Origin of the sequence: Pseudomonas massiliensis, assembly GCF_000826105.1 — a bacterium.
Taxonomy (GTDB): Bacteria; Pseudomonadota; Gammaproteobacteria; order Pseudomonadales; family Pseudomonadaceae; genus Aquipseudomonas; species Aquipseudomonas massiliensis.
In genome coordinates this window covers 454,876-512,010 of sequence record NZ_CCYK01000005.1, presented here as the reverse complement: position 1 = coordinate 512,010, position 57,135 = coordinate 454,876, and the positions used below count along the sequence as shown (strand labels likewise).

53 protein-coding genes and 2 pseudogenes (2 of these 55 cut by a window edge) are annotated in these 57,135 nt (G+C 57.7%); 36 read left to right on the top strand and 19 right to left on the bottom strand.

Annotated elements, in window-relative coordinates; all coding sequences use genetic code 11:
* Window positions 1-185: the beginning of a LysM peptidoglycan-binding domain-containing protein gene (locus tag BN1188_RS05810; RefSeq protein WP_040260435.1), read on the bottom strand. Its footprint begins 841 nt before the window's first position; the window shows 185 of its 1,026 coding nt (coding positions 1-185); its start codon is at window positions 183-185; its stop codon lies beyond the left edge, outside the window.
* A gap of 154 nt (window positions 186-339) precedes the next feature.
* Between BN1188_RS05810 and def the strand changes: the two genes are divergently transcribed.
* The 5 genes and pseudogenes from def to BN1188_RS05785 all read left to right on the top strand — a co-directional run bounded on the left by def (window position 340) and on the right by BN1188_RS05785 (window position 4,867).
* Complete coding sequence (gene def, locus BN1188_RS05805) at window positions 340-846, top strand: peptide deformylase (protein WP_040260434.1); 507 nt, start codon at window positions 340-342, stop codon at window positions 844-846.
* 73 nt (window positions 847-919) lie between these two features.
* Window positions 920-1,852: a methionyl-tRNA formyltransferase gene (gene fmt, locus BN1188_RS05800; protein ID WP_040260572.1), complete on the top strand. Its 933-nt coding sequence runs from the start codon at window positions 920-922 to the stop codon at window positions 1,850-1,852.
* Window positions 1,849-3,162 (top strand): 16S rRNA (cytosine(967)-C(5))-methyltransferase RsmB, encoded by a 1,314-nt coding sequence (rsmB, locus tag BN1188_RS05795; protein ID WP_040260433.1) that lies wholly within the window; start codon window positions 1,849-1,851, stop codon window positions 3,160-3,162. The genes fmt and rsmB overlap by 4 nt, the downstream gene beginning before the upstream one ends.
* Window positions 3,163-3,173: 11 nt before the next feature.
* Entirely contained in the window at window positions 3,174-4,547 is a 1,374-nt protein-coding gene (gene trkA, locus BN1188_RS05790) for a Trk system potassium transporter TrkA (protein WP_040260431.1), read from the top strand.
* An 8-nt stretch (window positions 4,548-4,555) separates the two neighbouring features.
* A pseudogene (locus BN1188_RS05785) lies at window positions 4,556-4,867 on the top strand (tetratricopeptide repeat protein).
* A 7-nt stretch (window positions 4,868-4,874) separates the two neighbouring features.
* On the opposite strand, the gene BN1188_RS05780 reads toward BN1188_RS05785, so the two are convergent.
* Window positions 4,875-5,762 (bottom strand): lysophospholipid acyltransferase, encoded by an 888-nt coding sequence (locus tag BN1188_RS05780; protein WP_040260430.1) that lies wholly within the window; start codon window positions 5,760-5,762, stop codon window positions 4,875-4,877.
* Between the two features lie 37 nt (window positions 5,763-5,799).
* Window positions 5,800-6,378 carry a DNA-3-methyladenine glycosylase I gene (locus BN1188_RS05775; RefSeq protein ID WP_040260429.1) on the bottom strand — a complete coding sequence of 193 codons (579 nt, stop codon included), beginning with the start codon at window positions 6,376-6,378 and terminating at the stop codon, window positions 5,800-5,802.
* A 134-nt stretch (window positions 6,379-6,512) separates the two neighbouring features.
* On the opposite strand from BN1188_RS05775, the gene glyQ reads away from it, so the two are divergent.
* The 4 genes from glyQ (at window position 6,513) to BN1188_RS05755 (ending at window position 10,895) form a co-directional block, all read left to right on the top strand.
* Entirely contained in the window at window positions 6,513-7,460 is a 948-nt protein-coding gene (gene glyQ / locus BN1188_RS05770; RefSeq protein ID WP_040260428.1) for a glycine--tRNA ligase subunit alpha, read from the top strand.
* Window positions 7,457-9,511 carry a glycine--tRNA ligase subunit beta gene (gene glyS, locus BN1188_RS05765; RefSeq protein ID WP_040260427.1) on the top strand — a complete coding sequence of 685 codons (2,055 nt, stop codon included), beginning with the start codon at window positions 7,457-7,459 and terminating at the stop codon, window positions 9,509-9,511. The genes glyQ and glyS overlap by 4 nt, the downstream gene beginning before the upstream one ends.
* Window positions 9,511-10,059, top strand: coding sequence for a D-glycero-beta-D-manno-heptose 1,7-bisphosphate 7-phosphatase (gene gmhB / locus BN1188_RS05760; protein ID WP_040260426.1), 549 nt, complete (start codon window positions 9,511-9,513; stop codon window positions 10,057-10,059). The genes glyS and gmhB overlap by 1 nt, the downstream gene beginning before the upstream one ends.
* Window positions 10,060-10,124: 65 nt before the next feature.
* Window positions 10,125-10,895 (top strand): lysophospholipid acyltransferase family protein, encoded by a 771-nt coding sequence (locus tag BN1188_RS05755; RefSeq protein ID WP_040260425.1) that lies wholly within the window; start codon window positions 10,125-10,127, stop codon window positions 10,893-10,895.
* A 150-nt stretch (window positions 10,896-11,045) separates the two neighbouring features.
* Here BN1188_RS05755 and BN1188_RS05750 read toward each other — a convergent pair whose 3' ends face one another.
* The gene (locus tag BN1188_RS05750) at window positions 11,046-12,668 is read right to left on the bottom strand and encodes an MFS transporter (protein WP_040260424.1); all 1,623 of its coding nucleotides are present in this window, start codon (window positions 12,666-12,668) and stop codon (window positions 11,046-11,048) included.
* 94 nt (window positions 12,669-12,762) lie between these two features.
* Window positions 12,763-14,421: a GMC family oxidoreductase gene (locus BN1188_RS05745; protein ID WP_040260422.1), complete on the bottom strand. Its 1,659-nt coding sequence runs from the start codon at window positions 14,419-14,421 to the stop codon at window positions 12,763-12,765.
* A gap of 145 nt (window positions 14,422-14,566) precedes the next feature.
* On the opposite strand from BN1188_RS05745, the gene BN1188_RS05740 reads away from it, so the two are divergent.
* The 3 genes from BN1188_RS05740 (at window position 14,567) to BN1188_RS05730 (ending at window position 17,288) form a co-directional block, all read left to right on the top strand.
* The gene (locus BN1188_RS05740) at window positions 14,567-15,454 is read left to right on the top strand and encodes a LysR family transcriptional regulator (RefSeq protein WP_040260420.1); all 888 of its coding nucleotides are present in this window, start codon (window positions 14,567-14,569) and stop codon (window positions 15,452-15,454) included.
* Between the two features lie 167 nt (window positions 15,455-15,621).
* Window positions 15,622-16,110 carry an Lrp/AsnC family transcriptional regulator gene (locus BN1188_RS05735; RefSeq protein WP_040260419.1) on the top strand — a complete coding sequence of 163 codons (489 nt, stop codon included), beginning with the start codon at window positions 15,622-15,624 and terminating at the stop codon, window positions 16,108-16,110.
* 86 nt (window positions 16,111-16,196) lie between these two features.
* Window positions 16,197-17,288 carry a hypothetical protein gene (locus BN1188_RS05730; RefSeq protein WP_040260418.1) on the top strand — a complete coding sequence of 364 codons (1,092 nt, stop codon included), beginning with the start codon at window positions 16,197-16,199 and terminating at the stop codon, window positions 17,286-17,288.
* A gap of 235 nt (window positions 17,289-17,523) precedes the next feature.
* On the opposite strand, the gene BN1188_RS05725 is transcribed toward BN1188_RS05730, so the two are convergent.
* The 5 genes from BN1188_RS05725 to BN1188_RS05705 all read right to left on the bottom strand — a co-directional run bounded on the left by BN1188_RS05725 (window position 17,524) and on the right by BN1188_RS05705 (window position 21,592).
* Window positions 17,524-18,195: a PP2C family protein-serine/threonine phosphatase gene (locus BN1188_RS05725; protein WP_040260417.1), complete on the bottom strand. Its 672-nt coding sequence runs from the start codon at window positions 18,193-18,195 to the stop codon at window positions 17,524-17,526.
* Window positions 18,192-18,893, bottom strand: a complete 702-nt coding sequence (locus BN1188_RS05720) for a nucleotidyl transferase AbiEii/AbiGii toxin family protein (protein WP_040260416.1) — start codon at window positions 18,891-18,893, stop codon at window positions 18,192-18,194. The genes BN1188_RS05725 and BN1188_RS05720 overlap by 4 nt, the downstream gene beginning before the upstream one ends.
* Window position 18,894: 1 nt before the next feature.
* Window positions 18,895-19,662 carry a hypothetical protein gene (locus tag BN1188_RS05715; protein ID WP_040260571.1) on the bottom strand — a complete coding sequence of 256 codons (768 nt, stop codon included), beginning with the start codon at window positions 19,660-19,662 and terminating at the stop codon, window positions 18,895-18,897.
* Window positions 19,663-20,325: 663 nt separating this feature from the next.
* A complete protein-coding gene (locus BN1188_RS05710) occupies window positions 20,326-20,910 on the bottom strand; it encodes a DUF6037 family protein (protein ID WP_040260415.1) in 585 nt (194 codons plus the stop codon).
* A 169-nt stretch (window positions 20,911-21,079) separates the two neighbouring features.
* Window positions 21,080-21,592 (bottom strand): helix-turn-helix domain-containing protein, encoded by a 513-nt coding sequence (locus BN1188_RS05705; protein WP_198293224.1) that lies wholly within the window; start codon window positions 21,590-21,592, stop codon window positions 21,080-21,082.
* Between the two features lie 802 nt (window positions 21,593-22,394).
* Here BN1188_RS05705 and BN1188_RS05700 point away from each other — a divergent pair.
* A complete protein-coding gene (locus BN1188_RS05700) occupies window positions 22,395-23,015 on the top strand; it encodes a hypothetical protein (protein WP_052469165.1) in 621 nt (206 codons plus the stop codon).
* Between the two features lie 360 nt (window positions 23,016-23,375).
* Here the strand turns inward: BN1188_RS05700 and BN1188_RS05695 are convergent, their stop codons facing one another.
* Together BN1188_RS05695 and BN1188_RS05690 are read right to left on the bottom strand one after the other, a co-directional pair.
* A complete protein-coding gene (locus BN1188_RS05695) occupies window positions 23,376-25,205 on the bottom strand; it encodes a GH25 family lysozyme (protein ID WP_084596158.1) in 1,830 nt (609 codons plus the stop codon).
* A 50-nt stretch (window positions 25,206-25,255) separates the two neighbouring features.
* A protein-coding gene (locus tag BN1188_RS05690) for an IS3 family transposase (protein WP_088776176.1) occupies window positions 25,256-26,418 on the bottom strand; the annotation gives its coding sequence in 2 pieces (ribosomal slippage) (window positions 25,256-26,163 and window positions 26,163-26,418; 1,164 coding nt in all).
* A gap of 121 nt (window positions 26,419-26,539) precedes the next feature.
* Between BN1188_RS05690 and BN1188_RS21570 the strand changes: the two genes are divergently transcribed.
* On the top strand, window positions 26,540-26,692 hold the full coding sequence (locus BN1188_RS21570) for a hypothetical protein (protein WP_157395805.1): 153 nt from the start codon (window positions 26,540-26,542) through the stop codon (window positions 26,690-26,692).
* 204 nt (window positions 26,693-26,896) lie between these two features.
* Here the strand turns inward: BN1188_RS21570 and BN1188_RS22160 are convergent.
* The 5 genes and pseudogenes from BN1188_RS22160 to dnaA all read right to left on the bottom strand — a co-directional run.
* Window positions 26,897-27,055: pseudogene (locus BN1188_RS22160) on the bottom strand (TnsA endonuclease N-terminal domain-containing protein); the annotation flags it as partial.
* A gap of 966 nt (window positions 27,056-28,021) precedes the next feature.
* Window positions 28,022-30,442, bottom strand: coding sequence for a DNA topoisomerase (ATP-hydrolyzing) subunit B (gene gyrB, locus BN1188_RS05675; protein WP_040260414.1), 2,421 nt, complete (start codon window positions 30,440-30,442; stop codon window positions 28,022-28,024).
* 2 nt (window positions 30,443-30,444) lie between these two features.
* A complete protein-coding gene (recF, locus tag BN1188_RS05670) occupies window positions 30,445-31,548 on the bottom strand; it encodes a DNA replication/repair protein RecF (protein WP_040260413.1) in 1,104 nt (367 codons plus the stop codon).
* Window positions 31,549-31,557: 9 nt separating this feature from the next.
* Window positions 31,558-32,661, bottom strand: coding sequence for a DNA polymerase III subunit beta (dnaN, locus tag BN1188_RS05665; protein ID WP_040260412.1), 1,104 nt, complete (start codon window positions 32,659-32,661; stop codon window positions 31,558-31,560).
* A 39-nt stretch (window positions 32,662-32,700) separates the two neighbouring features.
* Window positions 32,701-34,194: a chromosomal replication initiator protein DnaA gene (dnaA, locus tag BN1188_RS05660; RefSeq protein WP_040260411.1), complete on the bottom strand. Its 1,494-nt coding sequence runs from the start codon at window positions 34,192-34,194 to the stop codon at window positions 32,701-32,703.
* 570 nt (window positions 34,195-34,764) lie between these two features.
* Here dnaA and rpmH point away from each other — a divergent pair.
* The 21 genes from rpmH (at window position 34,765) to glmS (ending at window position 54,755) form a co-directional block, all read left to right on the top strand.
* The gene (rpmH, locus tag BN1188_RS05655; RefSeq protein WP_002551315.1) at window positions 34,765-34,899 is read left to right on the top strand and encodes a 50S ribosomal protein L34; all 135 of its coding nucleotides are present in this window, start codon (window positions 34,765-34,767) and stop codon (window positions 34,897-34,899) included.
* A gap of 17 nt (window positions 34,900-34,916) precedes the next feature.
* Window positions 34,917-35,294 (top strand): ribonuclease P protein component, encoded by a 378-nt coding sequence (gene rnpA / locus BN1188_RS05650; RefSeq protein ID WP_040260409.1) that lies wholly within the window; start codon window positions 34,917-34,919, stop codon window positions 35,292-35,294.
* A 10-nt stretch (window positions 35,295-35,304) separates the two neighbouring features.
* Window positions 35,305-35,550 carry a membrane protein insertion efficiency factor YidD gene (yidD, locus tag BN1188_RS05645; RefSeq protein WP_040260408.1) on the top strand — a complete coding sequence of 82 codons (246 nt, stop codon included), beginning with the start codon at window positions 35,305-35,307 and terminating at the stop codon, window positions 35,548-35,550.
* 2 nt (window positions 35,551-35,552) lie between these two features.
* A complete protein-coding gene (gene yidC, locus BN1188_RS05640) occupies window positions 35,553-37,232 on the top strand; it encodes a membrane protein insertase YidC (protein WP_040260407.1) in 1,680 nt (559 codons plus the stop codon).
* A 67-nt stretch (window positions 37,233-37,299) separates the two neighbouring features.
* Window positions 37,300-38,670: a tRNA uridine-5-carboxymethylaminomethyl(34) synthesis GTPase MnmE gene (mnmE, locus tag BN1188_RS05635; RefSeq protein WP_040260406.1), complete on the top strand. Its 1,371-nt coding sequence runs from the start codon at window positions 37,300-37,302 to the stop codon at window positions 38,668-38,670.
* A 438-nt stretch (window positions 38,671-39,108) separates the two neighbouring features.
* Window positions 39,109-41,001 carry a tRNA uridine-5-carboxymethylaminomethyl(34) synthesis enzyme MnmG gene (gene mnmG, locus BN1188_RS05630; RefSeq protein WP_040260568.1) on the top strand — a complete coding sequence of 631 codons (1,893 nt, stop codon included), beginning with the start codon at window positions 39,109-39,111 and terminating at the stop codon, window positions 40,999-41,001.
* Window positions 41,002-41,009: 8 nt separating this feature from the next.
* Complete coding sequence (gene rsmG / locus BN1188_RS05625; RefSeq protein ID WP_408633580.1) at window positions 41,010-41,645, top strand: 16S rRNA (guanine(527)-N(7))-methyltransferase RsmG; 636 nt, start codon at window positions 41,010-41,012, stop codon at window positions 41,643-41,645.
* Window positions 41,646-41,663: 18 nt separating this feature from the next.
* Window positions 41,664-42,455: a ParA family protein gene (locus BN1188_RS05620; protein WP_040260403.1), complete on the top strand. Its 792-nt coding sequence runs from the start codon at window positions 41,664-41,666 to the stop codon at window positions 42,453-42,455.
* Between the two features lie 9 nt (window positions 42,456-42,464).
* The gene (locus BN1188_RS05615; protein ID WP_040260402.1) at window positions 42,465-43,337 is read left to right on the top strand and encodes a ParB/RepB/Spo0J family partition protein; all 873 of its coding nucleotides are present in this window, start codon (window positions 42,465-42,467) and stop codon (window positions 43,335-43,337) included.
* A gap of 148 nt (window positions 43,338-43,485) precedes the next feature.
* Entirely contained in the window at window positions 43,486-43,893 is a 408-nt protein-coding gene (locus BN1188_RS05610; protein ID WP_040260401.1) for a F0F1 ATP synthase subunit I, read from the top strand.
* 16 nt (window positions 43,894-43,909) lie between these two features.
* Window positions 43,910-44,779, top strand: coding sequence for a F0F1 ATP synthase subunit A (atpB, locus tag BN1188_RS05605; RefSeq protein ID WP_040260400.1), 870 nt, complete (start codon window positions 43,910-43,912; stop codon window positions 44,777-44,779).
* Window positions 44,780-44,939: 160 nt separating this feature from the next.
* Entirely contained in the window at window positions 44,940-45,197 is a 258-nt protein-coding gene (gene atpE, locus BN1188_RS05600; protein ID WP_003097235.1) for a F0F1 ATP synthase subunit C, read from the top strand.
* A 55-nt stretch (window positions 45,198-45,252) separates the two neighbouring features.
* Window positions 45,253-45,723: a F0F1 ATP synthase subunit B gene (locus BN1188_RS05595; protein ID WP_040260399.1), complete on the top strand. Its 471-nt coding sequence runs from the start codon at window positions 45,253-45,255 to the stop codon at window positions 45,721-45,723.
* Window positions 45,724-45,735: 12 nt separating this feature from the next.
* Complete coding sequence (locus BN1188_RS05590; RefSeq protein WP_040260398.1) at window positions 45,736-46,272, top strand: F0F1 ATP synthase subunit delta; 537 nt, start codon at window positions 45,736-45,738, stop codon at window positions 46,270-46,272.
* A gap of 21 nt (window positions 46,273-46,293) precedes the next feature.
* On the top strand, window positions 46,294-47,838 hold the full coding sequence (gene atpA / locus BN1188_RS05585; RefSeq protein WP_040260397.1) for a F0F1 ATP synthase subunit alpha: 1,545 nt from the start codon (window positions 46,294-46,296) through the stop codon (window positions 47,836-47,838).
* Between the two features lie 48 nt (window positions 47,839-47,886).
* Window positions 47,887-48,747: a F0F1 ATP synthase subunit gamma gene (gene atpG, locus BN1188_RS05580; RefSeq protein ID WP_040260396.1), complete on the top strand. Its 861-nt coding sequence runs from the start codon at window positions 47,887-47,889 to the stop codon at window positions 48,745-48,747.
* A 27-nt stretch (window positions 48,748-48,774) separates the two neighbouring features.
* Window positions 48,775-50,151, top strand: a complete 1,377-nt coding sequence (atpD, locus tag BN1188_RS05575; RefSeq protein ID WP_040260395.1) for a F0F1 ATP synthase subunit beta — start codon at window positions 48,775-48,777, stop codon at window positions 50,149-50,151.
* 43 nt (window positions 50,152-50,194) lie between these two features.
* A complete protein-coding gene (locus BN1188_RS05570) occupies window positions 50,195-50,620 on the top strand; it encodes a F0F1 ATP synthase subunit epsilon (protein WP_040260393.1) in 426 nt (141 codons plus the stop codon).
* 77 nt (window positions 50,621-50,697) lie between these two features.
* The gene (glmU, locus tag BN1188_RS05565) at window positions 50,698-52,062 is read left to right on the top strand and encodes a bifunctional UDP-N-acetylglucosamine diphosphorylase/glucosamine-1-phosphate N-acetyltransferase GlmU (protein ID WP_040260392.1); all 1,365 of its coding nucleotides are present in this window, start codon (window positions 50,698-50,700) and stop codon (window positions 52,060-52,062) included.
* An 80-nt stretch (window positions 52,063-52,142) separates the two neighbouring features.
* A complete protein-coding gene (locus BN1188_RS05560) occupies window positions 52,143-52,916 on the top strand; it encodes a DeoR/GlpR family DNA-binding transcription regulator (RefSeq protein ID WP_040260391.1) in 774 nt (257 codons plus the stop codon).
* A gap of 6 nt (window positions 52,917-52,922) precedes the next feature.
* Window positions 52,923-54,755 carry a glutamine--fructose-6-phosphate transaminase (isomerizing) gene (glmS, locus tag BN1188_RS05555; RefSeq protein ID WP_040260390.1) on the top strand — a complete coding sequence of 611 codons (1,833 nt, stop codon included), beginning with the start codon at window positions 52,923-52,925 and terminating at the stop codon, window positions 54,753-54,755.
* Between the two features lie 86 nt (window positions 54,756-54,841).
* Here glmS and BN1188_RS05550 read toward each other — a convergent pair whose 3' ends face one another.
* Both BN1188_RS05550 and cls read right to left on the bottom strand, forming a co-directional pair.
* A complete protein-coding gene (locus BN1188_RS05550; RefSeq protein WP_052469164.1) occupies window positions 54,842-55,132 on the bottom strand; it encodes a hypothetical protein in 291 nt (96 codons plus the stop codon).
* Window positions 55,133-55,232: 100 nt separating this feature from the next.
* A complete protein-coding gene (gene cls / locus BN1188_RS05545; RefSeq protein ID WP_040260389.1) occupies window positions 55,233-56,672 on the bottom strand; it encodes a cardiolipin synthase in 1,440 nt (479 codons plus the stop codon).
* A gap of 122 nt (window positions 56,673-56,794) precedes the next feature.
* Here cls and BN1188_RS05540 point away from each other — a divergent pair, with 122 nt between their 5' ends.
* Window positions 56,795-57,135, top strand: partial view of a DUF3617 domain-containing protein gene (locus BN1188_RS05540; protein WP_052469163.1) — the 5' portion only. The gene runs 187 nt beyond the window's last position; only the first 341 of its 528 coding nucleotides appear in the window; the start codon lies at window positions 56,795-56,797; its stop codon lies off the right edge, out of view.

Here is a 57,135-nt window from a genome sequence, read left to right as displayed (position 1 = left end):
TGCGGATTGCCATGCCAGATGCGCGGCCACTGCCAGGGCTCGTTGAGGAATCTCCCGGCGATGTCCCACAGGGTGTCGCCTTGCACCACGGTATAGCGCTCGGGATGACCGTCGCGCAACAGGCTTTGGCCGTGGGCCAGGGCCGAGCCGACCAGCAGTACCAGGGCGAGTAATGATTTCCTCATGCCGTGAATCCCTTTATCATGTACGCATTCGTCAAACCCCGCCGCGGCATCGTCCGAGCCTTGCCGGCCGTGGGGCTTTCCATGAGCAGCGGCTGCTCGACAAGCGCTCGGCGCCCTTCCACTGACTTTACCTTACAGTGCAGCACTAAAGCATATGGCTATTTTAAACATCCTCGAATTTCCGGACCCGCGCCTGCGTACCATCGCCAAGCCGGTCACGGTGGTGGACGACGAGCTGCGCACGCTGATCGACGACATGTTTGAAACCATGTACGAAGCGCCCGGCATCGGACTGGCAGCCACCCAGGTGAACGTGCACAAGCGAGTCGTGGTCATGGACCTGAGCGAAGACCGTAGCGAACCTCGGGTATTCATCAATCCCGAGTTCGAGTCGCTGACTGACGAGATGGACCAATACCAGGAAGGTTGCTTGTCCGTTCCCGGCTTCTACGAAAACGTCGACCGGCCGCAGAAGGTCAAGGTCAAGGCGCTGGACCGCGATGGCAAGCCTTTCGAACTGATCGCCGAGGGCCTGCTGGCGGTATGCATCCAGCATGAGTGCGATCACCTCAACGGCAAGCTGTTCGTCGACTACCTGTCTTCGCTCAAGCGCGACCGGATCAAGAAAAAGCTCGAGAAGCAGCACCGCCAACAGGCGTGATCGGCCGCGGGTTCGTATGGACCCAGCCCAAGGGCTTGCTTCGGCAAGCCCTTTCCATTTCAAAGGGAGCATCATGCGCCTAGTCTTTGCCGGTACGCCGGAATTCGCGGCTGAACACCTGAAGGCCCTGCTCGGCGGCGAGCATGAGGTGGTCGCCGTCTATACCCAACCTGACCGTCCCGCCGGTCGTGGCCAGAAATTGATGCCCAGCCCGGTCAAGGCGCTGGCTGTGGCCCACGGCATCCCGGTATACCAGCCGGTGACCTTGCGCGACCCCGACGCCCAGGCTGAGCTGGCCGCGCTGGCGCCCGACCTGATGGTCGTGGTGGCCTATGGCTTGATCCTGCCTCAGGTAGTACTGGACATTCCACGCCTGGGTTGCATCAACAGCCATGCCTCCCTGCTGCCGCGCTGGCGGGGCGCGGCACCTATCCAGCGCGCCATAGAAGCCGGTGATGCCGAGAGCGGGGTAACGGTGATGCAGATGGAGGCAGGGCTTGATACCGGCCCCATGCTGCTCAAGGTCACTACGCCCATCAGCCCCGACGATACCGGCGGCAGCCTTCACGACCGCCTCGCCCGGCTGGGGCCACCCGCCGTCGTCGAGGCCATCGCGCAGCTGGCGGCGGGCACACTCGCTGGCGAGCGCCAGGATGATGCATTGGCGACCTACGCCCACAAGCTGCACAAGGATGAGGCTCGCCTGGACTGGACACGTCCCGCCCCTGAGCTGGCTCGCCAGGTACGGGCGTTCTTCCCTTGGCCGGTCAGCCACAGCCTGTTGCGCGGCGAATCGTTGAAAGTCCTGGCCGTTCATGAGGCAAACGGGGCCGGCACCCCTGGCCAGATCATCGCCGTCGGCAAGGACGGACTGACCGTGGCCTGTGGCGAAGGCGCGCTCTGCCTGACTCGCCTTCAGTTGCCCGGCGGCAAGCCGCTGGCCTTCACTGACTTGTACAACAGCCGTCGTGAGGTCTTCACGGTTGGCTCGGTACTGGGCCAATGACCCCGCGCCTCGCCGCGGCCCGGGCGCTGGCCGCCGTGCTCAATGGCAAGGCCTCGCTCAACGGCGCCCTTCCTCCTCAGCTGGAGCGGGTAGACCCACGGGATCGTGGCCTGGCCCAAGAGCTTGCCTTCGGTACCGCCCGTTGGGAGCCTCGCTTGGCGCTGCTGGCCGAGCAACTGTTGCAAAAGCCGTTCAAGGCAGCGGACGCAGACCTCTATGCGCTGCTGCTAACCGGCCTCTATCAGTTGTTCTACACCCGCATTCCCGCCCATGCGGCCATCGCGGAAACGGTGGACGGCGCCACGGCCTTGAAGAAAACCTGGGCCAAGGGTTTGCTCAATGCCGTACTGCGCCGCGCTCAACGGGAAGGGGATGCGCTGCTGACAAGCCTGGAACGCGACCCGGTAGCGCGCACGGCCCATCCACGCTGGTTGCAGAAAACCCTGAAGGCTGCCTGGCCTGATAAATGGGAAGCGATCTGCGCGGCCAACAACGAACATCCGCCCATGACCCTCAGGATCAATGCCCGGCACGCGGACCGGGCCGCTTACCTGAAGCAACTCGAAGCCAGTGGGGTAGCCGCCAGCGCCTGCCATTTCAGCGAGGACGGCATCACCCTGGCCAGCGCTACCGATGTCACTGGTTTGCCGGGCTTCGCCGAGGGCTGGGTAAGTGTCCAGGACGAAGCCGCGCAACTGGCGGCGGGCCTGATGGATCTCAAGCCAGGGCAACGCGTGCTCGATGCCTGCTGTGCCCCAGGTGGTAAAACCTGCCACTTGCTCGAGCGCATGCCCGGGCTCGGCCATGTGCTTGGCATCGACCTAGAGGCCAAGCGGCTGGCGCGGGTCGAGGAGAATCTTGCCCGCCTGGGCCTGGCCGCCGAGCTCAAGGCCGCCGATGGGCGCGACCTTGCCGCCTGGTGGGACGGCAAACCCTTCCAGCGTATCCTGCTCGACGCACCTTGCTCTGCCACGGGAGTTATCCGTCGCCATCCAGATATCAAGCTGACCCGACAGGCCGATGATATTCCTGCCCTCGCCGCGCTACAGGGTGAGTTGCTGGATGCGCTCTGGCGCACCCTGGAGGTCGGGGGCGTATTGCTCTACGCCACCTGTTCGGTGCTGCCGCCGGAAAACGCCGACACCATCGCGGCCTTCCTGCAACGTACCCCTGGGGCTCGGGAGCTGGACCTGGCCCTGGAGGCGGGCGAGCGCCAGGCTCATGGGCGACAGTTGTTCCCGCAAACCGCCGGGCACGATGGCTTCTATTACGCCAAACTCATGAAAATTGCCGCCACGGGCGGCCGCTGAGCGAACTGACCGTGAAAATCATCATTCTCGGGGCCGGCCAAGTGGGTGGTACCCTGGCCGAGCACCTGGCGGGCGAGGCCAATGACATCACCGTTGTCGACACGGACGGTGAACGGCTGCGCAGCCTGGGCGACCGCCTCGACATCCGCACCGTACAGGGCAAGGCGTCCTTCCCGAGCGTACTGCGCCAGGCTGGCGCGGACGACGCCGACATGCTGGTGGCTGTGACCAACAGCGATGAAACCAACATGGTCGCCTGCCAGGTGGCCTACACTCTGTTCCATACCCCGCGGCGCATCGCCCGGGTACGCGAGGCGGCTTACCTGGCCCAGGCTGGCCTGTTCGCCAACGAGGCGATTCCGGTGGATGTGCTGATCAGCCCCGAGCAAGTGGTCACTCATCACATCAAGCGTCTGATCGAACACCCCGGCGCGCTCCAGGTAATCGACTTCGCCGCGGGTAAGGCCCAGCTAGTGGCGGTACGTGCCTACTATGGCGGCCCGCTGGTAGGGCAGCAGCTTCGCCAGATCCGTCATCACATGCCCAATGTGGAAACCCGGGTGGCGGCCATCTTCCGCAAGGACCGTCCCATCATGCCCCGCGGCGACACGGTGATCGAAGCCGATGACGAAGTCTTCTTCATTGCCGCCCGCGCAGACATTCGGGCAGTGATGGGCGAACTGCGTCGGCTGGATGAAAGCAACAAGCGGGTAGTGATCGCTGGTGGAGGCCATATCGGCGAACGGCTGGCCGAAGCGATCGAAAGCCGCTATCAGGTCAAGATCATCGAAATGAACCCGGCCCGCTGTCGTTACTTGTCCGATACCCTGGACAGCACGGTAGTACTCCAGGGCAGCGCGTCGGACCGGGACCTGATGGTGGAAGAAAGTATCGCCGACGCGGATATCTTCGTGGCCCTGACCAACGACGACGAGGCCAATATCATGTCGTCGCTGCTGGCCAAGCGCCTGGGGGCGCGCAAGGTGATGACCCTGATCAACAACGCCGCCTATGTCGACCTGGTGCAAGGCGGGGAGATCGATATCGCCATCAATCCGCAACTTGCCACCATTGGCAGCCTACTCACCCATGTGAGACGCGGTGACATCGTGAGCGTGCACTCCCTGCGTCGCGGAGCGGCCGAAGCTATCGAAGCCATTGCCCATGGCGACGCGCGCTCAAGCAAGGTGGTAGGCCGCGCCTTGTCGGCGATCAACATGCCGCCCGGCACGTCCATCGGGGCCATCATCCGCGACCAGGAAGTCATCATCGCTCGCGCAGACACGATGATTGAGAGCGGAGACCATGTGATCCTTTTCGTTGTGGATAAAAAGTACATCCGGGACGTGGAAAAACTATTTCACGTAGGCTTGACGTTCTTCTAGGAGAAGCCATGATCGAGTCACTGGAAAAGATGCTCGCCAAGGGTGTGGATAACCCATTGCTGCGCTTCGGCCTTGGTAAGGGTTATCTCGATGGCGGTGATTGTGCACAGGCCACCGAGCACTTGCGCCAGTGCGTAGCGTAGGACCCTGGCTATTCGGCGGCCTGGAAACTGCTCGGCAAGGCATACCAGGCGCAGCAGGATATCGCCGCGGCACGTCAGGCCTGGGAGCAAGGCCTGACGGCCGCTCGCGCCAAGGGCGACAAGCAGGCGGAAAAGGAAATGACCGTATTCCTACGTAAGCTCGACCGCGGCGCCTGAGCCTGGCTCAATACCAGCGCGCCTCGCCTGGAGGTCGCTTCTTGAAGCGTTTCATGCTCCACATGTACTGGTCCGGATAAGCCCGGACGTAGTCCTCCACCACGCGGCTCATGGCTGCGGCGGCGACTTCCACATCCGTGCTGTACATGTCCTCGGGCGCAGCCTTGAGCATGACCCGGAAACCCGAGCCATCCGGAAGGCGCACGGCATGCAGGAACACCCCTACCGCCTTGCCGCCGGCGAGCATGTTGGGCACGAACTTGCTGGTCAGGGCCTGGGTGCCCAGGAAGGGCACGAACACGCCGGCTGACTCCGCGGGCTCCGGGTCCGCCGGGATGCCCACCTGACCGCCCTTGCGCACTTCCTTGATCACACTGAGGATGCCTTCCTTGGTCGAAGGCGCCACGCGGTTTCCAAGCTGTACCCGCTGCTTGCGCAAAAGCTCATCCACCGCTTTCTGCTTGGGCGGGCGGTAAAAGATGATCGGCTTGCACTGGCTGCAGTAGAAATGGTTGAGCACTTCCCAGTTACCCAAGTGGCTGGTGATCCCTACTACCCCCTTGCCGGTGGCCAAGGCCTGCTCCAGCACTTCCAGCCCCTCGACTTCATGGATCAGCGCCAGAGACCGCTCGGGCGGCCAGATCCAGGCGCAGGCGCTCTCGGTGAACGAACGGCCAATGTTCTTCAGGCTCGCACCGGTCAGCCGTTCACGCTCGGCGGCTGACAATTCCGGAAAACACTTGGCCAGGTTGATACGAACTACGTCTCGCGAGCGGTTGGGAAGCTTCCACATCAGCCAGCCGATTGCCGCGCCTACCCCTTGCACACCGCGCCAGGGCAACAAGGCGAACGCCTTGAGCAAGCCCACCATCAAGGCGCCCTTTAACTTTTCCACAATTCGTTTCCCTTGCTATGGAGCCGAGCATTCTACCTCAGCCCGGCGCCGTCTCGCCTGAGCGCGCCTGGCTCAGCTGTGGATAACACCCGCAATCGGTCGTGTGGTCCATCACCATGCCGCTCGATTGCATGTAGGCATAGCAGATGGTCGGGCCCACGAAACTGAAGCCGGCCTTCTTCAAGGCCTTGCTCATGGCCTGGGCCTGGGGCGTCTGGGTCGGAACCTCGGCGCGGCTGGCGAAGTGATTGATCAGTGGCGCTCCACCTACGAAAGACCAGAGGAAGGTTACCGGGTCTTCCAGGCGTAACCAGGCCTGGGCATTCTGCCTGGCTGCGTTGAGTTTCATCCGGTTGCGGATGATACCCGGGTCCTGCATGCGTATGTCGATTTCAGCGTCGGTCATGGCTGCCAGCCGCCGGGCATCGAAGCCGAACAGCACTTCACGGTAGCGTGCGCGCTTCTTGAGAATGGTGATCCATGACAATCCGGCCTGGAAACCTTCGAGCACCAGCAGCTCGAACAGGCGCTGCGGGTCACGCAACGGCACGCCCCACTCATGATCATGATAGGCCTGGTAGAGGGGGTCTGAGGTGCACCAGTAACAGCGCTGCATAAGGCTCCAGGCAGATGGGGAAAAGAAGCGGCCCTGGCGGCGATGTTTCCTATTTCGTACAGGACCTAGTGAGCGCGGCGATTCGGGTTATACTTCCGCCTTTTACATTCGCAGCCCAAGATACAGGTGAATTTGTGAACCAGCCTACGCCAGCCGTGCGTACCTTCCAAGACTTGATTCTGGCCCTGCAACAGTACTGGGCGGAGCAAGGTTGCGTGGTGCTTCAGCCTTACGATATGGAAGTGGGCGCGGGCACCTTTCACACCGCCACCTTCCTGCGCGCCGTAGGCCCGGAAAACTGGAACGCCGCCTATGTGCAGCCCAGTCGCCGCCCCGCCGATGGTCGCTATGGCGAAAACCCCAACCGCCTGCAGCATTACTACCAGTTCCAGGTCGTGCTCAAGCCCAACCCGGAGAACTTCCAAGAGCTGTACCTGGGCTCGCTGCGCCATATCGGGCTCGACCCGACCGTGCACGATGTGCGCTTCGTCGAGGACAACTGGGAATCGCCAACCCTGGGCGCATGGGGCCTGGGCTGGGAGGTATGGCTTAACGGCATGGAAGTGACTCAGTTCACCTATTTCCAGCAGGTAGGCGGTATCGAGTGCTACCCGGTCACCGGAGAGATCACCTATGGCCTGGAACGCCTGGCCATGTATCTGCAAGGCGTGGATTCGGTCTATGACCTGGTCTGGACCGACGGTCCCTTTGGCAAGGTGACCTATGGCGACGTGTTCCACCAGAACGAAGTCGAACAATCCACCTACAACTTCGAACACGCCAACGTAGACAAGCTCTTCGAGCTGTTCGACTTCTACGAAAGCGAAGCCAATCGGCTTATCGCACTGCAACTGCCATTGCCGACCTACGAAATGGTGCTCAAGGCTTCGCACACCTTCAACCTGCTGGATGCGCGCCGGGCGATTTCGGTCACCGAGCGCCAGCGCTACATCCTTCGCGTGCGGACCCTGGCCCGCGCCGTGGCGCAGAGCTACCTGCAGGCGCGGGCGCGCCTGGGCTTCCCCATGGCAACCCCTGAATTGCGAGATGAAGTGTTGGCTAAGCTGGAGGCAGCACAATGAGTGCGCAAGATTTCCTGGTTGAACTGGGCACCGAAGAGCTGCCACCCAAAGCCCTGGCAACCCTGGGCGAAGCCTTCCTGGCCGGTATCCAGAAGGGCCTGGCCAGCGCCGGCCTGAACTACAGCGCCAGCCGGTATTACGCCGCGCCTCGTCGCCTGGCGGTGCTGGTTAGCGGCCTGGACGTGCAGCAAGCCGACCGCAGCGTGAACCTGGATGGCCCACCTCGCCAGGCGGCCTTCGATGCCGACGGCAACCCGACCCAGGCAGCCTTGGGCTTCGCGCGCAAATGCGGCGTGGACATTTCCGAGATCGACCAGAGCGGCCCCAAGCTGCGCTATAGCCAGACCATTACCGGCAAGCCCACGCTGAGCCTGTTGCCGACCATCGTCGAAGATTCGCTCAACGACCTGCCCATCCCCAAGCGCATGCGCTGGGGTGTGCGCAAGGACGAATTCGTGCGGCCGACCCAATGGCTGGTGATGCTGTTCGGCGACAACGTGGTTGACTGCACGCTGCTGGCCCAGCGGGCCGGGCGTGACTCCCGCGGGCACCGTTTCCACCATCCGGAAGCCGTGCGTATCAGCTCTCCGGCCAGCTATGCCGACGACCTGCGCAAGGCCTACGTACTGGCCGATTTCCAGGAGCGCCGTGAGATCATCCGCAAGCGCGTGGATGAACTGGCTGTACAGCAGGAAGGTACGGCGGTCGTGCCTGCGGCCCTGCTCGATGAGGTTTCCGCGCTGGTCGAGTGGCCGGTACCGCTTGTGTGCTCTTTCGAAGAGCGCTTCCTGCAGGTTCCTCAGGAAGCCTTGATCACCACCATGCAGGACAACCAGAAGTACTTCTGCCTGCTGAATGCCGAAGGCAAGCTGCTACCACGCTTCATTACCGTCGCCAATATCGAGAGCCGCGATCCGCGTCAGATCGTCGAGGGCAACGAGAAGGTCGTGCGGCCTCGCCTGACTGACGCCGAATTCTTTTTCAACCAGGACAAGAAGCAATCCCTGGAAAGCTTCAACGAGCGCTTGCAGAACGTAGTGTTCCAGGCGCAGTTGGGCAGCGTCTACGACAAGGCCGTTCGCGTGTCCAAGCTGGCGGCATTCATTGCGCCGCGCATCGGCGGCGATGCCCAGCGCGCTACCCGCGCCGGCCTGTTGAGCAAGTGCGACCTGGCCACGGAGATGGTCGGCGAATTCCCGGAGATGCAGGGGATCGCCGGCTATTACTATGCCCAGCATGATGGCGAAGCCGAAGACGTGGCCTTGGCACTGAACGAACAGTACATGCCCCGCGGCGCTGGCGCGGAGTTGCCGCAGACGCTGACTGGCGCGGCTGTGGCCATCGCCGACAAGCTCGACACCCTGACGGGCATCTTCGGCATCGGCATGCTCCCTACCGGCAGCAAGGACCCGTACGCGTTGCGTCGAGCTGCCTTGGGGGTACTGCGCATCCTGATCGAAAAACAGCTGGATCTGGATCTGGGAGAAGCCGTCGGGTTCTCCGTTGCCCTGTATGCCGGCAAGGTGGATTCCGCCACGCTGGCCGATCAGGTGCTGGAATTCATTTTCGATCGCTTGCGCGCACGCTACGAAGACGAGGGCGTGGATGTGGCCAGCTACCTGGCCGTACGTGCCCTTAAACCAGGCTCGGCGCTGGACTTCGACCAGCGGGTACAAGCGGTGCAGGCATTCCGTCGGCTGCCTGAAGCCGAAGCCCTGGCGGCGGTGAACAAGCGGGTGTCCAACCTTCTGGGCAAGGCCGAAGGCGCGGTCGCGAGCCAGGTCGAACCCAAGTACTTCGACAACGCCCATGAATTCTCGCTGTATTCGGCAATCCAGCAGGCCGACCATGCCGTGCAGCCCATGGCCCAGGCACGTCAGTACAACGAAGCCTTGACCCGCTTGGCAGCCCTTCGCGAGCCTGTGGACGCCTTCTTCGAAGCAGTGATGGTCAATGCCGAAGACCCAAGCGTGCGAGCCAACCGCTATGCGCTGCTGGCCCGCTTGCGCGGTCTGTTCCTAGGCGTGGCTGACATCTCGGTACTGGGCTGATGGTCAAGCTGGTCATCCTCGATCGAGACGGCGTCATCAACCAGGACTCCGACGCCTACATCAAGTCCGTGGAAGAGTGGATACCGATTCCAGGCTCGATCGAGGCAATCGCCCAGCTGAACCAGGCAGGCTGGGCCGTGGCGGTGGCCACCAACCAGTCCGGTATTGCACGCGGGTATTACTCGCTGGAAACCCTGGACGCCATGCATGCGCGGTTACGGGCCCTTGTGGCCGAGGCGGGCGGCGAAATGGGGGTAATCGAATACTGCCCCCATGGCCCCTCGCAAGGCTGCGAATGCCGCAAGCCGCAGCCGGGAATGCTGCGACGTATCGCCAAGCACTATGGGGTAGCGCTCAAGGGCGTCTGGTTCGTCGGGGATACTTCGAGCGATCTCGCCGCGGCCTTGGCAGTGGACGCTCAGCCCGTCCTGGTTCGCACCGGCAAAGGTGAGAAGACCGCCAAAGAGCCGTTGCCCCCCGGCACACTGGTTTTCGACAACCTGGCTTCTGTGGCCAGTGCACTTATCCACACCGCCACTGCCCCCTGAACCTGGCGCCGGCCTGGGGCAAGTGTCACTCATCAACGGGGCCGGCCCCGCACGGTAACCTATTCATGTCCACAGTGCTGGCCATTCGCATCGCCATTTTCTACTGCTTGTTGGGCTTGAGCGCGCTCCTGTGGTGCACGCTCGGTTTCTTTGTCTGCCCTTTCCTGAAATTCCCTGCCCGCTACCGCTTCATCAATGTTTACTGGTGCCGGTTCGCCTTGCTGCTGACTCGCCTGTTCTTGGGTATCGACGTCAAGGTCACAGGCGCCGAAAACGTGCCGGCCACTCCCTGTGTCATCCTCTCCAATCACCAGAGTACCTGGGAAACCTTCTTCCTTTCGGCATATTTCCAGCCGCTGAGCCAGGTCCTGAAAAAAGAGCTGCTGTATGTCCCCTTTTTCGGCTGGGCCATGGCGATGTTGCGTCCTATCGCCATCGACCGGGAGAATCCCAAAGAAGCCCTGCGGGAAGTCGCCAGCAAGGGCGATGTACTGCTAAAGGATGGGGTGTGGGTACTTATTTTCCCTGAAGGCACCCGGGTGCCTTACGGTACTGTGGGTAAGTTCACCCGTAGCGGCGCTGCGCTGGCAGTCAACGCGGGCTTGCCTGTACTGCCGATCGCTCATAATGCAGGCAAGTTCTGGCCCCGGGATGGTTGGGGCAAACGCCCGGGAATTATCGAGGTGATGATTGGGCCGCCCATGTTCGCTGAAGGTAGCGGGCCACGCGCAACCGCTGAGCTTAACGACCGGGCCGCTACGTGGATTACCGAAGCCCAGCGATCGATGGGAGCACTGGTTTCCCCAGCCTCAGTGGATACCTCGAAAGTGCTCTGACTGTGGATAACTTGTGAGCAGTTTTTCGAAAGGATTGCTCGATGGTTACGCAACCTATTGAAAATCAAGCCTAATCCAAAAAGCCTGATTGACACGAAAAACGTGCATAACTTTTCAGGGAGCGCGCCGGCATGATGCCGGCGCGTTCGTTCATGCTTTGTCGAGATCCACGTGCCGTGTTTCCTTTAGAGCAATCAAGCCTACTACCAGGCTCACCGCGGTTACCAGGATCGGGTACCAAAGTCCGTAATAGATATCTCCGGTATAGACCACCAGCGCGAAGGACACCGTCGGCAGGAAGCCACCGAACCAACCATTACCAATATGGTAGGGCAAGGACATGGAGGTATAGCGGATCCGGGTAGGGAACAGTTCAACCATGACGGCGGCCAATGGACCGTAGGTCATGGTCGCGATCAAGATGAGCGCTACGATGATCCCTACCACCATAGGCTGGTTCACTTGGGCTGGTTCGGCTTTGGTCGGGTAACCGGCTGCGGTGATGGCGCCCCGAAGCGCGGGTTCATCATAGCCCTCCAGACGGGTCTGGCCCACGGTCACCACGACGGGGCTACCGGCCTCCGCTGCCTGGGAACTGTAGGGTACGCCTGCCTTGACCAATAGCGTCTTCACCTTGTCGCAAGGGCTGTCGAAGCGAGCCTTGCCTACCGGGTCGAACTGAAAGGTACAGGTCGCCGGGTCAGCCAGCACTGTAATCGGCGCCTGTTGGCTCGCTTGGGCGATTTGCGGGTTGGCGTACTGGCTCAATGCTTTGAACAGCGGGAAGTAGCACAGCGTAGCCAGAAGCAGCCCCGTCATCAGAATGGGCTTGCGTCCGATACGGTCCGATAGCCAACCGAAGAAGACGAAGAAGGGCGCGCCTATGAGCACGCTGATGATCATCAGGTTATTGGCCTGGGCCGCGTCCAGCTTGAGCATCTGGGTAAGGAAGAACATCACGTAGAACTGGGCGGTATAGAAGGTTACCGCCTGCCCGGCGTTGATGCTGAACAGGGCCGTCAGCACGATCTTCAGGTTCGCCCAGGAACCGAAGGACTCGCGTATGGGTGCCTTGCTGGTCTTGCCTTCGGCTTTCATTTTCGTGAAGGCAGGGGATTCATGCAGGCTCATGCGAATCCAGGTGGAGATCCCCAGCAGTACGATGGACAGCAGGAACGGCAGGCGCCAGCCCCAGGTTTCGAACTGATCCCCGCTGATGTACCGGCATGCCGCGACTACCAGTAGGGACAACAGCAAGCCCAGGGTCGCGGTGGATTGTATCCATCCTGTGTGATGGCCGCGCTTGTTCGCTGGGGCGTGCTCGGCGACATAAGTCGCCGCGCCGCCGTATTCCCCACCGAGGGCCAGACCCTGCAGCATGCGAAGCACGATCAGGATGACCGGCGCTGCGATGCCTATGCTCGCATAGGTCGGCAAGAGGCCGACGGCAAAGGTGGAAACGCCCATGAGGACGATGGTGACCAGGAAGGTGTATTTGCGGCCGATCATGTCGCCCAATCGACCGAACACCAGCGCGCCGAAGGGCCTGACCAGGAACCCGGCGGCAAAGGCCATGAGCGCGAAGATGAAGGCTGTGGTGTCGTTGACGCCGGCGAAGAATTGCTTGCTGATAACGGCAGCCAAGGCGCCGTAGAGGAAAAAGTCATACCACTCGAAGACCGTCCCTAGGGATGACGCGAAGATGATCTTGCGTTCCTCCCGCGCCGTGGTAGTCACCGCATGGACGGTTTGCGGCTCAATGTAGTCCGTCATTGTCTTGTCCTCGGCCCTTAGGGCACAGTGATTGTTATTTTTTTCCACTGTCCGCCCTGGAAGACTGCGCCAGGACGCTGTTACGCCTTGCACCTCAGTATTCGGTGAGTACCTCCCTGGCTCCTTGAGGAGCGCTGGTCAACCCTTCCGGTTTGGCTTGCATCAACAATTGCGCGGCCTTTTCCGCAATCATCAACGTAGGGCTGCACGTATTGCCCGAGACAATGGCAGGCATGATCGAGGCATCGGCGATTCGCAGGCCACGTACGCCTCGTACCCGCAGTTGAGGGTCCACTACCGAGGCTACGTCCGGCCCCATGCGGCAGGTGCCCGCGGGATGAAATATAGTCGTTCCAATAACGCTCGCTGCTTTTTGTAGATCGTCTTCAGTGCTCAGCTCGGCTCCAGGCAGGTATTCCTTCGGGGCATAAGGCTGCAATGCCGGTGCCTGGACAATGCGGCGGGTAAGGCGCACGGCGTCAGCCGCTACCTTCAGATCGTCCGGGTGGCTCAGGTAGTTTGGATCGATCAATGGCGCGTGGCTCGGGTCCGCACTGGTGATTTCCACACGGCCCCGGCTTTTCGGGCGCAAATTGCACACCGAAGCGGTGAAGGCCGGGAACCGATGCAAGGGCTCTCCGAATCGATCCAGTGACAGCGGCTGTATGTGGTATTGGAGATTCGCGCTCGTTTGGTCGGGATCGGACCGTACGAAGGCACCTAGCTGGCTTGGCGCCATGGCCAGCGGGCCACTGCGATCATAGAGGTAACGCAGCCCCATGCCGCATTTACCCCATAGGCTGTTGGCGACCTGGTTAAGCGTGCGCACATTGGATACTTGATAGATCAGACGCAACTGCAGGTGGTCCTGCAAATTGCCGCCGACCTCTCGGGCATCTACGCGTACCGGTATGTTCAGCCGTTCCAGCAATGACCGCGGCCCTATGCCTGAGCGTTGCAGGATGGCCGGAGAGCCGATCGAGCCAGCGGTAAGAATTACTTCACGCCGTGCCTTGAACATGTGCCGCGCACCAAGCCACTCGGCGCTTACGCCTATGGCCCGATCTGCCTCCAGAAGCACGTTATCCACAGTTACCTGGGTGAGTACCCGAAGGTTCGCTCGACTGAGTACAGGTTTCAGGAATGCCTTGGAAGCGTTCCAACGAACGCCGACCTTTTGATTGACCTGGAAATATCCACAGCCTTCATTATCGCCACGATTGAAATCGTCCACAGGCGCAATTCCCGACTGCTCAGCCGCGGCTCGAAAAGCATCGAGGATGGGCCAGCGATAGCGCTGGTGCTCTACGCGCCATTCTCCCTTTGAGCCATGCCAGGCATTTTCGCCACCCATATGCCGTTCGGTCTTCTTGAACAACGGAAGTACGTCTTGCCAGCTCCATCCTTCATTGCCAGCGGCCGCCCACTTGTCGTAATCCAGCGCCTGGCCGCGCATATAGATCATCCCGTTGATGGATGAGCAGCCGCCTAGCACCCTTCCTCGTGGGTAATTCAACGTCCGGCCAGCCAGTCCTGTCTGAGGCTGCGTCTTGAAACACCAATCGGTTCGAGGATTGCCGATGCAGAACAGATATCCGACCGGTATATGAATCCAGGCATAGTTATCAGGCCCCCCGGCTTCGAGTAGCAGCACACGACAACGGGGGTCAGCTGAAAGACGATTGGCCAGCAAACTGCCCGCCGGACCGGCGCCGACGATGATGTAGTCATAGGGCTCTTGAGCGGGTGCCATGGGTCAGCCTCGCGTTTTTTTTGTTGTTGAACCCTCATGGTATTGATTGAAGCCGTTTTGAAAACGATAGTTTTCGCCCACTGCCTGTGCGATTTTGCACACCGAAACAGCCTGCTGATTTACAACGATAAATAACGGAGCAGCCATGTTCGACTGGGATGACCTGCGTTTTTTCCTGGAGCTTCAGCGCAGCGGACGGCTGCTGACCGCTGCCAAGCGCTTGAATACCACCCACAGCACCGTGGCGCGACATATAGAGCGGATCGAGCACCACTTGGGTGTGGCGCTCTTCGTTCAGCAGGCCCAAGGCTATGAGCTTACCCCGGCGGGCCAGGCTCTGCTCAGGCACGCCGAAGCCATGGAGAACACCGCACTGTTGGCCCAAGAGGAGATCACCCAGGCCATCATGCCGCTGGGCAAGATTCGCCTCGGCACAGCCGAAGGCATTGGTGTCTGTTTCCTCACTCCCCGCATGCCCCAGCTGTTCAGCCGTTACCCTGGCCTGCAGGTTGAAATGGTAGCCGTCCCTCGGTTCGTGAGCATCCTTAACCGAGAAGCTGAAATCAGTATCCATTTGGAGCGTCCAGACGCTGATGTACTGATCACTCGCAAACTCAGCGATTACCGTTTGGGCCTGTACGCCAGCCCAGCCTATCTGGCGAAAGCGCCCCGGCTAGAGCAGCGTGAGCACCTAAGCCAGCACAGCTGGATCGGGTACGTGGATGATTTACTGTTCAGCGAACAGCTTCTACTTATCAACAGCTTCTGTCGCTCCGCCAATGTGGTTTACCGGAGCACAAGTGTCCTGGCCCAGCAACAGGCAGCCCATGCAGGGCTTGGCATCGCTGTGCTCCCTCAATACATGGCGGCCCGAGACCCTTTACTGCAACGGGTACTCCCTGGTGAAGCCATTCTGCGTACCTACTGGATCAGTACGCGCAAGGAGCTTCACAAATCAGTGCGCCTACGGATTGTCTGGGATTTCCTTATGGAACTCTGTACCACCGATGTCGGCGTTCTAATGGAAGCATGATTACGTACTATTGTACTAGACTTCTCTTTAAAAATGCCGGTTTTAAGCTAGTTTGTTTGTCTAACGTATTACATAACACATTCTGTTACTGACGCTTTTCAGTAGCTGGACGTACTGGCTTGATGATATTACTGGCCGTTATACCGCTTTCTAGGTAGGTAATTCCCATGCGTAAACTTGACCGAACTGACATCACCATTCTCAATGCTCTGCAAAGTAATGCTCGTATCACCAATGCAGAACTGGCCAAAGCGGCGAATCTGACACCTACACCTTGTTTCAACCGGGTCAAGGTCATGGAGGAGCTTGGGTTGATCAAGCAACAGGTCACCTTGTTGGCCCCAGAGATGCTTGGCCTGCATGTGAATGTCTTCATTCACGTCAGTCTTGAGAAACAGGTAGAAGGGGCCTTGGCACGCTTTGAAGAGGCCATTTCCCAGCGTCCAGAGGTCATGGAGTGCTATCTCATGAGTGGAGATGCCGATTACCTGATCAGGGTGCTGGTACCTGATATCCATGCCTTGGAGCGGTTCATCATCAACCACCTCACGCGCTTTCCGGGCGTGGCCAATATTCGCTCCAGCTTTGCGCTCAAGCAGGTGCGCTATAAAACCGCGCTTCCATTACCACCCAATGGGCTGGTGATCGGTGAATAGAGAAGGGCGGTGGAAGCGGTTCCAGCTCTTTCTCAACTCTGCTAAGCGATAGCTTGGTAGCGTCTCGATAGCGCAAGGAGAGCGCGATGTCTGAATGGAATAAACGTTTTACTCACCTTATCCGCGAAAGTCGGCCCGACCTTTGGGGAAACTGGGCCCTGGCGCCTCATTTACAAACCGGAGCAGTAGGGGTGCTCGACCCCTCGAGCGGTAGCTTCAAGCTGGTAGCCGAAGCGGTGCCGCAAGCACGTTTTGCCGATAGAGCGGCGTCTTCTACCTGGAAGCTGTCCAGTGAAGGTGTGTCACGTCACCAAGCGGATGCTCGGGCAGAAGCTGCCTTCGTTGATCCCAATACCGGTTTGAAGATAAAGCCCGAGCTTGCTTACACCTGGAAATTCCAGAAAAAACAGTCATTGGTTTCAGAATTTGCTATCGCTCATGAATCAGTGATCAGCGATCTCGGTGTGCTTAGCGAGCAATATGAATGGCTCCTTCGGCAGGCAGAAAAGGTTGGTTTTGCTCGAGACGGTCGCATTGTTCAAGGCTTCGGAGTCATCACCGGTGTTGTCTATGCCAATAGCGGTGTCAACCTGGGCGCGAATGAGCAGGACGCCAGCTACACCCTGGGTGGTACGGCAGAGGGTCTTCATGCGCTCCTTGGAGATAAAGGCCCAGCCGGGAGGCTCAAGGCCTCCTATGGGTATAGCCGTGAAACCCGCTCTCTGGACAAACACGTTTGGCCCGCTACCGAAGGTACGGTGCCGTCCTCAGTGATTCCTATCGCTTTTGCCTTTTCCTCATTCGAAGGCACTACCTTGTTGCCCAGCTGGAGACGTAGGGTAGAGCGTCTGGCGATCTATCTCGACAGCAAGGCGAGCAAGGTCACCACCTATGTGGTGAAGGCGAAACTGAGCTACTACCTCAAGGGCAAACGGCATCAGGAACCGGTGATTACCATTACAGGCGGCCTTTCTGGTGCATTCGCGGACATACCCCTGTCGGCCACGAAGATGACCCTTGAGCTTGTCTTCAAAGGCGTGCTCAGGGATGAAAAGCGGGTGATGTCTTGGGATATGCCACTAGGCCAATGGCCGAAGGGGGAGATGCATCTCGACATTACAGGCACTTGGCCTGGGAGCTCAAAAGTGACTATACGGGACGATCTGAACAACGCCTGACATAGCAGGCGCCTTCACTGTGTCATTCAAAAGCAAACCCCGGTGCGGGCCGGGGTTTGCTTGCCCAATTAAGGGCAGGGGAGGGGAGAATGTGTGTAGGGTCACAAAAAAGTTGACTCCGCAGGCTTAGCAAAAGCTGCCACGAAGTCATTTTCTTTGTGATTTCCCTCAACAGGTTTCACAGAATAGATGATAAAGGCCTATCAAATTCTCACAATAGTTGGCTTGGCTTGCCTCACATCCTCACATCAATCCAAGTGACATCATCACTCACGACAGCAATTTCTCCAGCTGGCTCATTGATCGCAGCAGCTTGCTGCGATTCAGTGAGCTCGGCCCAGAACCCATCAGTGGCGAAGACAAAACGAGTTCCCGCCGGTGCCGGCTGGCGTAAAAAATCTGGATCCGGAGTGCGAGTTGCCCTGAGGCTTCGGGTAACCAGATTGCGTGCAGGATCCAACGCTAATTCGCGGTGCGATCGGTCGCGCTTCCAGTTTGCTTTGCAGTGTGGAGGAGTAAACCATTCGATATTGCCATCGTTTCCAGCCATCCCACAGGCGCAATCACCTTCATAAGCAACGGTGAGTTGGCCCTGGGATGCGACACCGATCAGGTAACTGGTGGTGCCAGTCTGGTTCGTGAACAGCTGCCGGTGCATATCCACCAAGATATCGTTGAGCAATTGTTGAACCTGTTCTGGGCTGGAGTCATCTGCCCCCTGAGCAACATGGCTCAGATAGGCCTTGATCACCCCTTGAGCCAAGCCTTGGGCAAGCTGACCGCTACCTGGTTTCGAGGTGCCATCCATTATGACAAAAAGGCCTCGTGCCCCATGGATCTCAGCAGCTGCAAAATCGTGGTTCGCTGCTCGCTCATGCCCTTTTACGGACCTCTTTTGATATCTCATGCGAGCGCGCTCAGGTCCTTCATTCGTTGATGAATGAGCTGACCACGCCCTGGGTTAGCACGAACAGAACCTATGCTCTCAATTGCATAATCAATATCGCTGAGTTTTGCCAGGGCGCCGATGCGCTCGGCAATGTATTGCCTCAGTTCGTCGCTGGCTTTGCTGACCTCGTCCAAGAGCTCCGGGCGTCCGTCGAGCAGGGTGATGATGTCCTCTACGTCCTTGTGGTAAGGGTTTCCTTCTCCTCGGCCACTGAAGGCTTCGAGCTTAGTCGCCAGGAAGTAAGGTGGCTTGAAGATTCGAATTACCCGGCCGCTTGGAAGCTCGAATGGTACCGCCTGATCGAGTCCCTCTACGTACCAGCGGTTTGCGTAACCGAGAATTGATGGGTCGCTTGGCATTACATCGACGATGGCATCGTTGAACCTGAAGCGACAGGTCACATCATCCTCACCAGTGATTTTGAAGCCCTTCTCTGCCAGACGGACGGTGAGCTTTTCCCACGCAGATATTCCGGCGATCTCGATAACCAGATCGACGTCGTCGGTGAAACGGATGTCGTCCAACACTGCGTTATCGGTAACCAGCATAGCGGTCGTGCATCCACCGACAAAGGCGCACTCAGTCAGAAAATCGTCACCCAAGCCATCAGCCACAAACGAGATCAACTCGTAGTTGTGGTCCGCATTCGATGCCATATTACTTCAACCCCATCCCTGCCTTTAGTATGTTGACAGCCACGCCACATTCCCTTGGGCCGCCAACGCGGATCGCGTCTACTAGCGCGAGGTAATGATAAAGGGTCCTGTCTTTTTTTACTGCCTCAGGGACCGTCTTGTAGAGGGGTTCAATCGACTGGCCCCGCTCGCTCCCCAATGGGTCGGGCCACACAGGTATTAGTCCGCCTGCGCTTTTTAGGCTTTTCGATAGGGCTGGCGCAGCAAACCCAGTAGGAATGCCGCGAACTATTGCACCTGGCTTTACCGGGAAAAAGTACTTCAGCGCATGCTCAGTAATCTTGAGCAGCTCGCGGCGATTTACCTTCGGGAGGGCGGTTTCGTAGTCATTGGTCAGAAGGCCAGCATTTCGGCATCGCGCCATCGAGTTGGAAACTTCACTTTTACTGAGGCCAAGCGACGCAGAGAGCGCCCGCAAGGAATAGTTTTCGTTCCAACTCGTTACTGGGGTCGACGGCACCACATCCGACCATCCCTCCCATCGGTCAGAGTCGCCCATTGGTGAATCGAGTTCTTGTGGTTGAAATACAGTGTCTTCGTCATTGAACGGCAGCTGAGACAGTACCCAACCTATCGGGCCGCTAGCTGCCATCAACCCACGGGGCTCTGGGTTCAGCATGTTTTTCACCTGCTCAGAGGTGGATTCGGATTCCATACGGCCAAACAGATTTTCTTCTTGAGCGTGCAGGCTAGTCATCTTGAAAAGCAACAAAATGTCTTGACTCTTCATAACGGCCATTCCTCCATGTGTCCACACTCCATGAAACATGGACAATATTTTCGTGGCGCGAACTCAATAGTCAAGAAAATTTTTCCTGCAGGGGCTAGAAATCGACGTCCGTGGATAGACGCTATGCAATCTGCTCTAGATTCCATTCCGCCGATCAAAAATCGGAAAAAGCTATTGACAAAAAGAAATTAAAGGAAAAACACTCGTCCACACTCCATGAATTGTGGACGAGTGTTTTTTTGGAGATTCAAGCCTGTCAACTAATTCTGTCGAATGGTTCGGCTGGTGGGGCCAGCGACAGATGTCGAGGCGGTCGAGGCCGCATGCGGGAGCCCTGCCTACTCCGCTTCACTCCATCGATGCTAGCCATGCCGTATTAGGCCGCTGTTCACCGTTTATGTGGACCCGGCCCAGATGCTGAAGTACCGGCAGAAGGTATGTGATCCAGCGAGTATCGCCAGCCATGCCCCTGGTGGTACCGATTGACGAAGAGCCGCTGCTGGGCTGCCCGACGATTCAGCCGGTACCTGCAGCAGAGGACTGCACCGCTTCGATGGGCGACCTCACACTGGCCGATATCCTACTAGCCGGGCAGTACTGAGTGTATGTCGAGGAAAGAAGAATTTTTCGAAGCCGTGCGAGAGCGACAAGAGACCCGATCGGTCAGGGATCAGTGACCGCGACTGCTCCGCCTGGGATATCAGTCCAGCAGCTGCTGATGTTTTTCTGGTCACAGGTTTTTGCTGTTTTGGGCCCCATCAGCTTACGCGTCTTTTCGAGATTCTCGGGTGTAACCCGCTCGCGTCGTACCTTGTTGTCTCTCCAGCCACAGAAGAATCGCTTGTGCGCATCCTCGACGTTTCGGCGGACTTGGGCAACGTGGTGAGGCCCAGCTTTTTGGCTCGGTACTGCGGTTGCTGGGATGTGAGAGCTGAAGTCGGTAAGAAAGCCTCCCGGTGAAAAAGAGTTGTTCGGATCCCACTTCAGGCCGAGCAGGCTGCAGAGCATCGTGTAGTCAGCCTTCTCCAACTGTGGATGCACTACACGGAAGCCGGGTTGCACGTGAAACTCGAAAGATAGGTTGTGCCCTTGGGCGCCGAACAAAAGCGCGTAGGGGGTTTCGTCTATCAGGAACATGACGTCAAAGGTCAAGGTACCCCGCTTATAGCTGAATCGATACCGGCTAATACTTTGCGCACGCATGCTGTTGAAGAGGTCGCGTAGCCTGTCGAGTACTACCACTGCCATATGCCTGATCCAAGAGTGGTCGAAAGTACCACTCACCTTGTCAGCTTTTTACTTGTTATGAAAGCGCGCAGCGACTTTCTAAACGACTACCATGGCCGCCATGCCAATCGACAAGCTTGTCAGCAGATTGGCCGGCGCGTGGGCGATCTGCTGACAAGCCTCGAAAGTCTTAGAAGCCTCGACCTTGGATTTCGACAGCGCTCAACTGCAGCTCTCGGAAACCCGGTGTGGTCGCGAATTCGAAGGGGGCCGAGACCAGGTACCGGCCTTCATTACTCCACTGGGGCCCGTTTAGAACGGGTAGCTGCGACCAGCGACTGAGTTGCGCATTTCGGCATCCTGGCGAGCCCCAATACTGCTGAGCAAATGCCAGTAGGTCGTCCTCACTATTCGGCAACTCGCCGGTCATGATCGCCCAGCCGTGCTGAGAAAGGTAGTTCTCATAGCGCTCTGCCGCTTGCATTACTACCGAGGGCCAGACTTGGAAACCTCTACAAACGCGAACGAAGGTCTCGAACTGCATTGGTGCTTTGCCGGACTCTATCCGCGTCCAGGTGCTTGGGGTCTTCGCGATCCAGTCTGCTACCTGGGCTTGATGAAACCCTTTCTCAGTGCGCAGCTCGCGCAGGATGACCGTACAGATGCTTGTGACGGTAGTGACACTTTCTTTGTTGGTTGACACGTTTTCTCTCCGAACAGGTTGACTTGCGGAGGCGATCATACTCGCCCCCAATCTCAAAATGGAAGGTTTGTGTGCATAGATTTTTGGATTCACGCATTCAGATATGCGTGTTACGCACATCATAAACCGATTTTGTCTAGCGTTTACTGGTAGGTCAGAACCGCAGGATGGTTGATAACCTTCTGCTTCAGTGAGCATTCTATAAAAAATTCTATCGATGAATGACTCTCATGCATGTTTAAGGCAGATCACACCTACCTTGACATTGGCTTCGCCAACCAAAATCAAACGGAATCGGTAGCGAGGGCCTGGCTGCCGACCTGCTAGGTAGGCATGGCTCAGGGACTAACGCCTCTCCAGAAAGCCCCAGAGCCTTCCCAGGGCAATTTCGATAGCCCCTCCGGCTGACTTTTCTTCAGTGCCCACTACGGCGCGCTTCAGCGCCAGCCAATGCTTAAAGCCTTCCCTCTCAACTTTTCTGTGATTTTCTCAGGGCCCTAGAGGGCACCATAGCCTCTCTTTGCAAACTCTCGGGAGCACACGAGTACGAGAGCACAGGAGACACCGGAGCACGGGAGTACACTAAACTACAAAAAACACAATATAAATCAGTAACTTAAAAATCAAGAATGCGCCAAATAGCCGGTTATAAATTGGTATAGCAAGTCTATTTGTACGAATTTCATGGATTTAAAGTACCGCTTTACAGCCCCCAAATTATGCTTAAACAACGCCAATTGACTCGTCGCAAAACGTGCTGATTAAGAGCATATTGTCTCCACACAAATCGAGGAGACCAGCGATGGCCAATGTGAAGCAAAGCAAGGCAGTTGCCATGAAAATGGCAGAAAAGGCACAGACGGTGATGGACTTGCACTATCCAGGCTACCCCGCAGAGTGGCTGTGGATCAGGGGCAAAAACCATGGTTTCAGCACCGTTCCAAGGACTCTTCCAATCGCCATGCAGGCATTGAATGAACTCCCTGGGCACCCTGCTGGGCACACGCTCTTCTGCCTGTGGGCTCGTTCACCGGATCACCCACTGGTGATCATCGAAAGCCAGGCTACCTTCGCCGGCGAGGCGGGTTTCACCGGTAATAGGGCGGTAGACACGTGGCGCAGGCGGATGAAGATTCTAAAAGAGCATGCGTTTATCGATACTAGGAAAGGTACGTCGGGGGAGTTCCACTACGTGCTGCTTCTCAACCCGAACGTTGCCCTGGAACGTATGAATGATTCGGGCCACCTATCGGGCAATGTCTACTCGCGCTTTACCGAGCGCCTGTCGGAGATTGGCGGCTATGGGGATGTGAAGGCCATTCGTGAGTACTGGAAGCTCGAGCGGGAAGCCAAAGCCCTTGCAGAGGCCAAAGCGGCTGAAGAAGCCGCGAATGCGGAAGAATCTAAGAAGTCCGAAACCTAATCAGACCTCGACTTGAGGTCACTAAACGCGGCCATCATGGAGGTGTCCGAAAATGTTGAAAATTTTGTCTGATATATTGCTTGAGGTGCTGATTCAAGTTAGCACTACTTTGGTACTGCAGCTGATGGAAAAAATAGCTCCAGGGCCTTGGATCAACTTGCTGCTGTCGAGTGGGCTCACGTCGTGAGCCCCTAGGGGGACTTAACTTAAAAACTAACTACCACTATCGCGAGCTTTCAAGGCACGCCTTCTCATTATCATTTTAATTCATGGATCATAATCAGCCGGGAGCCTTTCCAGTTCGGCCTGAGCTACTGCGCGCTGCTCAGGGTATGCTAAGGCCTCTTGGCAAAATCTGGCTCAGAGCTGCACCGCTCTAAGGGCTACATTCCCTTTCCCCGCCCTGAATTCTGAATATTGGGCTTCGTTGCCAAAGAACACATTCGCCTCGACGTTGCCGCCAATTCCGGGTACAACCTCATGCCCAGAGTATTGCCATAGAGTCCAAGGACTGCTTCCGCCCATTTTAAGCTTAGCTGAGCCCCAATAAGAAACCCAAATCATGTAGGGCTTGAACTCATCCCCTGGATATTTAGATAGACTGTAATGAGTGCCAGAGATCACGGGTGTTTTATTATAATGCCCGTGAAGCAGCTTCGCGAGTTCAGCAACATTTTTTGCTACCACCGTAGGGTCTTTTCTGTAGCAAATTTCTTGATCCCCTTTTTCATCCTCTGGATTAACGATTCTTATTACCGGGGGTAGCAACTGCGAATCATTTGGGACGACTGTTGTTATTAGCTTGTATTGATCGCTTGGCGATGTGCAGTAGTTGAATTTAAAGTAAGCGCCGCGATCAATATTATGTTTGGCTAGGTTCTCCATGTTTTTCGTGAAACTATTGTCGCGCCCTTTTGTTGATATGGCGCGGACATATACAAATCTAGGCAATGTTTCTCTTTTTAGTTTTATCCAATCAATGTCGCCATCTAGGGCCGAGATGTCATAGCCAATAATTGGGTAAATATCTGGCGCTTTGAATATTTTTATTTCTGGGCGCCCGGGCACTCCACTAACTGGTCCAAATGGCACTTTGAACTCATCATTATACTTCGGCTCAGAAGGCGGCTTGTCAGGTTCGTACGAGACATTCATTCTCTCTACTGAGTAATAACCGATATTGATTTTGTCTCTAGCCTTGTCAAAGGTTTGAGCAATTTCTTTTCCAGAATTGCTTAAAGGATTGTCAGTTAGGAAAAAAAACCCTCCTCTGGCTATGTCGTTTTGTGTGGAGCCAATCCAAGGTTCACTCAGACGAATATTTTCACTACCTTGTGCGAGCCTTTGGTTTACGTCTGCGTATATGTCTGTTATGTAATTGAATAGGCGGTTTGTTCTTGTGATGCCTGCAGTGATTTGGCGATTATCACCTGCACTTACTACGTAGGAGGTACCATATTTAGTGTCGGCTTTGCCTGAAGCTATGCCATCGATTAGCGCATCTACGAAAACACTGCCTTGCGCTGGGTTTAACGAATAAACCACAGTCTTGTCATCGCCAGCTGCTATCCCGTATGACCCAGGTTTGGTGAAGGCATCAGGATTCCCACCAATTTCACCCGTGCTGAAGATACCTCCGCCGAAGCACGCATTAATTAGAGTCAAGACATGAAAATATTTATGTGATAGTGCCCTCAGGCTGTTTGAGAGCTCGCTCATTTTATACATTGCAGACGGATCGTAATCACTTTTCGCGGAGCTCAGTACAAAAGCAGACTGTTTTCCAGATACGCCGTCCTTGTCCCCATACAGCCCGTGCCCAGAGTAAATTATAAGTAAGCGAGCTTTGCCGTTGAAAGCTGCCGCACGGGAAACCAGGTATGTATCAAGGAACCAGTTTATGTTGTCTTTTGTAGCGTCTTCATTACGAAGGTGTATGACCTCATCAAATTTTTGGGAACCGGTTAAAAAATTTACAATTCGTTTGCCGTCCACGTCTGCGGCAGGAATGTCGGCATTGATATTTGGATATTTTGCGATAGAGATCACCAGCCCAATCGCGCGTGTCTCCTCCGGTTTAGTGACTTTCAGGGCGTCGCCGACCCTCAGGTCTAGGTCACCTTCGCCATCTTCCTGTAAAACACAAAGTACTTGCAATACTGACTGGGTGTCAGAGCTCCACTCTCGCATGTGGCTGGGTCGTCTTGATCTTCAGCATACGACGGCCCTACTTGTAGTGGTCAACTGATCCCGGACACTGCGTTAAGTTTTTCCTCGGCAACGGCAGGCGCCAAGCCTTCGTTGAATTGATGCGGTCGTAGCCAGTTGTACCGTTCCATCAGGAAACGACCGATATCTTGTTTAGCCAACGCGGCGCTCATATAGCCCATCGTCGGTATCCATTCAGTTTTCAGGCTGCGAAATAGCCGCTCCATCGGGGCATTATCGTGGCAGTTGCCGCGCCGACTCATGCTCTGTGTGAAGCGGTATCGCCATAGTCTCTGGCGGAAACTCCGGCTCCCATATTGGCTGCCCTGATCACTGTGAAACAGCACATTCCGAGGCCGGCCACGCAGCTCATAGGCCATATCCAATGCCTTGATCACCAGGTCGGCGTCAGGCTTGGCTGAGAACGCCCAGCCTACGACCCTGCGCGCATAAAGATCGATCACCGCTGCCAGATAGTGCCATCGACCTTCGGCCCAAACGTACGTGATGTCACCGCACCAGACCTTGTCTGGGGATTCCACGCTGAACTTTCGATCAAGCACGTTTGGGATATCAGGTCGCTCCACGGTGGCCTTTTTGTAGGCATGAGAGCCCGGTTGTTTGCTGATCAGGTTCATCTCGCGCATCAACTTACGTACCTTGAACCGTCCAATCTGCAGGCCATCCTCCTTCATCATCAGCATGATGCTGCGGCTACCTGCAGCGTTTCGGCTTTGCGTAAACAGCTCGTTCACACGGCTGCGCAAAATTACCCGCTCAGCGTTCGGAGAACGACGTCTGCGGCAGTACGCGTAGTAGCAGGATCGAGTGACTTCAAAGACCGAGCACAACAAATCAACCGGCTCCTCTGAGCGAAGCTGATCGACTAACGCAAACGCTCGTGCTCCTCGGCCATCAAGAGCGCGGTAGCCTTTTTTAAAATGGATTTCTCGCGTTCCAGGCGGTTGATTCGGGCTTCCAATTCCTGGATTTTCTGCTGCTCGGGTGTCAGCGCTTTGCTAGTCGGCGTGACACCACCTCGTTCCTGCTGGAGCTGGTTGACCCACCGGCGCAGGGCTGACTCCACCAACCCGAGCGACTGAGCTGCATCAGCGTGGCTGTAGCCTTGGTCAAGCACCAGGCTGGCAGCTTCGCGCTTGAACTCGGAGGTAAAGGTACGTCGTTGTCTGCTCATCGAACACCTCTGTGTGGCGATCATTTTCGCCTAAAAAGGTGTCCGGGGTTAGTAGACCACTACATGACCACTACACCGGTCAATGAGCCTCTTCTCAAGGACCACCAGGACGCCACGCACAATGACGACCAATTTCACCTTAAGGGAAAAGGTCTGCATGACGGTGCCCTCCCTGAAGGAAGATCGGGGTGTCAGTGTCGAGGGGCTTATTGAGTTCGATACCCACAATGCCCAACCCAAGCAGACGCCAACCCGGCCTCTCACCCACAGCTAACAAAAGATCGGAAACAGTCTTGGAGACCTGGTCATTGAGGACAGTGAGCACCTCCTCAAGCTTCTCACCCGAAAGCACTGGACCACGCCGGTGAGACATCAAGTGACGAAGGTTGCTAGCAAGGGGCTCTTCTTCAATCAGCTTGTCAGTGACTACCGAAAAGTTACGGCCGGTAGATATGAAATGGCGTTCAGCTGTTTCCAGCCGATCTCTGACTCTGGCTATGTTTAGGCGTTCTTCCGGCTTCACCTCAAACCACCAGTCCCGGCCATCTGAGAGGAAAACTCGTACGTCGGGGTAGTATTTGAAATACCCCTGAGCTGAGGGAACACGCTCCTCACTGGGCTGAACGACGTAGCTGATGACCGCAGGCGACAGTTCAAGAAGCCAAAAAAAGCACCCTCCAGCTGGGATTCCCAGGGCACAGGCTTTTGATTTTTTAGCGATGGAAAATACCCGCGGTAGTGGTTAGACCGACGTGTGACTACCTTTCTCACCGTCATGAAACACCTCCAAAAGTCTCGAAACGAGCGCCGCCGCTGCGCCAAAAAGCAGAGGCGCAGGGCAGGCTAAGGGAGGCCTTTCGACAGGCAACACTGTGCCGTCGAGTGGCCTCGCTAAGGTCGAAAAGATGGGAGAGGATTGACAGGAGCTTCGAAAAAGCAGACATTGCGGGTTCTCAAGTCGCAAGTCCGCTTCGCTAAGCGCGGTCAGAACCTCTCGGTTTTGGTCGCGTTTTTCTACATTTGGGCCTCCATTTTCTGCTGGAATGGTCTGGGTTTAATGACTAATCAGAATTTCCAGAGATCGCCTTGATCTCTTTCTTTCTAAGCAAGACGCTTGTCTCCGCACCAGCAGTTTCGATTTGATCTTAGGTTTTTGCTTCAACTGTCTGATTGGCGTAGACATCCAATCTGGAAGCTAGAAAATGCGGTCATAGATCTTATTCCAACACTCCATTGAAATCTACATTTAATCCAACTAGCCAATTTTGGTGTTTCTTACAGCTTCCTGTTATCTGTATTAAATTAATACAAGCAGATTTAATTAATCTCCTGCTTATAATTCAGCGCATTATTAAAGACTTGCTGGATTCGATACTCCAATCCTGATTCATGCCAAGCCCTTCGGGCTGATTTTCCTTTCCAGCATCCATACGCACGCGGCCAGGCTCCGAACAGCCATGGGGGCAGGGTGCCCACAGGAATTTGAAGCAAAAAAAAGCCCGCAAGTGCGGGCTTGATGGTGACCGGCGGAGACCCAGATTTTGGCCCGGCCGGTCATCTATTTGTGAAAGCGTGCAGCTTTTCTGTGAACCTACAATGTGGCTTAGAAGTCCAGGTTCGACACTGCCAGCGCATTGCTTTCAATGAAGTCGCGACGCGGCTCTACCGCATCCCCCATCAGAGTATTGAAAATCTGATCAGCAGCAATCGCGTCTTCAATGGTTACTTTGAGCATACGACGTACAGTGGGGTCCATGGTCGTTTCCCACAGCTGATCAGGGTTCATTTCTCCGAGCCCCTTATAGCGCTGAATGGTATAGCGCTTGGCCGTCTCATTCATCAGCCAGTCCAGAGCCTCCTTGAACTCTCCTACGGGCTTCTTGCGCTCACCACGCTGCACATAGGCGCCCTCATCCAGCAAGCTGCTCAGCTGCGCTCCCAGGGCCGTTACCGTACGGTAATCGTTACTGCCGAAGAAATCACGATTGAAGGTTACATAACTGGCCAATCCATGGGAGATCATTTCCACTTCTGGCAGCCACAGGCTACGTTCCCGGTCCTCGCGAAGCGTCGCCTTGTAGGCTAGGCCAGACTTCTCCGAAGTCTTCAAGCGCTCGGCAAACCGAACCAGCCATTCGTTCATTGCCACTTGATCAGCGAGTTGCTCGACTGAAACCGCTGGCAGGTAAACGAAATGCTCGGTGATTTCCTGTGGATACAGCCGCGACAGGCGCTTGAGGGTTTTCATCACCATCCGGTAATCATTGACCAGCTTCTCAAGCGCTTCGCCTTTCACAGGTGGAGCCTCCTCACCGAGGTGCAGGCTGGCATCCTCCAAGGCCGTTTGGGTGAGGTATTCCTCCATGGCCTCGTCGTCCTTGATGTACTGCTCCTGCTTACCTTTCTTTACTTTGTAGAGCGGCGGCTGGGCAATATACACATAACCCCGCTCGATCAACTCCGGCAGTTGACGGAAGAAGAACGTGAGCAGGAGGGTACGGATGTGAGAGCCGTCGACATCCGCATCGGTCATGATAATGATGTTGTGATAACGCAACTTCTCGATGTTGTATTCATCCCGACCAATGCCGCAGCCCAGCGCGGTAATGAGCGTGCCGACCTCTTGCGAGGAAATCATCTTGTCGAAGCGTGCCTTTTCGACGTTCAGGATCTTGCCCTTCAGAGGCAGGATAGCCTGCGTCCTACGGTTCCGGCCTTGCTTGGCCGAACCTCCGGCGGAGTCACCCTCCACCAGGTAAAGTTCGGACAAAGCAGGATCTTTCTCCTGGCAGTCAGCCAGCTTCCCGGGCAGTCCGGCGATATCCAAGGCGCCTTTGCGGCGCGTCATTTCACGAGCCTTGCGCGCGGCTTCTCGAGCGCGGGCCGCATCGATCATCTTGCCTACGACAGCCTTGGCTTCGTTGGGATTTTCCAGCAGGAAGTCGGAGAAATATTTCCCCATTTCCTGTTCGACGGCTGTCTTGACCTCCGAAGACACCAGCTTGTCTTTGGTCTGCGAGCTGAACTTAGGGTCAGGGACCTTGACCGAGATGATGGCAGTGAGCCCTTCGCGAGCGTCATCTCCGGTGGTAGCCACCTTGTTCTTCTTCGCCAAACCTTCCTGCTCAATATAGGCATTCAGGTTTCGAGTCAACGCGGAACGGAAGCCAACCAAGTGCGTACCGCCGTCGCGCTGCGGAATGTTGTTGGTGAAGCAAAGCAGGTTTTCATTGAAACCGTCATTCCATTGCAACGCGATTTCGACACCCACGCCATCCTCACGCTGCACGGTGAAGTGGAAGACCTGCTGGTTGATCGTGGTCTTGTTTGTGTTCAGATACTCAACGAACGCGCGCAGACCACCTTCGTATTTGAAGAATTCCTCTTTCCCGCTGCGCTCATCCTTGAGAAAGATACCCACCCCGGAGTTGAGGAACGAAAGCTCTCGAATACGCTTGGCAAGAATGTCCCAGCTGAAATGGATGTTCTTGAAGGTTTCGGCCGACGGTTTGAAGTGAATTTCAGTCCCGGTTGTTTCGCTGTCACCCACTACCTTCATGGGCGCTTGAGGCACACCATGAACGTAATGCTGTTCCCAGATCTTTCCGCTACGGCGGACGGTCAACAGCAGCGACTCGGAGAGTGCGTTTACAACCGATACGCCAACCCCGTGGAGGCCGCCTGAAACTTTATACGAGTTGTCGTCGAATTTACCCCCGGCGTGCAGCACGGTCATGATGACCTCCGCTGCTGAAACGCCTTCTTCCTTGTGTACATCGACCGGAATGCCACGGCCATTATCTCGAACCGTGATGGACTCATCCGGATGGATGGTAACGGTGATGTCGTCACAATGGCCGGCCAATGCTTCGTCGATAGAGTTATCGAGTACTTCGAAAACCATGTGGTGCAGGCCGCTACCGTCATCGGTGTCACCGATGTACATGCCAGGACGCTTGCGAACAGCATCAAGTCCCTTCAGTACTTTGATGCTTGAGGAGTCATACGTTTGGTTATCGCTCATGGTCACTCCTGATGTTTCGCGAGCTGAGCGATACGACCATGTTCCACGTGGAACAACGCGAGTGGGGTGTCTTCACTCCAATCATCGCTCAGCACTTCTTGATCTACGCAGGTGATAAACACCTGACAATTCAATTCTTCGAGTAGCCCACATAGGGCTTTACGATGCCTCTCGTCGAGTTCGGATGGCAGGTCATCCACAAGGTAGACGCATTGGCTTCGCCTCGCTTGTCCTAATAAATGGCCCTGGGCAATTCTAAGCGCGCAAACGACAAGCTTCTGCTGGCCGCGGGAAAGAATGTCTGCTGCATTATGGCCACCGAGTCGGAGCCTGAGATCGGCACGTTGAGGGCCTGAGTGGGTATGACCAAGCTGCCTATCTCGTGCCAGAGAACCTGCCAGTACCTCACCCAGCTCCCGATCTTTATCCCAGCCCCGGTAATAACTGAGGACAAGCCCTGGAAGATCTACTAGTACCGCTAGGGTACGCTCGAATACCGGCTTGAGCGCCTGAATGTAACTACGCCTGAAATCATCGATTTGAGCACTCGCCAGGCATAACTCGCGGTCCCATGCGGCTTGGGAAACGGCGTCCAGTGTACCATGCCGCAGCCACGAGTTACGCTGCTTCAGCGCCTTCTGCAGGCGCTGCCAAGTTCCAAGGAATCTTTGTTCCACGTGGAACACACCCCAATCGAGAAACTGTCTACGGACCTTGGGAGAGCCCTCCAGAAGCTTGAAACTGTCTGGATTGATAAGCTGGACAGGCATGACTTCAGCCAGTTGAGCAGTGCTCCGAGCGTTTTCGCCATCAATACGAATGGTGAAATCACCGTCGCGTTGGCGCTCTACGCCCAGGTTGCAAACCCGTTCATGCTCGAATGAAACCTGTCCAAACACTGTGCAGCTCGGTTGCTCGTACTGAATGACCGGCTGTAGCCGCAGGCTTCTGAAAGACCGTGCCAGCGCCAGAAGATGAATGGCTTCCAGAACACTGGTCTTGCCGCTGCCGTTGGCACCGTACAAGAGGTTGATGCGGGAGGAGGGGTAGAAGGTCACCGGGTGCAGATTGCGCACCCCAGTGATCGTCAGGCGGGTAAGTGACATTCAGTCGGCTCAGAGCCGCATTGGCATGACGACATACGAGGAATCGTCATTATCAGCTTCTTGCAGGAGGGCACTGCTATTGGAGTCAGATAGGACCAGACGGACTTGCTCAGTGGTCATCACACCAAGGACGTCCAATAGGTAGCTGACGTTGAATCCGATCTCCAGGTTGGCGCCGTTGTAGTCAACACCGATCTCTTCCTCAGCCTCCTCCTGTTCAGGGTTGTTAGCCTGGATCTTCAACTGCCCATTGGCCAACTGCAGCCTGATGCCTCGATATTTTTCATTGGACAGAATAGCAGTACGGCTGAAGGCTTCTTTCAGAGCCTGTCGATCACCGAGTACCAGCTTGTCACCGCCTTTTGGCAAGACACGCTCGTAGTCCGGGAACTTGCCATCGACCAGCTTTGAGGTGAAAGTGAACTCACCGGTGGTAGCGCGAATGTGGTGAGCGCCCAGCACGATGCTTACAGTTCCATCCTGGTCCGTGAGCAGGCGAGCCATCTCGAGGATACCTTTACGAGGGACGATCACCTGGTGCTTGTCCGCCTGACCTAGGTCGGCACTGATCGAGCACATGGCCAGACGATGACCATCGGTAGCCACGGCGCGGATCAGCCCGGTAGATACCTCCAGCAGCATGCCGTTGAGGTAATAGCGAACATCCTGCTGGGCCATGGCAAAGCCGGTACGCTCGATAAGACGACGAAGCTTGCCCTGTTCCAGGGTACAAGTCAGCGAACCTGGGCCTTCTTCAACAGTAGGAAAATCATTGGCTGGGAGGGTAGAGAGCGTGAAGCGGCTACGACCCGCCTTGACCAGCAGCTTCTGCTCGTCGAGGCGGATATCGATCAGCGCATCATTGGGCAAGCTTTTGCAGATATCCATGAGCTTGCGGGCCGGGACAGTGATTTCACCGGGTTCCGCGCCTTCTTCGAGCTGCACGCGGCCGACCAGTTCTACCTCCAAGTCGGTACCGGTCAGAGACAACTGCTGCCCCTGCACCACGAGCAGGACATTGGACAATACAGGCAGCGTTTGGCGGCGTTCCACAACCCCGGCCACCAGTTGCAAGGGCTTGAGCAAAGCCTCACGTTGAATGGAAAAATGCATGGCGTCAGTTCCTGGCCTTTGACATGGCGGCTACACGCATCAGGTGGTCAGTGTGCGTAGCAGATTCTTGTAATCCTCGCGGATATCCGCGTCGGTTTCTTTGAGTTCATTGATCTTTCGACAAGCATGAAGAACCGTCGTATGGTCCCGTCCGCCAAATACGTCACCAATTTCCGGCAAGCTGTGATTCGTCAGCTCCTTGGACAACGCCATAGCAACCTGACGCGGCCGCGCTACAGACCGCGAACGACGCTTGGATAGCAGATCGGAGATCTTGATCTTGTAGTACTCGGCCACAGTGCGCTGGATGTTATCCACACTCACCAGCTTGTCCTGCAGCGCCAGAAGGTCCTTGAGCGACTCTCGGATGAGTTCGATAGTGATGTCACGGCCCATGAAGTGAGCATGGGCGATTACCCGCTTGAGCGCTCCTTCCAGCTCACGCACATTGGATCGAATGCGTTGAGCAATGAAAAATGCTGCATCGTGGGGCAGCTCAACCTTGGCCTGATCGGCCTTTTTCATCAGGATCGCAACACGGGTTTCGAGTTCCGGAGGCTCCACGGCCACGGTCAGGCCCCATCCGAAACGAGACTTCAAACGTTCTTCCAGCCCCTCGATTTCCTTTGGGTACCTGTCGCTGGTCAGAATCACCTGCTGCCCACCCTCGAGCAAGGCATTGAAGGTGTGGAAAAACTCCTCCTGCGACCGCTCTTTCCGGGCAAAGAACTGGATGTCGTCGATCAGCAGTGCGTCCACAGAGCGGTAGAAACGCTTGAACTCGTTGATCGCATTGAGCTGAAGAGCCTTGACCATATCCGCCACGAAACGCTCCGAATGCAGGTATACCACTTTCGCGTTCGGATTCTTCTTGAGCAGATGATTGCCCACCGCATGCATGAGGTGCGTTTTACCCAGGCCTACCCCCCCATAAAGGAAGAGCGGGTTATACCCATGCTTGGGGTTATCGGCGACCTGCCAGGCAGCGGCACGAGCCAGTTGGTTGGACTTGCCTTCGACGAAATTTTCGAAGGTAAAGGTCCGGTTCAAATAACTGGTGTGCTTGAGCGCTCCCTCGACTTGAACGGTGCGAGCTTCTCCACGTGCCGGCACAGGGGCAGACATGGCATCAAAGCTGTCACGAGAAGGCTCGGGTTCAGACGCCTCGACAACAGGGACAGGCGCAGCGGGCGACATCGTGGCCGGAGCAGGCGCCTGAGAAGGCGACACAACCTGGGAAGCAGCGGCAGGCAAGGGTGCGCTGGGCGCAGCCCGCGGCGCAGAACTACGACGGCTACCGATGAGCAGTGAAATCGCTGGCACTGCCCCGTCCAACCGTTCCCCCATGAGTTCGAGGAGACGGCCTAGGTATTTTTCGTTCACCCAGTCAAGGACGAAACGGTTCGGAGCGTAGATGCGCAACTCGTCGCCTTCCGCTTCGACCTGAAGCGGACGTATCCAGGTATTGAACAGTTGAGCAGGCAGTTCCTCGCGGAGCATTTCCACGCACTGCTGCCAGATTTCCACTGACACAGGAATCCCCAGAAATTGATGAGCCCAGAGGGCAAATGTTCGTTGAGCATTGTACCCATCGGAGCGGGAGTTATCCACATCAGACCGGCAGGCGGTGCTAGGGCGTCCCGTTCAAAAGGGGATAAGTCATCCGTTTGTCGTATTCAAACCCTGCCTTGAGCCTTGTGGAAAACTTCCAAGGAGCCCAGTGCACAGTCAGTCGCTAAAGCATGTGGATAACCTGCCTGTGGAAAAGACGGGATCTTGTGCACAGTTTTTATCCACATAAAAAACAGGAAGCCCCAGGTTTGTGGACAACTTTTCAGGAGCTTCAGTAGCCCGGAATTACTGGTCCATGTTAGGTTATCCACAGGAGGTGGCTCGCTCAAGCTTTATAAGTTTTTCAAGAAAGCTTTTTATACGTCTCTTTTTTTATTTGTGATGTGGCCATGGCCTCTTGTCCCTCCAGATGTCGGCTATAGGTAAGGAAAGGTTGGTCGGAAATTGACCTAAGCCCAGGCTTTCACTAGAATCGCCGGTCTCTTGAAAACCGGGCCATTGGGGCCCAGCCGACCAACCAGGTAACCTTCCATGAAACGTACTTTCCAACCCAGCACCATCAAGCGCGCTCGCACTCACGGTTTCCGTGCTCGCATGGCTACCAAGAACGGCCGCGCCGTCCTGTCGCGTCGTCGCGCCAAGGGCCGTAAGCGTCTGGCTGTCTGATTTGCCGGCACAGGTAGGTGAGTCAGGACTTCAGCCGGGACAAGCGACTGCTCGTTCCGAAGCAATTCAAGGCAGTCTTTGACTCCCCGACCGGCAAGGTTCCGGGGAAGAGTCTTCTGATCCTTGCCAGGGATAACCAGCTCGATCATCCACGCCTCGGGCTGGTGATCGGCAAGAAAAGTGTCAAGTTGTCGGTGCAGCGCAACCGCATCAAACGCGTGATTCGCGAATCCTTTCGCCACAACCAGGCTGCATTGGCTGGTTGGGACATAGTCATCGTGGCCCGAAAGGGGCTGGGTGATGTCGACAACCCCGAGTTGCATCAGCATTTCGCCAAGCTCTGGAAACGTCTGGCAAAGACGAGACCAGCAGTCCAGCCCGACACCAAGGAATAGCAAAGCCAAGATGCGTAAACTGGTCCTCCTTCCGATCCAGTTTTACCGCTATGCCATTAGCCCCCTGATGGCCAGCCACTGCCGTTTCTATCCCAGTTGTTCCTGCTATGCCCACGAAGCCATCAGCCAACACGGCGTCTGGCGTGGAAGCTGGCTGAGCCTCCGCCGGATTGGGCGTTGCCATCCCTGGAATGCAGGCGGTTTCGATCCCGTCCCGCCCGTGTCCACCCTTCGTAATAATTCGATAGCCGAGTAATCATGGATATAAAACGTACGATCCTGATGGGTGCCCTGGCGGTCGTGGCCTACGTTCTGGTCCTGAAGTGGAACCAGGATTACGGGCAGGCTGCATTGCCAACCCAGAGCGTCGCGACCCAGGGAACTATCCCTTCGGATCTGCCGCAAGCGCCTGGCAACAATGCCACTACTTCGGATGTGCCTGACACCGCTGCACCCGCGGTGACGACCATGACCCCGAGCGCTCCCGCTACCCAGGAACTTGTCCGCGTCCGTACGGATGTGCTCGACCTGGCCATCGATCCGAAGGGCGGAGACATCGTTCAACTGACGCTGCCAAAATATCCTCGGCGTCAAGACCATCCGGAAATTCCATTCCAGTTGTTCGATAACGGCGGTGAGCGCGTTTACCTGGCCCAAAGTGGCCTGACCGGCGCCAATGGTCCAGACGTGCAGCCTGCCGGCCGTCCTGTGTACAGTACGTCAAAGCCGACTTATCAACTGGCGGATGGGCAGAACGAGCTGGTGGTCGACCTTTCCTATAGCCAGGGCGGGGTCAATTACATCAAGCGCTTCAGTTTCCAACGGGGCGAGTATGACCTGAAGGTCAGCTACCTGATCGACAACCAGAGCAACCAGGCCTGGGTGGGTAACCTGTTCGCTCAGCTCAAGCGCGACGCCAGTTCCGATCCTTCGTCCAGCACGGCAACCGGTACCGCGACCTACCTGGGCGCCGCCCTGTGGACACCTTCAGAGCCCTACAAGAAGGTGGCCATGAAGGACGTCGACAAGGGTCAGTTCAAGGAGACCGTGCAGGGTGGTTGGGTCGCCTGGCTCCAGCATTACTTCGTGACAGCCTGGGTTCCTGGCAAGGATGACAGCAACAATGTCATGACTCGCAAGGACAGCCAGGGTAACTACATCGTTGGTTTCACCGGGCCAACCATGACGGTCGCGCCTGGTGGCAAAGCGGAAACCGGCGCCACCTTGTATGCGGGCCCCAAGGTTCAGGACAAGCTGAAGGCTTTGTCCCCAGGCCTGGAACTGACCGTAGACTATGGATTCCTCTGGTTCATCGCTCAGCCAATCTTCTGGCTGCTGAAACATATCCACAGTCTGCTGGGTAACTGGGGCTGGTCGATCATCTGCCTCACCGTACTGATCAAGCTGCTCTTCTTCCCTCTGTCGGCAGCCAGCTACAAGTCCATGGCTCGCATGCGCGCAGTGGCACCCCGCCTCGCTGCTTTGAAAGAGCAGTTTGGCGACGATCGCCAGAAGATGTCCCAGGCGATGATGGAGCTGTACAAGAAAGAGAAGATCAACCCGCTGGGCGGTTGCTTGCCCATCGTCGTGCAGATGCCAGTCTTCCTGGCCTTGTACTGGGTACTGCTCGAAAGCGTTGAAATGCGCCAGGCACCCTGGATGTTCTGGATCACGGACCTGTCGATCAAGGACCCGTTCTTCATCCTGCCGATCATCATGGGTGCCACCATGTTCATTCAGCAGCGCCTGAACCCGGCTCCGCCTGATCCGATGCAGGCCAAGGTCATGAAGCTGATGCCGATCGTCTTCACCTTCTTCTTCCTTTGGTTCCCGGCGGGCCTCGTGCTGTACTGGATCACCAACAACACGTTGTCGATCCTGCAGCAGTGGTTCATTACCCGGAACATTGAGCGCGCCAACGCCAGCGCGGCGAACTGACCCGCTACACTTGCTTTGCCAACGCCCCTTCATAGGGGCGTTTGCATTACTGGACAGTGGATAACTCATGAACCTTTCCAAAGACACCATTGCCGCTATCGCCACCGCCCAAGGGCGGGGAGGCGTAGGAATCGTACGCGTGTCCGGGCCAACGGCACGGCAGTTGGCCACTGCCATCACCCACCGCGAGCTACAGCCTCGATATGCGCATCACGGGCCCTTCCACGATGAGGATGGCACGCACCTGGACGAGGGCCTGGCATTGTTCTTCCCAGGTCCTAATTCGTTCACTGGCGAAGATGTTTTGGAACTGCATGGCCATGGTGGGCCAGTGGTGCTCGACATGCTCCTACGCCGCTGCGTGGCGCTCGGGTGCCGCCTTGCTCGCCCAGGTGAGTTCAGTGAGCGCGCCTTTCTCAACGACAAGCTCGACCTGGCCCAGGCCGAAGCCATCGCTGACCTGATCGAGGCCAGCTCCGAGCAAGCAGCGCGCAATGCGGTTCGCTCGCTCCAGGGCGCGTTTTCCAAGCGGGTCGAGGCATTGACCGAAGGGTTGGTTCAACTGCGAATCTATGTCGAGGCGGCCATCGACTTTCCTGAAGAAGAAATCGACTTTCTAGCGGACGGGCTCGTACTGTCACGCCTCGATGCCTTGCGCAATGCCTTGAGCGAAGTACAGCGCGAAGCGGACCAAGGTGCCCTCATCCGCGAGGGCATGACTCTGGTAATCGCCGGGCGTCCCAATGCCGGCAAGTCCAGCCTTTTGAATCTGTTAGCGGGGCGTGAGGCGGCGATTGTCACGAGCGTCGCAGGAACCACCCGGGACGTGCTCAAGGAACATATCCACATTGACGGTATGCCACTGCACGTCATCGATACCGCTGGGCTGCGGGATACGGGAGATATCGTGGAACGCATCGGCGTGGAAAGGGCAGTGCGGGCCATCGAGTCGGCCGATCGCATCCTGCTGGTAGTTGATTCGAGCAGCTCCGAGGCCTCGGATCCCCATAGCCTCTGGCCGGAGTTCATGGATGTAGCGCCACCGCGTAACAAAATCACCCTGGTACGCAACAAGGCGGACCTCTCGGGCGAGTCGATCGGCCTGGAGGTAGCTCCCAGTGGCGAGGCTACCTTGACCCTGAGCGCGCTGGACAGTCAGGAAGGGTTACAGCTGCTTCGCGGTCACCTCAAGACTGTCATGGGTTACGAACACACCGCCGAAGGCCACTTCAGCGCCCGCAGACGTCATCTCGATGCGCTGCGCCAAGCCCAGCAGTACCTCGACCATGGGCGCGATCAGCTGGTGAGCGCAGCCGCTGGCGAGCTTTTGGCTGAAGACCTGCGAATGGCTCAGCATGCCTTGGGAGAAATCACCGGTGCCTTTACCTCGGATGACCTGCTTGGACGGATATTCACAAGCTTCTGCATCGGAAAGTGATTCCGCTCCCTCCAAGAACCGGCTTCTGCAGCCGGTTTTTTTTCGCCCATTACAAACGAGCACTGTGTATAACCCTTACAGAGCCCTCTTGATAACAGGCGTCATAAACTGTCCGTAACGACCCTTTGTGGATAAAACGATATCTACCCACAGGGTATTCAGGCTTATCAAAAGCCCCCAAGCCTAGCTATCGACAGTTTTCCACATTTCGCTAGGGCCCGTGGAATATGGCCTTCAAGGCTTTATCCACAGAAGGTCGACGCCCTAAGAATAAACATAAAAACAAAGCTTTTATAAATTTCTCTTCTTTTATGTTTCTGTTGGCACCGTTTGTCTACACCTGGCTATTTTTTGCACAGGCGGTTTCTTTCCACAGGTCAAATTCCCTATACTGCGCAGCTATCCCAATTACCCATATGAACAGGCACGAGGTGCGTGGTGGATTTCCCTTCCCGTTTTGAAGTGATCGTCATCGGCGGAGGCCATGCAGGTACCGAAGCGGCACTGGCTTCGGCGCGTATGGGCGCGAAAACCCTGTTGCTCACGCACAACGTGGAAACCCTTGGCCAGATGAGCTGCAATCCGGCCATTGGTGGCATCGGCAAAAGCCATCTGGTCAAGGAAATCGATGCGCTCGGCGGTGCCATGGCCCTGGCTACGGACAAAGGCGGTATACAGTTCCGAGTCTTGAATAACCGCAAGGGCCCCGCCGTGCGTGCTACCCGTGCGCAAGCGGATCGGGTGTTATACAAGGCCGCGGTGCGCGATATCCTTGAGAACCAGCCCAACCTGTGGATATTCCAGCAGGCCTGTGATGACCTGATCGTCGAAGCGGATGAAGTACGGGGCGTGGTGACTCAAATGGGTCTTCGTTTCCTTGCCGACTCAGTGGTATTGACTGCCGGTACCTTCCTGGGTGGTCTTATCCACATCGGGCTGGACAGTTATTCAGGCGGGCGGGCAGGAGATCCACCCTCCATTGCCTTGGCCAAGCGCCTGCGTGAACTACCGCTTCGCATCGGCCGTCTGAAGACCGGCACGCCTCCGCGCATCGATGGCAAGTCTGTGGATTTCTTGGTCATGACCGAGCAGCCTGGGGATACGCCTATTCCCGTCATGTCCTTCATGGGCAATGCACAGATGCATCCGCGCCAGGTCAGTTGCTGGATAACCCATACCAACGCGCGCACCCATGAGATCATTGCCGCGAACCTTGATCGTTCGCCCATGTACTCAGGTGTGATCGAAGGTGTGGGGCCGCGTTACTGCCCTTCGATCGAGGACAAGATCCACCGCTTCGCCGACAAGGACAGCCACCAGGTGTTCATCGAGCCGGAAGGCCTGACCACCCACGAGCTTTACCCCAACGGAATTTCCACCTCGCTGCCCTTCGATGTGCAGCTGCAGATCGTACGGTCCATCCGCGGGATGGAAAACGCCCATATCATGCGTCCGGGCTATGCCATCGAATACGACTACTTCGACCCGCGGGACTTGAAGTACAGCCTGGAAACCAAAGCGATCGCCGGCCTGTTCTTCGCGGGCCAGATCAATGGCACCACCGGTTACGAAGAGGCAGGCGCGCAAGGCTTGCTCGCAGGGACCAACGCCGCATTGAGAGCCAAAGGGCAGGACACGTGGTGTCCGCGCCGTGATGAAGCCTACATCGGCGTGCTTGTGGATGACCTGATCACACTGGGCACCCAGGAACCCTATCGGATGTTCACGTCCCGGGCCGAATATCGGTTGATTCTGCGGGAGGACAATGCCGACCTGCGGCTTACCGAGACCGGTCGCCGACTGGGTCTGGTTGACGATGCCCGTTGGGCAGTGTTCTGTACCAAGCGCGAAGCCATCGAGCGGGAGGAGCAGCGCCTCAAATCCACTTGGGTACGGCCGGGTACGGTCGCGGGTCAGGCGGTGGCCGAGCATTACGGCACCCCCCTGGCTCATGAGTACAACCTGCTTAGCCTCTTGAGCAGACCTGAAATCGATTATGCCGGGCTTACCGCATTGACCGGCGCCCCGGAAATTGATCCACAGGTCGCTGAGCAGGTCGAAATCAAAGTGAAGTACGCCGGTTACATCGAGCGTCAGCAAGAAGAGATCACGCGTCTCAGGGCCAGCGAGAATATCAAGTTGCCTGTGGATATCGATTATCCTGGCATCTCCGGCCTATCGAAGGAGATCCAGGCCAAGCTCAGCCAAGCCAGGCCGGAAACCCTCGGTCAGGCTTCCCGCATACCTGGCGTGACCCCTGCAGCCATCTCCCTGTTGATGGTTCATCTGAAGAAGCGCGGCGCCGCGCGGGAAATGGAGCACAGCGCTTGAGCGTTTCCATTACGGACCACCAGCGTCACGAGTTGTCCACAGGTGCTCAGGCCCTTGGCCTGGCACTTACGCAAGAGCAAGAGGAACAGCTGCTGGCCTATCTGGCCTTGTTGATCAAGTGGAACAAAGCCTACAACCTCACCGCTGTTCGCGATCCGGACGAAATGGTCTCTCGTCATCTGCTCGACAGCCTGAGCGTTGTTCCCTATATCGGTCAGGCTGAACGTTGGCTGGATGTCGGTAGCGGAGGAGGCATGCCAGGCATCCCCCTGGCTATCATGTTTCCGGAAAAACGTATCACCACGCTCGACAGCAACGGCAAGAAGACGCGCTTCCAGACCCAGGTAAAGCTTGAACTCAAACTGCAGAACCTGGAAGTGGTCCACAGCCGGGTCGAAGCCCATCAGCCGACCCAACCGTATGAAGGGATCGTTTCCCGGGCCTTCAGTAGCCTGGAGGACTTCGCCAACTGGACCCGCCATCTGGGCGAGCCCGCCAGCCAGTGGCTGGCCATGAAAGGGCTGCACCCGACGGAAGAACTGGTAGCATTGCCTGCTGACTTTGAAGTGGATAGCGCGCATGCTCTGGCCGTGCCTGGTTGCCAGGGCCAAAGGCATTTACTGATACTGCGCCGCAAGGCATGACGGGGAACACGAGCGACAATGGCTAAGGTATTCGCGATCGCGAACCAGAAGGGTGGGGTCGGCAAAACCACGACCTGTATCAACCTCGCGGCTTCACTGGTTGCCACCAAACGGCGAGTGCTCCTGATCGACCTCGATCCGCAGGGCAACGCCACCATGGGCAGCGGTGTGGATAAACATGCGCTGGAGCGTTCAGTCTACGACCTGCTCATCGGTGAGTGCGACCTCGGCGAAGCCATGCAATTTTCAGAACACGGCGGTTATCAGTTGCTTCCGGCGAACCGGGACCTGACTGCGGCCGAGGTTAACCTGCTGGAAATGCAGATGAAGGAAAGTCGCCTGCGCAATGCCCTGGCGCCTATCCGGGAAAACTACGACTTCATTCTGATCGACTGTCCGCCGTCGCTTTCGATGCTGACCCTCAATGCCCTGGTGGCAGCCGACGGCGTGATCATCCCCATGCAGTGCGAATACTTCGCGCTCGAGGGGCTCAGCGACCTTGTGGACAACATCAAGCGAATCGGCGCTGCGATCAATCCACAACTGAAGATCGAAGGCCTTCTACGCACCATGTACGACCCCAGGCTGAGCCTGATCAACGACGTGTCGGCGCAGCTCAAGGCCCACTTCGGTGAACAGCTGTACGATACCGTAATCCCACGCAACATCCGCCTCGCTGAAGCCCCAAGCTTCGGCATGCCAGCCTTGGCGTATGACAAGCAGTCCAGGGGTGCGCTGGCGTATCTGGAACTGGCCAATGAAATGGTTCGCCGTCAACGCCGAAAGGCTCGTACCGCTGCCGCGGTTTAAGGAATAGCAATGGCTGTGAAGAAACGAGGGCTTGGCCGAGGCCTCGATGCACTGCTGAGCGGGCCGACGGCGTCCGCGCTGGAAGCGCAGGCTGAAAAAGTCGACCCAAAGGAATTGCAGCACCTGCCTCTGGACGTCATCCAGCGGGGCAAGTATCAGCCGCGGCGTGACATGGATCCCCAGGCCCTGGAAGAGCTGGCTCAGTCTATCCGCAGCCAGGGCCTCATGCAGCCCATCGTGGTTCGCCCGATCGGTAACGAGCGCTACGAGATCATCGCGGGCGAGCGTCGCTGGCGCGCCAGCCAGCAGGCCGGACTGGAGCGTATTCCCGCCATGGTCCGTGAAGTGCCGGACGAAGCCGCCATTGCCATGGCCTTGATCGAGAACATCCAGCGCGAAGACCTGAATCCGTTGGAAGAAGCGATCGCTTTGCAACGACTGCAACAGGAATTCCAGTTGACGCAACAGCAGGTGGCGGAGGCTGTGGGTAAGTCTCGTGCCACGGTGACCAACCTGATGCGGCTGATCACCCTGCCGGAAGGTATCAAGACCATGCTCGCGCATGGGGATCTGGAAATGGGCCACGCTCGGGCGCTGCTGGGCTTACCGGAGGCGCGACAGCTCGAAGGGGCGCGACATGTTGTCGCACGTGGGCTGACCGTGCGCCAGACCGAGGCACTGGTACGCCAATGGCTGAGCGCTCCGCAGGCACCCCAGGAACCCACCCGCATGGACCCGGACATTGCTCGTCTGGAACAGCGCCTGGCAGAGCGGCTGGGCTCCGCGGTACAGATACGCCATGGTCAGAAGGGCAAGGGGCAGCTGGTGATCCGCTACAACTCCCTGGATGAACTGCAAGGCGTTCTTGCCCACATTCGCTGAAACAATTGAGTTTGGGGTGAACAGTCGGAAAAGCCTCGCTGGCAGTTGAACAGGGGCTGAACCGCCCCTATACTCTGCGCGCATTTTGTCGGCACATTCTATGCCAAGTCGTCGATGTACGGCAGGCCGACACCGAGGAGTCATGTTGATGGAAACCCGCACGCCAAACCGCTTGCCCTTCCATCGTTGGGTGGTTTTCCCCGTCCTCGTTGCGCAATTGGTCACGCTTCTGGTCGCTGCCCTGGTGCTCTGGCAGTGGCAGGGTCCGACCAGCGGGTATTCAGGCTTGTGTGGGGGTCTGATTGGCTGGTTGCCAAATGTTTATTTCGCCATGAAGGCGTTCCGCTTCAGCGGCGCCCGAGCGGCACAAGCCATCGTCCGGTCTTTCTACGCCGGCGAGGCGGGCAAACTGATTTTGACGGCAGTGCTGTTCGCACTGGCGTTCGTAGGGGTAAAGCCACTGGCGCCGCTGGCGCTGTTCGGCGTGTTCTTCTTGACCCAGGTGGTCAATTGGTTCGCACCCTTGCTCATGAGAACAAGATTTTCGAGACCTTAGGGCGTTTGAGGCAACCATGGCAGCAGAAACCGCTTCGGGCTATATACAGCACCACCTTCAGAACCTGACCTTCGGCAAGCTCGCTGACGGTAGCTGGGGCTTCGCCCACAGCGCCGCGGAAGCCAAGGCCATGGGCTTCTGGGCTTTCCACGTCGACACCCTCGGCTGGTCCGTTGCCCTGGGCCTGATCTTTGTCCTGCTGTTCCGCCTGGCGGCGCGCAAGGCGACATCCGGCCAGCCAGGCCGTCTGCAGAACTTCGTCGAAGTGCTCGTCGAGTTCGTCGACGGCAGCGTGAAGGACAGCTTCCATGGTCGCAGCGCGGTCATCGCTCCCCTAGCGCTGACCATCTTCGCCTGGGTGTTCCTGATGAACGCCATTGACCTGATCCCCGTGGACTGGATTCCACAGATCGCCGCCAAGCTGACCGGCGACCATGAGATCCCGTTCCGCGCCGTGCCCACCACGGACCCGAACGCTACGCTCGGCATGGCGTTTTCGGTCTTCGCGCTGATCATTTTCTATAGCATCAAGGTCAAGGGCCTTGGCGGTTTCATCGGCGAACTGACCCTGCACCCCTTCAGCAGCAAGAACATGGCCGTGCAGATCCTGCTCATCCCGGTCAACTTCCTGCTCGAGTTCGTGACCCTGATCGCCAAACCGATCTCCCTGGCGCTCCGGCTGTTCGGCAACATGTACGCCGGCGAGCTGGTGTTCATCCTGATCGCCGTGATGTTCGGCAGCGGCCTGCTCTGGCTCAGTGGCCTAGGGGTTGCGTTGCAATGGGCGTGGGCGGTGTTCCACATCCTGATCATCACGCTGCAGGCTTTCATCTTCATGATGCTTACCATCGTCTACCTGTCGATGGCACACGAAGATAACCATTAAGGCTCGTCTGGCGCGTCTTAGTCTTTCCCGGTGGCCTAGCGGCCATTGGGGAAGAGAGCCGCAACCCGGCGCCTGTGCCGTGACGGCTCTGTGAATACTTGCTTTACCGCTTTAAACCTAAGAAAACCTAACCAATACGACGTAAAAGTCGGGAGGAAAGATGGAAACTGTAGTTGGTCTGACCGCTATCGCTGTTGCTCTGCTGATCGGCCTGGGCGCACTGGGTACCGCTATCGGCTTCGGCCTGCTGGGCGGCAAGTTCCTGGAAGGTGCTGCTCGCCAGCCAGAAATGGTTCCCATGCTGCAAGTCAAGATGTTCATCGTCGCTGGTCTGCTCGACGCCGTCACCATGATCGGTGTTGGTATCGCTCTGTTCTTCACCTTCGCGAACCCCTTCGTTGGTCAGATCGCTGGCTGATCACTCACTCCCGAGTGAGTGGGTGTGATGTACAAAGAACGAGCGAGGTGTTGGCGTGAACATTAATGCAACCCTGATAGGCCAGTCCGTTGCGTTCTTCATTTTCGTGTGGTTCTGCATGAAGTGCGTATGGCCTCCGGTCATCGCGGCTCTGCAGGAACGCCAGAAGAAGATCGCTGATGGCCTGGATGCTGCCAGCCGTGCTGCTCGCGACCTGGAATTGGCCCAAGACAAAGCGGGTCAACAACTGCGCGAAGCCAAGGCCCAGGCAGCCGAGATCATCGAGCAGGCCAAGAAGCGCGGTGCGCAGATCGTTGACGAAGCCCGTGAACAGGCTCGTCTCGAGGCTGAGCGCGTGAAGGCGCAGGCTTCGGCTGAGATCGAGCAGGAACTCAACAGTGCCAAGGACGCCCTGCGTGCCCAAGTGGGCCTGCTGGCTGTCACTGGCGCCGAGAAGATCCTCGGGTCTTCCGTTGATCAGAACGCGCACGCAGAGCTGGTAAACAAACTGGCTGCTGAAATTTAAGCGAGGGCGATCATGGCAGAACTGACCACGTTGGCCCGACCTTACGCTAAGGCGGCCTTCGAGCATGCGCAGGCCCACCAGCAACTGGCCAATTGGTCAGCCATGCTCGGCCTGGCTGCAGCGGTGTCGCAAGACGACACCATGCAGCGACTGCTCAAGGCCCCGCGACTGACGAGCGCAGAAAAGGCCGCCGCCTTTATCCAAGTGTGCGGTGACAAGTTCGATGCACAGGTACGTAATTTCATTCACGTGGCCGCGGAAAACGAGCGTCTCCAGCTATTGCCGGAGATCTCGGCGCTGTTCGACCTGTACAAGGCCGAACAGGAAAGATCCGTGGATGCGGAAGTCACCAGTGCCTTCGCATTGAACCAAGAACAGCAAGACAAACTCGCCAAGGTTCTCAGTGCACGGCTCGGCCGGGAAGTGCGACTGCACGTTGCGGAGGATGCCAGCCTGATCGGTGGTGTCGTCATCCGCGCCGGTGACCTGGTAATCGATGGCTCGGTGCGCGGGAAGATCGCGCAACTGGCCGAAGCACTGAAATCTTGAGTTTGAAGGGGCAGCAGAGCAATGCAGCAACTCAATCCTTCCGAAATTAGCGAAATCATCAAGGGGCGCATCGAACAACTCGATGTCACCTCTCAGGCCCGCAACGAAGGTACCGTCGTCAGCGTTTCTGACGGTATCGTGCGGATCCATGGTCTGACCGACGTCATGTACGGCGAAATGATCGAGTTCCCAGGTGGCGTCTTCGGTATGGCGCTGAACCTGGAGCAGGACTCCGTCGGCGCCGTCGTGCTGGGTGCCTACAACACCCTCGCCGAGGGCATGAGCGCCAAGTGCACCGGCCGTATCCTCGAAGTGCCAGTGGGCAAGGCCCTGCTCGGTCGCGTCGTGGACGCGCTGGGCAACCCGGTAGACGGCAAGGGTCCACTGGGCCACACCGAAACCGACGCGGTCGAGAAAGTCGCGCCTGGCGTAATCTGGCGTAAATCGGTAGACCAGCCTCTGCAGACTGGCTACAAGGCCGTCGACGCCATGATCCCGGTAGGCCGTGGCCAGCGTGAGCTGATCATCGGTGACCGCCAGATCGGCAAGACCGCCATGGCCATCGACGCCATCATCAACCAGAAGAACAGCGGTGTCTTCTGTGTGTATGTGGCTATCGGCCAGAAGCAGTCCACCATCGCCAACATCGTCCGCAAGCTCGAAGAGCACGGCGCGCTGGCCAACACCATCATCGTCGCCGCCTCGGCGTCCGAATCGGCAGCCCTGCAATACCTGGCGCCGTACTCGGGCTGCACCATGGGCGAGTACTTCCGCGACCGCGGTGAAGACGCGCTGATCGTGTACGATGACCTGTCCAAGCAGGCCGTGGCCTACCGCCAGATCTCCCTGCTGCTGCGCCGTCCGCCAGGACGCGAAGCGTACCCAGGCGACGTGTTCTATCTCCACTCCCGCCTGCTGGAGCGCGCTTCCCGCGTGTCCGAGGAATATGTAGAGAAGTTCACCAACGGCGCTGTCACCGGCAAGACCGGTTCCTTGACCGCGCTGCCGTTGATCGAGACCCAGGCCGGTGACGTTTCGGCGTTCGTACCAACCAACGTGATTTCCATCACCGATGGTCAGATCTTCCTGGAATCGGGCATGTTCAACTCGGGCATCCGTCCGGCGGTCAACGCCGGTGTTTCGGTATCCCGTGTAGGTGGCGCCGCTCAGACGAAGATCATCAAGAAGCTGTCCGGTGGTATCCGTACCGCGCTGGCCCAGTACCGTGAACTGGCTGCGTTCGCGCAGTTCGCTTCCGACCTGGACGAAGCGACCCGCAAGCAGCTGGAGCATGGTCAGCGCGTTACCGAGCTGATGAAGCAGAAGCAATACGCGCCAATGTCCATCGCCGAGATGTCCCTGTCGCTGTACGCGGCCGAGCGTGGCTTCCTGACCGACGTCGAAATCGACAAGATCGGAAGCTTCGAGCAGGCGCTGATTGCTTACTTCAACCGCGATCACGCCGACCTGATGGCGAAGATCAACGTGAAGGGCGACTTCAACGACGAGATCGACGCCGGTATCAAGGCGGGTATCGAGAAGTTCAAGGCCACCCAGACCTGGTAAGCCGCAGCGGGGGCTTCGGCCCCCGCTTGCTAACCTGATAGGTGAGACATGGCAGGCGCAAAAGAGATTCGCGGCAAGATTGCGAGCATCAAAAGCACGCAAAAAATTACCAGCGCCATGGAAAAAGTGGCGGTCAGCAAGATGCGCAAGGCACAACTGCGCATGGCTGCGAGCCGTCCCTACGCGGACCACATCCGCCAGGTAATCGGGCATCTGGCCAACGCCAACCCCGAATACCGTCATCCCTTCATGGTCGAGCGCGCCGTCAAGCGCGTCGGTTATGTAGTGGTGAGCAGCGACCGTGGTCTGTGTGGCGGCTTGAACACCAACCTGTTCAAGGCCCTGGTCAAGGACATGGCTGCCAACCGCGCCAATGGTGTGGAAATCGACCTCTGCGTGGTCGGCAGCAAAGGCGCTTCGTTCTTCCGTAGCTTCGGTGGCAACGTCGTCGCCGCCATCAGCCACCTGGGCGAAGAACCGTCGATCAACGACTTGATCGGCAGCGTCAAGGTGATGCTGGATGCCTACCTCGAAGGCCGTATCGACCGTCTGTGCGTAGCGTCCAACAAGTTCGTCAACACCATGGTGCAAAAGCCCGTGGTAGAGCAGTTGGTACCGTTGGTTGCAACCCCGGATCAAGCGCTCAAGCACCACTGGGACTACCTGTACGAACCCGACGCCAAGGAGCTGCTGGACGGCTTGATGGTGCGTTACGTGGAGTCGCAGGTCTACCAGGCGGTAGTGGAGAACAACGCTTCTGAGCAAGCGGCGCGGATGATCGCCATGAAGAACGCCACCGACAACGCCGGTGACCTGATCAGCGAATTGCAGCTGGTCTACAACAAGGCGCGTCAGGCTGCGATCACCCAAGAGATCTCGGAAATCGTCGGCGGCGCTGCCGCGGTTTAACGGTTCAAATATTCAGAGGATCCAGCTATGAGTAGCGGACGTATCGTTCAAATCATCGGCGCCGTGATCGACGTGGAATTCCCACGTGACAGCGTGCCGAGCATCTACAACGCCCTGAAGGTTCAAGGCGCTGAAACCACCCTGGAAGTCCAGCAGCAGCTGGGCGATGGCGTGGTGCGTACCATTGCGATGGGTTCGACCGAAGGCCTCAAGCGTGGCCTGGACGTGATCGACACCAACGCGGCCATCGCGGTACCCGTGGGTAAGGCTACCCTGGGCCGCATCATGGACGTGCTGGGCAACCCCATCGACGAAGCCGGCCCGATCGGCGAAGAAGAGCGCTGGACCATCCACCGCGCGGCTCCATCGTTCGCTGACCAGGCTGGCGGCAACGAACTGCTCGAAACCGGCATCAAGGTAATCGACCTGGTGTGCCCGTTCGCCAAGGGTGGCAAGGTTGGCCTGTTCGGCGGCGCCGGCGTGGGCAAGACCGTGAACATGATGGAACTCATCCGTAACATCGCCATCGAGCACAGCGGTTACTCCGTGTTCGCCGGTGTGGGCGAGCGTACCCGTGAAGGGAACGACTTCTACCACGAGATGAAAGACTCCAACGTTCTGGACAAGGTAGCGCTGGTCTACGGCCAGATGAACGAGCCACCAGGAAACCGCCTGCGCGTTGCCCTGACCGGCCTGACCATGGCCGAGAAATTCCGTGACGAAGGTAACGACGTACTGCTGTTCGTCGACAACATCTATCGTTACACCCTGGCCGGTACCGAAGTATCCGCACTGCTGGGCCGTATGCCTTCCGCGGTAGGTTACCAGCCGACCCTGGCCGAAGAGATGGGCGTTCTGCAAGAGCGCATCACCTCCACCAAGCAGGGTTCGATCACCTCGATCCAGGCCGTATACGTGCCCGCGGACGACTTGACCGACCCGTCGCCAGCTACCACCTTCGCCCACCTGGATGCGACCGTGGTACTGTCCCGTGACATCGCTTCGCTGGGTATCTATCCCGCGGTAGACCCGCTGGACTCCACCTCTCGCCAGCTGGATCCACTGGTGATCGGCCAGGAACACTACGACACCGCTCGTGGCGTGCAGTATGTGCTGCAGCGTTACAAAGAGCTGAAAGACATCATCGCCATCCTGGGTATGGACGAGCTGTCGGAAAGCGACAAGCAGCTGGTGTCCCGTGCGCGGAAAATCCAGCGCTTCCTGTCCCAGCCGTTCTTCGTGGCCGAAGTCTTCACCGGTGCTCCAGGCAAATACGTTTCCCTGAAAGACACCATCGCGGGCTTCAAAGGCATCCTCAACGGTGACTACGACCACCTGCCAGAGCAGGCGTTCTACATGGTCGGCAGCATCGAAGAAGCGATCGAGAAGGCCAAGAAACTGTAATCCCGGCGCCCGGCAACGGGCGCTTTCAGGTTGAGGCAAGTAGATGGCTATGACTGTCCATTGCGATATCGTCAGCGCGGAAGGGGAGATCTTCTCCGGCCTGGTAGAGATGGTGATCGCGCACGGTAACCTGGGTGATCTCGGTATCGCTCCAGGCCACGCGCCATTGCTGACGGACCTGAAGCCAGGTCCGATCCGCTTGATCAAGCAAGGTGGCGAAGCCGAGGTGTTCTACATCTCGGGTGGTTTCCTCGAAGTGCAGCCGAACGTGGTAAAGGTCTTGGCCGATACCGTGCAGCGCGCCGCCGACCTCGATGAAGCCTCCGCCCAGGCGGCCGTGAAAGCGGCCGAGCAGGCGCTGAACGAAAAGGGCTCGGACTTCGACTACAGCGCTGCCGCAGCGCGTCTGGCCGAAGCCGCTGCCCAACTGCGTACCGTGCAGCAGATCCGCAAGAAGTACGGTGGATAACTCCTCGGTCCTCCTGCGCGATTGAGTAAAAGGGTAGCCTCGGCTACCCTTTTTCTTTTTTCGCTGTCAGGCCTTCCATGTCTCTTGATATCGTTATCCTCGCCGCAGGCCAGGGCACACGCATGCGCTCCGCGCTGCCCAAGGTCCTGCACCCGGTCGCTGGCCGCTCAATGCTGGGGCATGTTATCCACAGCGCCCGCCAACTCGAGCCGAGTGGCATCCACGTCGTGATTGGCCATGGTGCCGAACAGGTGCAGCAAGCGTTCGCCGCCGAAGACATCCAGTTCGTGATTCAGGCGCAACAGCTGGGTACAGGCCATGCGGTAGCACAGGCTCAGCCTGGCCTGGATTCCACGATTACGCTCATCCTCTATGGTGATGTACCGCTTATCCAGCCAGCTACCCTGCAGGCGCTCTTGACCTTGGTCAATGAAGACCAGGTAGCACTGTTGACTGTCGAACTGGCAGATCCTACCGGCTACGGGCGGATCACCCGCGACGGTAATGGAAAGGTGACAGGCATCGTTGAACACAAGGACGCCAGTGAAGCGCAACGGCGTATTACCGAAGGCAATACCGGCATTCTGGCCATGCCTACCGCCCGCCTGGCTGGGTGGATGGGACGGTTGTCCAACCAGAACGCACAAGGGGAATACTACCTGACAGACATCATTGCCATGGCCGTGGCGGATGGGCTTACCGTGGCTACTCAAACAGCAGAAGAGCCGATGGAAGTACAGGGCGCCAACGACCGACGCCAGTTGGCGGAGCTCGAGCGCTATTACCAGCGTCGCGAAGCCGAAAGACTGATGACCGCCGGCGTGACCCTGCGTGATCCAGCTCGCCTCGATGTCCGGGGAGAGGTGACAACCGGCCGGGATGTGCTGATCGACGTCAACGTGGTACTGGAAGGGCGAGTTGTCATCGAGGACAGCGTCCAGATAGGCGCCAATGTGGTAATACGTGATTCGACTCTCAGGCAAGGAGCCGTCATCAAGCCGTTCACCCACCTCGAAGGCGTGATAGTAGGGGAGGCTGCCGACGCGGGGCCCTTCGCGCGGCTGCGTCCTGGTACCGTACTGGAAGCGAGGGCGCATGTGGGCAACTTCGTCGAACTCAAGAACGCTCATATGGGGCCTGGGGCCAAGGCCGGGCATTTGAGCTACCTGGGGGATGCCAGCATAGGTGCGCGTACCAACATAGGCGCGGGTACCATCACTTGCAACTACGATGGTGCCAACAAGAGCCGCACCACCTTGGGCGAGGATGTGTTCATCGGTTCCAACAATGCGTTGGTTGCTCCCGTTTCAATTGGCGACGGCGCCACTACGGCGGCTGGTTCCACCATTACCAGCGACGTGCCTGCTGAACAACTGGCCGTAGCGCGGGCACGACAGCGCAACGTTGAAGGCTGGACCCGCCCTCGCAAGAAAACGACCTAACGGCCGAGTTGCGCTTGACAGCCAAGGCCTAAAAGTTTTGAATGCGCGCATTAACTTTCGAATCGAAAGATACGAGCGCAATGACGAAACGCAATACGCCTCAACGCCGCCACGCTATCCTCGCCTTGCTCAATGAGCAGGGCGAGGTCACCGTGGAGGCGCTCGCGCGGCATTTCCAGACATCGGAAGTCACGGTCCGCAAGGACTTGGCAGCCTTGGAGAGCAACGGGCTGCTGCTGCGTCGCTATGGCGGCGCAGTGCCGGTGCCACAGGAATTGATTGTCGATCCGGGCCAGAAAGTTTCGGTTCATAAGCAAGCCATTGCCAAGGCAGCCGTGGGCCGAATCAAGGAGCATGCGCGAATCATCATCGACAGCGGCAGTACCACTGCTGCCATGATCCCACATCTCGGCCGCCAGCCCGGTCTGGTGGTGATGACCAACTCGTTGCAGGTGGCGACGGCTCTGCGCGAGCTTGAGCCTGAACCGGTATTGCTGATGACCGGAGGTACCTGGGACCCGCATTCTGAATCCTTCCAAGGACAGGTGGCCGAACAGGTGCTGCGCTCGTATGACTTCGACCAGTTGTTCATTGGCGCCGACGGTCTGGACCTGGAGCGTGGCACCACCACGTTCAATGAATTGCTGGGCCTGAGCCGAGTGATGGCCGAGGTCGCGCGTGAGGTAATAGTACTGGCTGAAGCTGACAAGCTCGGCCGTCGCATTCCAAACCTCGAGCTGCCTTGGAGCAGCGTTCATACCCTTATTACTGATGATCGCCTGCCCCTCGAGGCTCGCGAGCACATTCAGGCGCGCGGAGTCCGGCTGATCTGCGCCGCCCCTAGCCAGGAGTAGCAAACCATGTGCGGAATCGTAGGCGCCATCGCTGAACGTAACGTGACGCCGATCTTGATCGAAGGCTTGAAGCGTCTGGAGTACCGGGGCTACGACAGTGCCGGCGTCGCTCTCGTCACAGCAGCGGGGGCCTTGGAGCGGTGTCGCCGCACCGGCAAAGTCAGTGAGCTGGAAGCTTCCTTGCAAGCCAAGCCGCTCACCGGCCGGCTGGGTATCGCCCATACTCGCTGGGCAACCCATGGCGCGCCCACTGAACCGAACGCACACCCGCATTTTTCCAATGGCCTGGCGGTTGTACACAACGGGATCATTGAGAACCACGAGCCGCTGCGCGTGCAGTTGCAAGCCCGGGGTTATCAGTTCGAGTCACAGACCGATACCGAGGTCATCGCCCACCTGCTGCATTGGGAGCTGCAGAGTCAACCCGACCTGATTGACGCGCTTCGCTTGACCGTTGCCCAGTTGCATGGAGCCTACGGCCTTGCAGCGGTTTCCCTGACCCAACCAGACCGCCTCGTGGCGGCTCGCAGCGGCAGCCCTTTGGTGGTCGGCCTGGGCCTTGGAGAAAACTTCCTGGCCTCGGATCAACTGGCCCTGCGCCAGGTCACCGACCGATTCAAATACCTGGAGGAGGGTGACATTGCCGAGATCCGTCAGGACGGTGTGAAGATCTGGACTCGCGAAGGGCAGCCGGTGCAGCGTGAGACGGTGCAATACCACGAAGGCGCCGAGGCGGCGGACAAAGGCGAGTACCGTCACTTCATGCTCAAGGAAATCCATGAGCAGCCCAAGGTCGTGCAACGTACCCTCGAAGGCCGGCTCGGTGAAGGTCAGGTGCTGGTGGAGGCCTTTGGGCCCAAGGCAAGGTCCCTCTTCGAGCGCGTGCGCAACGTGCAGATCGTCGCCTGTGGCACCAGCTACCACGCCGGCATGGTCGCCCGGTATTGGCTAGAAGGGCTTGCCGGCATTCCCTGCCAGGTCGAGGTGGCCAGTGAGTTTCGTTATCGCAAGGTGGTAGTACCCACCGACACCTTGTTCGTCACCATCTCGCAATCCGGTGAAACGGCGGACACCCTTGCTGCGCTGCGCTATGCCAAGGCCCTCGGCTTCGCTGGCAGCCTGGCGCTGTGCAACGTGGGTATCAGCTCACTGGTGCGGGAATCCGACCTGACGTTGCTTACCCAGGCTGGGCCGGAAATTGGGGTAGCTTCCACCAAGGCGTTCACAACCCAGCTGGTCGGCCTGATGCTGTTGACTCTGGCCCTGGGGCAGGTCAAGGGCGGCCTGGAAGAGGGCATGGAAGCGCGCTTGGTGGAAGAGTTGCGGCGCCTGCCCGTGCGCCTGGGTGAAGCCCTGGCGATGGACGCTACCGTCGAGAAGGTCGCTCAGCTTTTTGCCGAGAAACACCATACGCTTTTCCTCGGGCGCGGTGCACAGTTCCCTGTGGCCATGGAAGGGGCGCTCAAGCTCAAGGAGATCTCCTATATCCACGCCGAAGCTTACCCGGCCGGCGAACTCAAGCATGGCCCCTTGGCGCTGGTGGATGCAGATATGCCGGTGGTAACAGTCGCGCCGAATAATGAGCTGCTGGAAAAGCTGAAGTCCAATCTTCAGGAAGTACGTGCCCGGGGCGGGGAGCTCGTGGTCTTCGCTGATGTAGAAGCCCAGCTAAGCAACGGCCCGGGCACCACAGTGGTGGCCATGCCCCATGTGATCGATGCCCTCGCGCCCATCCTTTACACCGTGCCGCTGCAGTTACTCTCCTACTACGTGGCAGTATTGAAGGGTACTGACGTTGATCAGCCACGGAACCTGGCCAAGTCGGTGACAGTGGAGTAGGGCATCCGTGGGCAAGCAGGTAAAAGAAGGCGCTTGATCCTGCCCACCGACTGGCGCTGCGCGTACGTAGCGCCATTCGCGTAACCCTACGGATCACTCAATAGCGTGTGGAAGGGGTACACCTCGCTCGGATGAAAGCTGATCCGTTCCCCTTCCACGGTCACGCAGCGCTCGTGCGCTACTATGCGTAACTGCTTGCCGCTGATGAACGTCAGGCTGTGGATCGTCCGGGTATCTTCGTGCTCGATTCGGTGTTCCACGAGCTCCAGCAGATTCATCAGTCCCACGCCTGCGGAAGGATGGTTGATGGTCAATGTACTGCGTGCAGTCGCCAGGTCTGTTGCATCGAGGGTTTCCCAAAAGGTTGCTTTTCCCATGTCGTGCTCACTTGCTTGAACGAGTTGGGAATTACAACGCTTGTGCCTGGCGTTGGCTGTCGGGCCGTTCCTAAACCTACGTAGGAATCCGAGCAGGTTTTTAGAGAACTGGGGAAATAAGCCGAGCGATGCGCATGCCCAGTTTCAATACACGGTGGGTTTTCTTGCTATCGGCCACGGTGAGTTCCTTGGCGAGAGCGAAATCCTGTTCCAGCATGTCGCTGACTTGGCTGGCGAAGCCTTCGTCGATGGTCAGCAACATCACTTCGAAGTTGAGGCGGAAAGAGCGGTTGTCCATGTTCGCGCTGCCGATGGCGCTGATTTCGTTATCCACAAGCACCACTTTCTGATGAAGGAAGCCTGGCTGGTAACGGAAGATGCGAATACCGGCCCGTACTGCCTCGCTGGCATAGAGACTTGAAGCTGCGTAGACGACGCGATGGTCTGGCCGTGAAGGTATGAGAATGCGCACGTCCACCTTGCGCAGTACCGCCAGGCGCAATGCCGCGAACACGGCCTCATCGGGTATGAAGTAGGGGGTGGTGATCCAGAGACGATGTTCCGCGCTGTTGATCGCCTCGATGAAGAACAGTGCGCAGGTTTCCTGAGCATCCGCTGGGCCCGTGGCCAAAACCTGGCAGAGCGCACCCTCGTCAGGGTATGTGTCTGGCAATAGCAGCGGCGGCAGCTCTCTCGCCGCCCAGAACCAGTCTTCGGCAAAGCTCTCCTGCAAGCAGGCTACTGCCGGGCCTGTGACCCAGACATGGGTATCTCGCCATGGGCTTAGCGGTGGAAGGTCCCCCAGGTACTCGTCGCCTACGTTATGCCCACCCAGGAAGGCGATCTTGCCATCGACTACGACGATCTTTCGATGGTTGCGGAAGTTTACCTGGAAGCGATTCAAGCCGGCCCGCCCGGCAGAGAAAGCATGAACCTGTACGCCACCGCGTTTCAGGGTGTCCACATACCGGCGGGATAGCGCATGGCTGCCGATACGATCGAACAGCAGGCGAACGCTGACCCCTTGTCCAGCCTTTTCCAGGAGCGCAGCCTGCATCCTCCGCCCGATCAGGTCGTCGTGGATGATGAAGAACTGGATCAGGATGACCCGCTCGGCGCCACGGATCGCTTCGAATATTCTTTCGAAGGTCGCTTCGCCGTTTATCAACAGGCCTACATTATTATTTGCCAGGCAAGGCATGCGACCCAGACGGGGTAGGGCACGCAAGCGCGAGTAGGCGCTTGATGCCTTGGCCGCGAGGGCCTCGTCTACCCACGGGCGCCAGTTGAGGTGAGCGATCGCGTCCTGCATCTCCCGGTTGGCTTGGCGTCTGGCTTCGATGTATTCGTCGAAGGTGCTTCGACCGAATACCAGGTAGGGCAACAAGGTTAGGTAGGGGATGAAGAACAGCGACATGGCCCAGGCAATTGCACCTTGGGCCGTACGCACCGTCAGAAGCGCATGAATGGCCGCGACGGCCCCTACAGTATGAATGAGACCAAGTACGTAACCGAAGAACGCTGCGCTATGAGTATCCATGCATTGCCTATGCATCCTGGCGGGGTTCACTCTATGACTACGCGCAGCGGCAAATGTGCAAGCGGTTCGCTGCAACGTCTGGCTAAGCGCAGCGTCCAAGCAAAGCCAACAAGGAGTCGAATATGAAAGGTACCTCGATTGTTCTGATGCTCGCGGCGCTTGGTGGAGCGGTATCCGCTCATGCCCAGATGCTTCGCCCCGGCCTTTGGGAGCTGACTACCAGCCAGATGGAAGTGGAAGGCAAGCCCTTGCCGGACTTGCAAGTCATGCTGGGCCAGTTGCGTAATCTGCCCCCGGAACAGCGAGCCATGATGGAACAGGTCCTGGCCAAGCAAGGCATAACGGTGGGTGGCAATGGCATTCGCTCATGCCTGACTCCGGAACAGGTACGTACCGACGATATACCGCTGCAAGACCCTCAATCCGGATGCACTCAGCGCATCACTGAACGCAATGGCAATAT

What these genes read in the sequence shown, in the direction of transcription:
- def (WP_040260434.1), top strand. Translation starts at nt 340, where the DNA reads ATGGCTATTTTAAACATCCTCGAATTTCCGGACCCGCGCCTGCGTACC.
- fmt (WP_040260572.1), top strand. Translation starts at nt 920, where the DNA reads ATGCGCCTAGTCTTTGCCGGTACGCCGGAATTCGCGGCTGAACACCTG.
- rsmB (WP_040260433.1), top strand. Translation starts at nt 1,849, where the DNA reads ATGACCCCGCGCCTCGCCGCGGCCCGGGCGCTGGCCGCCGTGCTCAAT.
- BN1188_RS05775 (WP_040260429.1), bottom strand. Translation starts at nt 6,378, where the DNA reads ATGCAGCGCTGTTACTGGTGCACCTCAGACCCCCTCTACCAGGCCTAT.
- glyS (WP_040260427.1), top strand. Translation starts at nt 7,457, where the DNA reads ATGAGTGCGCAAGATTTCCTGGTTGAACTGGGCACCGAAGAGCTGCCA.
- gmhB (WP_040260426.1), top strand. Translation starts at nt 9,511, where the DNA reads ATGGTCAAGCTGGTCATCCTCGATCGAGACGGCGTCATCAACCAGGAC.
- BN1188_RS05755 (WP_040260425.1), top strand. Translation starts at nt 10,125, where the DNA reads ATGTCCACAGTGCTGGCCATTCGCATCGCCATTTTCTACTGCTTGTTG.
- BN1188_RS05750 (WP_040260424.1), bottom strand. Translation starts at nt 12,668, where the DNA reads ATGACGGACTACATTGAGCCGCAAACCGTCCATGCGGTGACTACCACG.
- BN1188_RS05745 (WP_040260422.1), bottom strand. Translation starts at nt 14,421, where the DNA reads ATGGCACCCGCTCAAGAGCCCTATGACTACATCATCGTCGGCGCCGGT.
- BN1188_RS05740 (WP_040260420.1), top strand. Translation starts at nt 14,567, where the DNA reads ATGTTCGACTGGGATGACCTGCGTTTTTTCCTGGAGCTTCAGCGCAGC.
- BN1188_RS05735 (WP_040260419.1), top strand. Translation starts at nt 15,622, where the DNA reads ATGCGTAAACTTGACCGAACTGACATCACCATTCTCAATGCTCTGCAA.
- BN1188_RS05730 (WP_040260418.1), top strand. Translation starts at nt 16,197, where the DNA reads ATGTCTGAATGGAATAAACGTTTTACTCACCTTATCCGCGAAAGTCGG.
- BN1188_RS05725 (WP_040260417.1), bottom strand. Translation starts at nt 18,195, where the DNA reads ATGAGATATCAAAAGAGGTCCGTAAAAGGGCATGAGCGAGCAGCGAAC.
- BN1188_RS05720 (WP_040260416.1), bottom strand. Translation starts at nt 18,893, where the DNA reads ATGGCATCGAATGCGGACCACAACTACGAGTTGATCTCGTTTGTGGCT.
- BN1188_RS05715 (WP_040260571.1), bottom strand. Translation starts at nt 19,662, where the DNA reads ATGAAGAGTCAAGACATTTTGTTGCTTTTCAAGATGACTAGCCTGCAC.
- BN1188_RS05710 (WP_040260415.1), bottom strand. Translation starts at nt 20,910, where the DNA reads ATGGCAGTGGTAGTACTCGACAGGCTACGCGACCTCTTCAACAGCATG.
- BN1188_RS05700 (WP_052469165.1), top strand. Translation starts at nt 22,395, where the DNA reads ATGGCCAATGTGAAGCAAAGCAAGGCAGTTGCCATGAAAATGGCAGAA.
- BN1188_RS05695 (WP_084596158.1), bottom strand. Translation starts at nt 25,205, where the DNA reads ATGCGAGAGTGGAGCTCTGACACCCAGTCAGTATTGCAAGTACTTTGT.
- BN1188_RS21570 (WP_157395805.1), top strand. Translation starts at nt 26,540, where the DNA reads ATGACGACCAATTTCACCTTAAGGGAAAAGGTCTGCATGACGGTGCCC.
- gyrB (WP_040260414.1), bottom strand. Translation starts at nt 30,442, where the DNA reads ATGAGCGATAACCAAACGTATGACTCCTCAAGCATCAAAGTACTGAAG.
- recF (WP_040260413.1), bottom strand. Translation starts at nt 31,548, where the DNA reads ATGTCACTTACCCGCCTGACGATCACTGGGGTGCGCAATCTGCACCCG.
- dnaN (WP_040260412.1), bottom strand. Translation starts at nt 32,661, where the DNA reads ATGCATTTTTCCATTCAACGTGAGGCTTTGCTCAAGCCCTTGCAACTG.
- rpmH (WP_002551315.1), top strand. Translation starts at nt 34,765, where the DNA reads ATGAAACGTACTTTCCAACCCAGCACCATCAAGCGCGCTCGCACTCAC.
- yidD (WP_040260408.1), top strand. Translation starts at nt 35,305, where the DNA reads ATGCGTAAACTGGTCCTCCTTCCGATCCAGTTTTACCGCTATGCCATT.
- yidC (WP_040260407.1), top strand. Translation starts at nt 35,553, where the DNA reads ATGGATATAAAACGTACGATCCTGATGGGTGCCCTGGCGGTCGTGGCC.
- mnmE (WP_040260406.1), top strand. Translation starts at nt 37,300, where the DNA reads ATGAACCTTTCCAAAGACACCATTGCCGCTATCGCCACCGCCCAAGGG.
- BN1188_RS05620 (WP_040260403.1), top strand. Translation starts at nt 41,664, where the DNA reads ATGGCTAAGGTATTCGCGATCGCGAACCAGAAGGGTGGGGTCGGCAAA.
- BN1188_RS05615 (WP_040260402.1), top strand. Translation starts at nt 42,465, where the DNA reads ATGGCTGTGAAGAAACGAGGGCTTGGCCGAGGCCTCGATGCACTGCTG.
- BN1188_RS05610 (WP_040260401.1), top strand. Translation starts at nt 43,486, where the DNA reads ATGGAAACCCGCACGCCAAACCGCTTGCCCTTCCATCGTTGGGTGGTT.
- atpB (WP_040260400.1), top strand. Translation starts at nt 43,910, where the DNA reads ATGGCAGCAGAAACCGCTTCGGGCTATATACAGCACCACCTTCAGAAC.
- atpE (WP_003097235.1), top strand. Translation starts at nt 44,940, where the DNA reads ATGGAAACTGTAGTTGGTCTGACCGCTATCGCTGTTGCTCTGCTGATC.
- BN1188_RS05590 (WP_040260398.1), top strand. Translation starts at nt 45,736, where the DNA reads ATGGCAGAACTGACCACGTTGGCCCGACCTTACGCTAAGGCGGCCTTC.
- atpA (WP_040260397.1), top strand. Translation starts at nt 46,294, where the DNA reads ATGCAGCAACTCAATCCTTCCGAAATTAGCGAAATCATCAAGGGGCGC.
- atpG (WP_040260396.1), top strand. Translation starts at nt 47,887, where the DNA reads ATGGCAGGCGCAAAAGAGATTCGCGGCAAGATTGCGAGCATCAAAAGC.
- atpD (WP_040260395.1), top strand. Translation starts at nt 48,775, where the DNA reads ATGAGTAGCGGACGTATCGTTCAAATCATCGGCGCCGTGATCGACGTG.
- BN1188_RS05570 (WP_040260393.1), top strand. Translation starts at nt 50,195, where the DNA reads ATGGCTATGACTGTCCATTGCGATATCGTCAGCGCGGAAGGGGAGATC.
- glmU (WP_040260392.1), top strand. Translation starts at nt 50,698, where the DNA reads ATGTCTCTTGATATCGTTATCCTCGCCGCAGGCCAGGGCACACGCATG.
- BN1188_RS05560 (WP_040260391.1), top strand. Translation starts at nt 52,143, where the DNA reads ATGACGAAACGCAATACGCCTCAACGCCGCCACGCTATCCTCGCCTTG.
- glmS (WP_040260390.1), top strand. Translation starts at nt 52,923, where the DNA reads ATGTGCGGAATCGTAGGCGCCATCGCTGAACGTAACGTGACGCCGATC.
- BN1188_RS05550 (WP_052469164.1), bottom strand. Translation starts at nt 55,132, where the DNA reads ATGGGAAAAGCAACCTTTTGGGAAACCCTCGATGCAACAGACCTGGCG.
- cls (WP_040260389.1), bottom strand. Translation starts at nt 56,672, where the DNA reads ATGGATACTCATAGCGCAGCGTTCTTCGGTTACGTACTTGGTCTCATT.